Source organism: Streptomyces sp. NPDC048389 (assembly GCF_040706335.1).
In the GTDB taxonomy this organism is placed as follows: Bacteria; Actinomycetota; Actinomycetes; order Streptomycetales; family Streptomycetaceae; genus Streptomyces.
Genome location: NZ_JBEZKP010000056.1, coordinates 1 through 44526, shown reverse-complemented (window position 1 = coordinate 44526; position 44526 = coordinate 1). Strand labels below are relative to the sequence as shown.

At 71.8% G+C, this 44526-nt stretch carries 45 protein-coding genes, 6 pseudogenes and 1 riboswitch; of the genes and pseudogenes, 28 read left to right on the top strand and 23 right to left on the bottom strand.

Features of this window, described 5'->3' with window-relative positions:
* The 4 genes from AB0903_RS28520 to AB0903_RS28505 all read left to right on the top strand — a co-directional run.
* Positions 1-1080: FAD-dependent oxidoreductase (locus tag AB0903_RS28520; protein WP_366707597.1), on the top strand; the 1080-nt coding region annotated here is incomplete at its 5' end.
* The gene (locus AB0903_RS28515; RefSeq protein WP_366707596.1) at positions 1077-2474 is read left to right on the top strand and encodes an AlkA N-terminal domain-containing protein; all 1398 of its coding nucleotides are present in this window, start codon (positions 1077-1079) and stop codon (positions 2472-2474) included. The genes AB0903_RS28520 and AB0903_RS28515, both read left to right, overlap by 4 nt.
* A gap of 106 nt (positions 2475-2580) precedes the next feature.
* A complete protein-coding gene (locus tag AB0903_RS28510; RefSeq protein WP_366707595.1) occupies positions 2581-3141 on the top strand; it encodes a DoxX family protein in 561 nt (186 codons plus the stop codon).
* A gap of 103 nt (positions 3142-3244) precedes the next feature.
* On the top strand, positions 3245-3712 hold the full coding sequence (locus AB0903_RS28505) for a nuclear transport factor 2 family protein (RefSeq protein ID WP_366707594.1): 468 nt from the start codon (positions 3245-3247) through the stop codon (positions 3710-3712).
* A 91-nt stretch (positions 3713-3803) separates the two neighbouring features.
* On the opposite strand, the pseudogene AB0903_RS28500 reads toward AB0903_RS28505, so the two are convergent.
* Positions 3804-3902 (bottom strand): annotated as a pseudogene (locus AB0903_RS28500) (NAD(P)-dependent oxidoreductase); the annotation flags it as partial.
* A gap of 29 nt (positions 3903-3931) precedes the next feature.
* A pseudogene (locus AB0903_RS28495) lies at positions 3932-4195 on the bottom strand (ABC transporter ATP-binding protein); the annotation flags it as partial.
* A gap of 591 nt (positions 4196-4786) precedes the next feature.
* Positions 4787-4921: riboswitch (cobalamin riboswitch) on the top strand.
* 103 nt (positions 4922-5024) lie between these two features.
* Here AB0903_RS28495 and AB0903_RS28490 point away from each other — a divergent pair.
* Genes AB0903_RS28490 through AB0903_RS28480 form a run of 3 tightly spaced genes read left to right on the top strand, consistent with a single transcriptional unit; the run spans position 5025 to position 7981 of the window.
* On the top strand, positions 5025-6134 hold the full coding sequence (locus AB0903_RS28490) for an iron ABC transporter permease (RefSeq protein WP_366707593.1): 1110 nt from the start codon (positions 5025-5027) through the stop codon (positions 6132-6134).
* Entirely contained in the window at positions 6134-6919 is a 786-nt protein-coding gene (locus AB0903_RS28485) for an ABC transporter ATP-binding protein (RefSeq protein WP_366707592.1), read from the top strand. The genes AB0903_RS28490 and AB0903_RS28485 overlap by 1 nt, the downstream gene beginning before the upstream one ends.
* A 15-nt stretch (positions 6920-6934) precedes the next feature.
* Positions 6935-7981 carry an ABC transporter substrate-binding protein gene (locus tag AB0903_RS28480; protein ID WP_366707591.1) on the top strand — a complete coding sequence of 349 codons (1047 nt, stop codon included), beginning with the start codon at positions 6935-6937 and terminating at the stop codon, positions 7979-7981.
* A 238-nt stretch (positions 7982-8219) separates the two neighbouring features.
* Here the strand turns inward: AB0903_RS28480 and AB0903_RS28475 are convergent, their stop codons facing one another.
* A complete protein-coding gene (locus AB0903_RS28475; RefSeq protein WP_366707590.1) occupies positions 8220-8876 on the bottom strand; it encodes a sigma-70 family RNA polymerase sigma factor in 657 nt (218 codons plus the stop codon).
* A gap of 166 nt (positions 8877-9042) precedes the next feature.
* Positions 9043-9723, bottom strand: coding sequence for a hypothetical protein (locus AB0903_RS28470; RefSeq protein ID WP_366707589.1), 681 nt, complete (start codon positions 9721-9723; stop codon positions 9043-9045).
* Positions 9724-10037: 314 nt separating this feature from the next.
* Between AB0903_RS28470 and AB0903_RS28465 the strand changes: the two genes are divergently transcribed.
* Both AB0903_RS28465 and AB0903_RS28460 read left to right on the top strand, forming a co-directional pair.
* Positions 10038-11165: an MFS transporter gene (locus AB0903_RS28465; protein WP_366707600.1), complete on the top strand. Its 1128-nt coding sequence runs from the start codon at positions 10038-10040 to the stop codon at positions 11163-11165.
* Entirely contained in the window at positions 11162-12235 is a 1074-nt protein-coding gene (locus tag AB0903_RS28460) for a sugar ABC transporter permease (RefSeq protein ID WP_366707588.1), read from the top strand. The genes AB0903_RS28465 and AB0903_RS28460 overlap by 4 nt, the downstream gene beginning before the upstream one ends.
* Positions 12236-12442: 207 nt before the next feature.
* Here the strand turns inward: AB0903_RS28460 and AB0903_RS28455 are convergent, their stop codons facing one another.
* On the bottom strand, positions 12443-13573 hold the full coding sequence (locus tag AB0903_RS28455; RefSeq protein WP_366707599.1) for an acyl-CoA dehydrogenase family protein: 1131 nt from the start codon (positions 13571-13573) through the stop codon (positions 12443-12445).
* A gap of 202 nt (positions 13574-13775) precedes the next feature.
* Here AB0903_RS28455 and AB0903_RS28450 point away from each other — a divergent pair, with 202 nt between their 5' ends.
* Positions 13776-15560 (top strand): CoA transferase, encoded by a 1785-nt coding sequence (locus tag AB0903_RS28450; protein ID WP_366707587.1) that lies wholly within the window; start codon positions 13776-13778, stop codon positions 15558-15560.
* Entirely contained in the window at positions 15557-17239 is a 1683-nt protein-coding gene (locus AB0903_RS28445; protein WP_366707586.1) for a class I adenylate-forming enzyme family protein, read from the top strand. The genes AB0903_RS28450 and AB0903_RS28445 overlap by 4 nt, the downstream gene beginning before the upstream one ends.
* Before the next feature lie 102 nt (positions 17240-17341).
* On the opposite strand, the gene AB0903_RS28440 is transcribed toward AB0903_RS28445, so the two are convergent.
* From AB0903_RS28440 to AB0903_RS28430, 3 genes are read right to left on the bottom strand one after another with little or no spacing between them, the layout of a single operon-like run.
* Positions 17342-18139, bottom strand: a complete 798-nt coding sequence (locus AB0903_RS28440; RefSeq protein WP_366707585.1) for a zinc ABC transporter substrate-binding protein — start codon at positions 18137-18139, stop codon at positions 17342-17344.
* Entirely contained in the window at positions 18097-18963 is an 867-nt protein-coding gene (locus tag AB0903_RS28435; RefSeq protein ID WP_366707584.1) for a metal ABC transporter permease, read from the bottom strand. Before AB0903_RS28435 ends, AB0903_RS28440 begins: the two co-directional genes overlap by 43 nt.
* Entirely contained in the window at positions 18960-19595 is a 636-nt protein-coding gene (locus AB0903_RS28430; protein WP_366707583.1) for an ABC transporter ATP-binding protein, read from the bottom strand. Before AB0903_RS28430 ends, AB0903_RS28435 begins: the two co-directional genes overlap by 4 nt.
* 164 nt (positions 19596-19759) lie before the next feature.
* Between AB0903_RS28430 and AB0903_RS28425 the strand changes: the two genes are divergently transcribed.
* Positions 19760-19906, top strand: a complete 147-nt coding sequence (locus AB0903_RS28425) for a hypothetical protein (protein ID WP_366707582.1) — start codon at positions 19760-19762, stop codon at positions 19904-19906.
* Between the two features lie 326 nt (positions 19907-20232).
* On the opposite strand, the gene AB0903_RS28420 is transcribed toward AB0903_RS28425, so the two are convergent.
* From AB0903_RS28420 to aztA, 10 genes are all read right to left on the bottom strand, one after another.
* Positions 20233-20667: a Fur family transcriptional regulator gene (locus tag AB0903_RS28420; RefSeq protein WP_366707581.1), complete on the bottom strand. Its 435-nt coding sequence runs from the start codon at positions 20665-20667 to the stop codon at positions 20233-20235.
* A gap of 124 nt (positions 20668-20791) precedes the next feature.
* Positions 20792-22102 (bottom strand): MFS transporter, encoded by a 1311-nt coding sequence (locus tag AB0903_RS28415; protein ID WP_366707580.1) that lies wholly within the window; start codon positions 22100-22102, stop codon positions 20792-20794.
* Complete coding sequence (locus tag AB0903_RS28410; protein WP_366707579.1) at positions 22099-23154, bottom strand: phytanoyl-CoA dioxygenase family protein; 1056 nt, start codon at positions 23152-23154, stop codon at positions 22099-22101. Before AB0903_RS28410 ends, AB0903_RS28415 begins: the two co-directional genes overlap by 4 nt.
* Positions 23155-23224: 70 nt before the next feature.
* Positions 23225-24259 (bottom strand): pyridoxal-phosphate dependent enzyme, encoded by a 1035-nt coding sequence (locus AB0903_RS28405; RefSeq protein WP_366707578.1) that lies wholly within the window; start codon positions 24257-24259, stop codon positions 23225-23227.
* Between the two features lie 15 nt (positions 24260-24274).
* Positions 24275-24622 carry a hypothetical protein gene (locus AB0903_RS28400; RefSeq protein WP_366707577.1) on the bottom strand — a complete coding sequence of 116 codons (348 nt, stop codon included), beginning with the start codon at positions 24620-24622 and terminating at the stop codon, positions 24275-24277.
* A gap of 40 nt (positions 24623-24662) precedes the next feature.
* Positions 24663-26234, bottom strand: coding sequence for an ATP-binding cassette domain-containing protein (locus AB0903_RS28395; RefSeq protein ID WP_366707576.1), 1572 nt, complete (start codon positions 26232-26234; stop codon positions 24663-24665).
* Positions 26231-27073 (bottom strand): ABC transporter permease subunit, encoded by an 843-nt coding sequence (locus tag AB0903_RS28390; RefSeq protein WP_366707575.1) that lies wholly within the window; start codon positions 27071-27073, stop codon positions 26231-26233. Before AB0903_RS28390 ends, AB0903_RS28395 begins: the two co-directional genes overlap by 4 nt.
* Positions 27070-28017, bottom strand: coding sequence for an ABC transporter permease (locus tag AB0903_RS28385; protein WP_366707598.1), 948 nt, complete (start codon positions 28015-28017; stop codon positions 27070-27072). The genes AB0903_RS28390 and AB0903_RS28385 overlap by 4 nt, the downstream gene beginning before the upstream one ends.
* A gap of 14 nt (positions 28018-28031) precedes the next feature.
* The gene (locus tag AB0903_RS28380) at positions 28032-29603 is read right to left on the bottom strand and encodes an ABC transporter substrate-binding protein (protein WP_366707574.1); all 1572 of its coding nucleotides are present in this window, start codon (positions 29601-29603) and stop codon (positions 28032-28034) included.
* A 429-nt stretch (positions 29604-30032) separates the two neighbouring features.
* Complete coding sequence (gene aztA, locus AB0903_RS28375; protein WP_366707573.1) at positions 30033-30749, bottom strand: zinc ABC transporter ATP-binding protein AztA; 717 nt, start codon at positions 30747-30749, stop codon at positions 30033-30035.
* Positions 30750-30799: 50 nt separating this feature from the next.
* Here aztA and aztB point away from each other — a divergent pair, with 50 nt between their 5' ends.
* The 4 genes from aztB to aztD are packed head-to-tail and all read left to right on the top strand — an operon-like array spanning position 30800 to position 35071.
* Entirely contained in the window at positions 30800-31687 is an 888-nt protein-coding gene (gene aztB, locus AB0903_RS28370) for a zinc ABC transporter permease AztB (protein WP_366707572.1), read from the top strand.
* Positions 31684-32889 carry a hypothetical protein gene (locus tag AB0903_RS28365; RefSeq protein WP_366707571.1) on the top strand — a complete coding sequence of 402 codons (1206 nt, stop codon included), beginning with the start codon at positions 31684-31686 and terminating at the stop codon, positions 32887-32889. Before aztB ends, AB0903_RS28365 begins: the two co-directional genes overlap by 4 nt.
* Positions 32886-33881: a zinc ABC transporter substrate-binding protein AztC gene (gene aztC, locus AB0903_RS28360; RefSeq protein ID WP_366707570.1), complete on the top strand. Its 996-nt coding sequence runs from the start codon at positions 32886-32888 to the stop codon at positions 33879-33881. The genes AB0903_RS28365 and aztC overlap by 4 nt, the downstream gene beginning before the upstream one ends.
* The gene (gene aztD, locus AB0903_RS28355; RefSeq protein WP_366707569.1) at positions 33878-35071 is read left to right on the top strand and encodes a zinc metallochaperone AztD; all 1194 of its coding nucleotides are present in this window, start codon (positions 33878-33880) and stop codon (positions 35069-35071) included. Before aztC ends, aztD begins: the two co-directional genes overlap by 4 nt.
* Before the next feature lie 208 nt (positions 35072-35279).
* Here aztD and rpsN read toward each other — a convergent pair whose 3' ends face one another.
* Both rpsN and rpmB read right to left on the bottom strand, forming a co-directional pair.
* Positions 35280-35585, bottom strand: coding sequence for a 30S ribosomal protein S14 (rpsN, locus tag AB0903_RS28350; RefSeq protein WP_366707568.1), 306 nt, complete (start codon positions 35583-35585; stop codon positions 35280-35282).
* Positions 35585-35821, bottom strand: a complete 237-nt coding sequence (gene rpmB / locus AB0903_RS28345; protein ID WP_365936277.1) for a 50S ribosomal protein L28 — start codon at positions 35819-35821, stop codon at positions 35585-35587. Before rpmB ends, rpsN begins: the two co-directional genes overlap by 1 nt.
* A gap of 68 nt (positions 35822-35889) precedes the next feature.
* On the opposite strand from rpmB, the gene rpmG reads away from it, so the two are divergent.
* The 12 genes and pseudogenes from rpmG to merB all read left to right on the top strand — a co-directional run.
* Positions 35890-36054 carry a 50S ribosomal protein L33 gene (gene rpmG, locus AB0903_RS28340; protein ID WP_366707567.1) on the top strand — a complete coding sequence of 55 codons (165 nt, stop codon included), beginning with the start codon at positions 35890-35892 and terminating at the stop codon, positions 36052-36054.
* Between the two features lie 46 nt (positions 36055-36100).
* Complete coding sequence (locus AB0903_RS28335) at positions 36101-36346, top strand: type B 50S ribosomal protein L31 (protein WP_366707566.1); 246 nt, start codon at positions 36101-36103, stop codon at positions 36344-36346.
* Positions 36346-37497, top strand: a complete 1152-nt coding sequence (locus AB0903_RS28330) for a GTP-binding protein (protein WP_366707565.1) — start codon at positions 36346-36348, stop codon at positions 37495-37497. Before AB0903_RS28335 ends, AB0903_RS28330 begins: the two co-directional genes overlap by 1 nt.
* Before the next feature lie 48 nt (positions 37498-37545).
* Complete coding sequence (rpsR, locus tag AB0903_RS28325) at positions 37546-37794, top strand: 30S ribosomal protein S18 (RefSeq protein ID WP_366707564.1); 249 nt, start codon at positions 37546-37548, stop codon at positions 37792-37794.
* A 91-nt stretch (positions 37795-37885) separates the two neighbouring features.
* On the top strand, positions 37886-38056 hold the full coding sequence (rpmF, locus tag AB0903_RS28320) for a 50S ribosomal protein L32 (protein WP_366707563.1): 171 nt from the start codon (positions 37886-37888) through the stop codon (positions 38054-38056).
* 6 nt (positions 38057-38062) lie between these two features.
* A complete protein-coding gene (locus tag AB0903_RS28315; RefSeq protein WP_366707562.1) occupies positions 38063-39247 on the top strand; it encodes a GTP-binding protein in 1185 nt (394 codons plus the stop codon).
* A gap of 161 nt (positions 39248-39408) precedes the next feature.
* Positions 39409-40236, top strand: a complete 828-nt coding sequence (locus AB0903_RS28310) for a class I SAM-dependent methyltransferase (RefSeq protein WP_366707561.1) — start codon at positions 39409-39411, stop codon at positions 40234-40236.
* Positions 40237-40351: 115 nt separating this feature from the next.
* A pseudogene (locus tag AB0903_RS28305) lies at positions 40352-40666 on the top strand (zinc ABC transporter substrate-binding protein); the annotation flags it as partial.
* Positions 40662-41828: pseudogene (gene merA, locus AB0903_RS28300) on the top strand (mercury(II) reductase); the annotation flags it as partial. The pseudogenes AB0903_RS28305 and merA, both read left to right, overlap by 5 nt.
* A 26-nt stretch (positions 41829-41854) precedes the next feature.
* Positions 41855-42295 carry a MerR family transcriptional regulator gene (locus tag AB0903_RS28295; RefSeq protein WP_366707560.1) on the top strand — a complete coding sequence of 147 codons (441 nt, stop codon included), beginning with the start codon at positions 41855-41857 and terminating at the stop codon, positions 42293-42295.
* Positions 42288-42644 (top strand): annotated as a pseudogene (locus tag AB0903_RS28290) (hypothetical protein); the annotation flags it as partial. The gene AB0903_RS28295 and the pseudogene AB0903_RS28290, both read left to right, overlap by 8 nt.
* Before the next feature lie 64 nt (positions 42645-42708).
* Positions 42709-42846, top strand: a pseudogene (merB, locus tag AB0903_RS28285) (organomercurial lyase); the annotation flags it as partial.
* Positions 42847-43065: 219 nt separating this feature from the next.
* Here merB and AB0903_RS28280 read toward each other — a convergent pair.
* From AB0903_RS28280 to AB0903_RS28270, 3 genes are all read right to left on the bottom strand, one after another.
* On the bottom strand, positions 43066-43485 hold the full coding sequence (locus AB0903_RS28280) for a DoxX family protein (protein WP_366707559.1): 420 nt from the start codon (positions 43483-43485) through the stop codon (positions 43066-43068).
* A 98-nt stretch (positions 43486-43583) separates the two neighbouring features.
* A complete protein-coding gene (locus AB0903_RS28275) occupies positions 43584-43715 on the bottom strand; it encodes a hypothetical protein (RefSeq protein ID WP_366707558.1) in 132 nt (43 codons plus the stop codon).
* 96 nt (positions 43716-43811) lie between these two features.
* Positions 43812-44324 carry a hypothetical protein gene (locus tag AB0903_RS28270; protein ID WP_366707557.1) on the bottom strand — a complete coding sequence of 171 codons (513 nt, stop codon included), beginning with the start codon at positions 44322-44324 and terminating at the stop codon, positions 43812-43814.
* Positions 44325-44526 lie beyond the last annotated feature (202 nt).

The window sequence follows — 44526 nt, the reverse complement described above, 5'->3', positions numbered from 1 at the left end:
GGCCCCCGGTACGCCGCGCGGCTCGCCGACGCCGCCGCCGGTGCCGGAGCCGTACTGCGCACCGGCGTCAGCGCCACCGGCTGGGCCGGGCCCCGCACCCTGGACACCACCGGCCCGGACGGCCTCGAACGCGTCACCGCCCGCGCCGTCGTCCTGGCCACCGGCGCCCGCGAACGGCCCCGCAGCGCGCGCATGGTCCCCGGCACCCGGCCGGCCGGCGTCCTGACCACCGGCGAACTCCAGCAGACCGTCCACCTGCACGGCGGGCGGGTCGGCCGCCGTGCGGTCGTCGTCGGCTCGGAGACCGTCGCACTCCACGCCGTACGCACCCTGCGGGCGGCCGGTACCCGGGTCGTGGCCCTCGTGACGGATGATCCGTGCGGCCCCTTCCAGTCGCCCTGGCACCGAGTCCCGGTGATCACCGAGGCGGCCGTCGCGGAACTGACCGGCCGCGGCAGGCTTGCGGGCGTCCGCCTGCGGGGCAGCGACGGCAGCAGCACCTTCCTCGACTGCGACACGATCGTCTTCACCGGCGACTGGATCCCCGACCACGAGCTCGCCCGGCTCGGCGGTGCGGCCATCGACCCCGGTACGCGCGGCCCGGCCGTCGACACCGCCTTCCGCACCTCCCTGCCAGGCGTCTTCGCCGTCGGCAACCTGCTCCACGGCGTCGAACCGGCCGTGATGGCCGCGGCCGAGGGACGCCGCGCCGCCGCACACGTCCTGTCCCACCTGGCCGGGGCCGGGCCATGGCCGCACGGTCAGGTGCCGCTGCACGTCGAGCACCCCCTGCTCTGGGCCGCGCCGAACCGACTGAGCCCCGACGGCCGGCCGCCCGTGGACGGGCGCTTCACCCTCCGCACCGCACAGCGCCTCGCCCGGCCCGTCCTTCTCGTCAGCCAGGGCGGCCGCGAGCTGGACCGGCAGCAGCTGCCGCGCACCGCCCTGCCCGGCCGGGCCGTCCACCTGCGCGCCGACTGGATCACCCGGGCCGACCCGGGGGGCGGCCCGGTCCGCGTCGGGGTCATGTCCGATTTCCGCCAGCCGGACCGCGGAACCGCTCGCATACTGGCCGTATGACCACTGAGGCACCCACGGTCCCCGACAGCCGCTACGAGGCCGTGAGCAGCCGGGACGCACGGTTCGACGGCGTCTTCTTCTTCGCCGTTTCCACGACCGGGATCTACTGCCGGCCCAGCTGCCCCGCCATCACACCCAAACGCCGGAACGTCTCCTTCTACCGCACCGCCGCCGCGGCCCAGGCCGCCGGGTTCCGCGCCTGCCGCCGCTGCCGGCCCGACGCGGTCCCCGGCTCCGCGGAGTGGAACGTGCGCGCGGACGTCGTCGGGCGTGCCATGCGGCTGATCGGCGACGGAATCGTCGACCGTGAAGGCGTCTCGGGACTCGCCGCCCGCCTCGGCTACAGCGCCCGCCAGGTGCAGCGCCAGCTCAACGCCGAACTCGGCGCGGGACCCGTCGCCCTGGCCCGCGCCCAGCGCGGCCACACCGCACGCGTACTGCTGCAGACGACGACCCTGCAGGCCGCCGAGATCGCCTTCGCGGCGGGATTCGCGAGCGTACGGCAGTTCAACGACACGATCCGGGAGATCTACGCCGCCACCCCCACCGAGCTGCGCGCCCTGCGGCCCGGTCGCACCCCGCCGGTCGACAGCGGCTCCGGGATTCCGCTGCGGCTGGCCCACCGGGGCCCGTACGCGGCCGACCTGATGTTCGACCACCTCGCCGCCCACGCCGTGGCCGGTACCGAGGAGGTCACCGGCGCACGCGGCACCCGCACCTACCGCCGGACGCTGCGGCTGCCCGGCGGCGCCGCCGTCGCCGAGGTCGGCGAACGCGCGGGCACCGGCGGCTGGCTCGACTGCCGGCTGCACCTGGCGGACCTGCGGGACCTGACCTCCGCCATCCAGCGGATGCGCCGCCTGCTCGACCTGGACGCCGACCCCTGCGCCGTCGCGGAACGCCTGGCCGCCGACCCGGCCCTCGCCCCGCTCGTCGCGGCCCGCCCGGGGCTGCGCGTCCCCGGCGCCGCGGACCCGCACGAATCGGCGATCCGCATCCTGACGGGCCGGCGGGCGGCGGGCGAACTCGTCGCCGCGTACGGGCAGCGGCTCGACGCCCCGAGCGGCGGCCTCACCCACCTGTTCCCCCGGGCCGAGGACCTCACCGGCAGTGACCGGCCCACGCTGCGCGCGCTGGCCGGGGCGCTCGCCACCGGCGAACTCGTTCTCGACCCCGGCGCCGACCGTGAGGACACGGAGCACCGGCTGCTGCGGCTGCCCGGCATCGACGCCCCAACCGCCGCCGCCGTCCGCCTGCACGCGCTCGGCGACCCGGACGTCCTGCTCGCCGGCGACCCGGCACTGCCGCCCCGGGCGGACACCGGGCGCTGGCGGCCGTGGCGGTCGTACGCGATGCAGCACCTGTGGACGGCCGCAGGGCGCCCGGCGAGCTGACGGCACCGGCACCGCCTCACCCGTACGGCCCAGCAACGCAAGGCCCCGGCGCCGGGCGCGCCCAGAGTGGATGGCGTCGCCCACCGTCACCGCACCGGGAGTACCGATGACCCCCCTCAACCGACGTGACCTCGGCCTGCTCGTCCTGCGCACGGGCACCGGGGCTGTGCTCATGGCCCACGGCACTCAGAAGCTCTTCGGCTGGTTCGGCGGCGGCGGCCTGGAGGGCACCGCCAAGGGCATGGAGTCCATGGGCTTCCACCCGCCCAAGGAGAGCGCACTGGCCGCGGGCCTCGCCGAGACGGGCGGCGGCCTGCTGCTCGCCCTCGGCCTCGCCACGCCCGCGGCGGGCGCGGCGGTGACCGGCAACATGGCGGGCGCCGTCTCCGTCCACGCACCGGCCGGCTTCTTCGTCCAGTCCGGCGGCTTCGAGTACCCGGCGTTCCTCGGCTTCACCGCGGCCGCCATCGGCGTCATGGGCCCCGGCCGCTACTCCCTCGACCACGTGACCCGCCACCGCTTCGACGGCCCGTGGATCCTCGCGGCCGCCTTCACGGCCAGCGCTCTCGCGGCTGCCGCCGTCGTCGGCAAGCGGGCCAAGGGGCAGATCGGGGCGGACGTGGACGACTCGGCGAGGAACCAGGGAGCCGACACCCTCGAGGACTGAGGGCTCCGTCCCGTGAAGTCCCGCTGCCCACATGCTCGTTGGGCCCCCGGGCCGGCATACCGCCCGTTGGTGGCAGGACAGCGGCGTGGCAGGATGATCCGTCATGACCCGACAGCGCCCGCCCCTGCCGCCGTTCGACCTCGACAGCGCCTTGGCCAAGGTCCAGGCCGCCGAGGACGCTTGGAACACCCGCGACCCGCAGACGGTCGCCCTCGCTTACACCGAGGACTCCATCTGGCGGAACAGGGACGTCTTCCTGACCGGCCGTGAGCAGATCGCCGAGTTCCTCACGGCCAAGTGGGAGCGTGAGCTGGACTACGTACTGCGCAAGAGCCTGTGGTCCTTCCACGAGAACCGGATAGCCGTCCGCTTCCAGTACGAATGGCATGACACCGCGGGCCAGTGGTTCCGCAGTTACGGCAACGAGCTGTGGGAGTTCGACGAGTACGGTCTCATGAGCCGCCGCGAAGCAAGCATCAACGACGTGCGCATCCAGGAGGCCGACCGCCGCTACTTCGGACCGCGTCCGGAGGAGGAGCGCGGACCGGGCCACGACATCCCCCTCCAGTAGCCCGCTCGCGCCGGTACGGGACGCCGGCCGGAGCCTCACCGGCTCCCGAGCCGGAGAAACCGGTTCGGTCGAGGTCCTGCCCGGGGCCCGTCAGGGCGAAGGCGTGCGTGACGCCCGGGGACATGCCGGTCATCGCGCTGAGCAGGGCGATGTCGTGCAGCGCCGCCTGACCGGGGTCCTCCCGGGTCCCGAGGGTGCGGCAGCCGGGCCGGCGCCCGGTCAGGCCCCGGACCGGGCCGCGTCCATCGCGGTCCTCGCCCGGACCGCGTCGTCCGGATCCCAGCCCTCGTGCGGCACGGAGGCGAGCAGGAGCCGGGTGTACGGGTCCGAGGGCGCGTCGAGCACTCGGGACGTCGGCCCCTGTTCGACCACGGTGCCCTTGCGCATCACGACCGTCTCGTCCGTGATGTGCTGCACCACGGCGAGGTCATGGCTGACGAAGACCAGGGCCACGCCGGTGTCGTCCCGGAGCGCATCGACGACGTCGCCCTGCTCGCCGTCCAGCGCGTCTCCGGTACCGACGTCTGAACGCCCAGAGGGCCGACGCCGTTCGGTGCGGGCTGCACCGGTCGCAGGCCCGTGCCGTCGCCTGCGGCGTACGCCGTCGACACGCCGTGCGGTTGCGCCCGTCAGGTCCCTGCCCGTCGGTCGACGTTGGCGCTGTGCCTGTCGTTGTGCCTGCCGCTGAGTCTCGGCGGGCCGTCGGCTGGGACTGGTTCCGGCCATATAGCGCGCGGCGCGAATACCCGGATCCCGACAGGACCAAATGGCGGAACAGGCCCCGGGGGCGCTGGTGATGGCGGGACAGGCCCGTTGACACGCGGCATACGAACTGGTCACCATCATGGCCAGCCAGATCGCCCCGGCCCGCTGGGGGATGACGGGGTAACGCGGGGGCGGGCTCGGGCGGAACCGGATTCGGACGGGGCGGGCCCGGGGGAACCGGGTGCGGGCGGGGTGGCCCGGAGGACGCCCCGGGCCGCGCGTCGCTCCCCAGGCCCGTCCCGGCCCGGAAGGCCGCCTTGTGGGGCAACGGAGTCGGCCCTCGCGCGCGTCGTCCCAGGAACGGGCACCCTTGTGTACACGCTATGCTGCAAGCCGCCCCGCGGGGGAAGTCCGGTCGAAGTCCGGCGCTGACCCGCAACGGTAGGCGGAGCCCGACACGCGGCTCCGCGAGCCCGATTACCCGCGGTGTCGAAGGCTCCTGACAATTCGCCGTGGACTGCGAGAGGGCGCTGCACAGGGCGCCCCGCGTCCCGGGCTGCTCATGTGCTCACGTAGCTGCACGGCCCGAGGCGAAGGCGACCCGCCCGTGGCCACACCCCTGGAACGCAAACCCGCGGTGCCACTTCCCGCGGCCCCCGGCGGGGCCGGTCCGGCGCCGTCCGAACGCGTGTCGCCGCCGCTCCTGTTCGCCGCGCTGTGCGTCGCGCTCGTGCTCTCCATCGTCTGCGGGGCGGGGATGGGGGCGTCGGGGCTCTCCTGGGGCGAGGTGCTGCATCATCTGTGGGCCGGGCTGACGGGCGGGCCCATATCCCGGGACGAAGTCCCGGCGTACACCATCGTGTGGGAACTGCGTTTTCCACGGGCCGTGCTGGCCGCCGTCGTCGGAGCCGGACTGTCGGCCATCGGCGTCACCGTGCAGGCCATGGTCCGCAACGCCCTCGCCGACCCGTTCGTCCTGGGCATCTCCTCGGGCGCGGCCGTCGGTGCCAATGCCGTCCTCCTCTTCGGCGCCTTCGGCGCTCTCGGTCTGTGGGCCCTGTCCACGGCGGCCTTCCTGTCCGCGCTCCTCGCCATGACGCTGGTGTACGCGATCGCCCGCACCGCTGATGGTCTGACCCCGCTGCGGCTCGTCCTGACGGGGACCGCGATGTACTACGGCTTCTCGGCCGTCACCACGTTCATGGTGTTCGCGGCCGAACGCGGCGAGGCGGCGCGGTCCGCGATGATGTGGCTGCTCGGGAGCCTCGGCGGAGCCGACTGGGCCTCCGTGCCGATCGCCGCCGGAGCCGTGCTCGCCGGCCTGGCCCACCTCGCCGTGTCGGCGCGTCGCCTGAACGCCCTGGCGATGGGGGACGAGACCGCGGCTGCCCTGGGGGTGGACGCGCGGAGGCTGCGCAAGGAACTGTTCCTGGTCTGTGCCGCCGTCACGGGGGCCGTGGTCGCGGTGAGCGGTGCCATCGGCTTCGTCGGCCTGATGGTTCCGCACGCCGCCCGGATGCTGGTCGGCGCGGACCATCGCCGGCTGCTGGCCGTCGCCCCGCTCGGGGGCGCCGTCCTGCTGATCTGGGTGGACATCCTCTCGCGTGTGGTGCTCGCGCCCGTCGAGCTGCCGGTGGGCGTGCTGACCGCCGCCATCGGCGTGCCGTGCTTCGTGCTGCTGATGCGCCGCCGCTCCTACACCTTCGGAGGCGCGTGATGCGGATCGACATGGACGCTTTGACGGTCGAGGTCGCCGGTGCGCGGCTGGTGCGGGAGGCCACGCTGCGCGCGGACGCCGGGCAGGTCGTCGGACTCGTGGGGCCCAACGGCAGCGGCAAGTCGACGCTGTTGCGCTGCGTCTACCGAGCCCTGCGCCCCTCGGCGGGTACGGTCCGGCTCGGCGGTGAGGACCTGCACTCCCTGAGCGCGCGCGAAGGCGCCCGTCGACTGGCCGCTCTGCCCCAGGAAGCGGTCACCGAGTTCGACTTCACGGTCGCCGAGGTCGTGGCGATGGGGCGACTGCCTCACCAGCGGTCGGCGGCCCGGACCACCGAAGAAGACCGGAAGGCGTGCGAGGCCGCGCTGGTCGAGGTCGACGCCGGCCACCTCGCCGGCCGCGGCTTCCTCACCCTCTCCGGAGGCGAGAAGCAGCGGGTCCTGATCGCCCGCGCGCTCGCGCAGCAGCCGCGCGTCCTGGTGCTCGACGAGCCCACCAACCACCTCGACATCGCACAGCAGTTGGAGGTGCTGGCTCTGGTGCGCGGGAGTGGGCTGACCGTGCTCACCGCACTGCACGACCTCAACCTCGCCGCGCTCCACTGCGACCTGCTCTACGTCATCGACAGCGGCCGGATCGTCGCCTCCGGTGCTCCGTACGACGTGCTCACGCCCGAGCTGCTGGCCGAGGTCTTCGGCGTACGGGCGCACCGGGTACGGCATCCGGAGTCCGGCGCCGTACAGCTGCTCTTCGACCGTCTCCTGCCCACTCAGCCCGCTTCTTGAGGAGTCCTGGCCATCATGCCGAATCTCGCACGCCCAGCCGCACTCGCACGCCCAGCCGCACTCGCACTCACCGCCGCCCTGATGCTCACCGGATGCGGTGCGGAGGTCACCTCTCGGGGCGAGGAGGGTGGTGATGCCGAGGCACGCGGGGGCCACTACCCGGTGACCGTCGAGAACTGCGGCCAGGAGAAGACCTACGACAAGGCGCCGCAGCGCGTGGTCACCAATGACGTCGGCATCACCGAGATCATGTTCGCGCTCGGGCTCGAGGACCGGATGGCGGGATATGTGATGCCCGACGACAGGGGCGACCTCACAGCCGTTCCCTGGAAGGACGCCTACCGGAAGACCAAGTGGCTCTCGAAGAAGACGATCAACAAGGAGCTGGTCCTCGACGCCCGCGCCGATCTCGTCTTCGCGGGCTGGAACTACGGCTTCAACGAGGGTGAGGGCTTCAGCCCCGCCGAGCTGGAGAAGGTGGGTGTCGACTCGTATCTGCTGAGCGAGTCGTGCCGCAACGGGCAGGGAAAGGCACGCGGGGTGATGCCGCCGCTCGAAGCGCTGTACACCGATCTGCGGAACCTGGGAAAGATCTTCGACGTCGAGGACCGTGCGGAGACTCTCGTCGCCGACTTCCAGAAGCAGGTGGCCGAGGCGCAGGCGAAGGCCCCGAAGGGCGCCGACCGCCCGCGTGTGTTCCTCTACGACGACGGACGGGACAAGCCGCTGACCTCGGGTCTGTACGCCGGGCCGCACGACATCATCACCAGGGCGGGCGGTGATCACGTCATGAAGGACCTCAAGGACAGCTGGGCGACGGTGGGGTGGGAGACCGTGGTCGAGCGTGACCCCGAGGTGATCGTGATCAACGACTACGGAGACACCACCGCAGACCAGAAGCGGAAGTTCTTGAAGTCCTACCCGCCACTGGCCGGCGTCTCGGCCGTCAAGAACGACCGGATCGTCGTCCTCGACTACGCGGAGCTGGTGGAAAGCCCGCGCAATCCCGCGGCCATCGCCTCGCTCGCCGCGGACCTGAGGCGATTCGCTTCGGGGACCTGACCGGCGGAGGGACGCGGCCGTAGCCTCAGCGCACCGACGGCGGTGCCGGCGGCCGCGACGCCACGCCGGTCCACCAGCGGGCTGCGACCAGCAGGACGAGAGCCTCTGCCGCAGTCTTCGGCCCGGCCCGGCATGGTCCCGCCCGGCCCGGCCCGGGAACGGGTTTGTGGACGAGGCAGGGGCGGCTGGAACTCTGCCGAGCTCCAGCCGCCCCCTGCTCATGGCCCCTTCCGGGCGCTCAGGCCACCGCGCCGCTGAGAGCCCCTTCCCGCCGGGCCGGACGGCTCGACTCCGGCCGCGCGGGGTGGCTGTGCCCGGTGGAGCCTTCGGCGTCCCTCAGCAGCTCGATCAGTGAGCTGCGGGCGCGGGCGACTCGCGACCGGACGGTGCCGACGGGGCAGCTGATGGCCGTGGCCGCTTCGGCGTAGGGGAGTCCCAGGAGCTGGGTGAGCAAGAAGGCTTCGCGGCGTTCGGCCGGGATCAGTGCCAGGAGTTCCGCGAGCGCTATCCCGTCCTCGAATCCGGGCAGGTCGCGGGGCTGTGTCCGTTCGGCGGCGAACTGCCAGTCGTCCCTGTCCGACACCTTGGGACGGGCGGCGGTGTGCCGGAGGCTGTCCACGACGGTGCGCCGGGCGATGGAGAGCAGCCAGGTGCGGGCGGAGGAGCGGCCTTCGAACCGGTGAAGGCTGCCAAGTGCGCGCAGGAAAGTCTCCTGGGTGAGGTCGTCGGCCGCCTGCGGGTCGGCGCTGAGGTAGGCCACATAGCGCCAGACGTCGCGATGCAGGGCGCGCACGAAGCGGTCGACGGCGCCGGGGTCTCCGTCACGAGCGGCGAGCGCCAGGCGGGTCACAGGTTCGTCGGAGCCGCGCGCGTGGCGTGACGGCTTCTCGTTCATGGTCGCTCGGCGTGGAGGCAGGGCAGGATTCATCGCCTGAAGTCCTTCTGGGGATCCGGAATCCGGCACCATGAGAACGGGGCCGGTGAGCAGTACGGCCGCCCGGGTCCGGGGGCCGATACCCGAGGCGCGCGGTGGAACCGGCGCGCGGTCGGGGAGCCGGCTGTCAGATGACAGCGATCCCGGAAGGCGGGCCCCGTGAGGTGATGGCGTCGACGAGAAGGAGCTGCCGCGGCGCACACGACCGGCCACGACGACGAAGCCGGATGCGCGGTCGGTGCGGTGGTGCGGGGAGGCTGAGCACGAGGCGCAGTGGCGCGACGAGCCGGCCGGTGAAGGCGCGCAGGAGGCGGAACGCGGCCTGCTCCCCGTACGCCAGCCACAGACCGCACAGCAGTGCGGCCAGGGCGTGGGCGGCCAGCATCCCGGTCGGCGACATGCCGCCCATGTCGTGAGCGGCGGGCAGGGCCGTGCTGTCCGTGGTGACCTGCGCGGTGTGGTGGGCGTGTTCACCGGCACCGGGCATGACCGTGCCTGTCGTGCCCCGTGCCGGCTCGTGCAGGTGGTTGTCGGATCCGGTCGTCCGGCACAGCAGGTTCCGGGCCCATTGCCGGGCGAAGGAGGTGCCGTCGGACACCGAGGGGTGCACCGCTGCCTGCGCCAGGGAGAACGCGCAGTGGAGGGCTGCCTGGGCGGCGACGACCGTCGAGGTGACGAAAAGGACACCGCGTTCCCGGTCGGCGAGGCTCCAGCCGATCGCCGCTGTGGTTGCGCCTGCGACGGCCATGGCCCACCAGGAGACGGCCGCTCCCGACATGAAGATGTGGCCGACGGCTGCGAGCAACACGCAGGTGACCGCGAAGACGGCGGCCCGCAGAGCGCGACAACATCGACCTGGAGTCATGTCCGGCTCATCCTCGCATCCTCCTCGCGGTCACCATAGAGGGGTACGAAACGTTCCGGTTCCTGTCTCAGCGGGGCCCCTGTGGCGCACGCCACAACGTTTACGGGGAACTCCGCGACCCGCCCGGCCGACTTATCACGTGGCACATGAACGTCCGACATCGTTACACGGAGGCATCGTTGGAGACAGAGCGGGTGGCGCCGCCGGCGTCAGCCGCAGGGTCGGGCGGTCGTCTGACGTCGCTTCTCACCTGCGCCATGGCGTTCTCGATGCTGCAACTCTTCCTGCTCGGTGCGCTCGGACCGCGGCTGGTCGACGAACTGGGCATCTCGCCCACGGTGTTGGGCCTGACGACGACGATCGGTTTCGGTACGGCGGCTGTGCTGTCTCCTGCCGGCGGTCGGATCGTGGACCGGATCGGTCCGAGGCGTGCGCTCGTCGCGCTGCTGCTCGTGTCCGCCGCCGCGCTCGGGCTGATCGGTGCGGCGCCGGGCGCCGGTCTCCTTCTCGCGGCGGTCGCGCTGGGCGGTCTGCCCCAGGCGTTGGCCAATCCGGCGACCAACAAGGCGATCCTGGCCGCCGTTCCGCCCGCCCGGCGGGCCTCGGTGACCGGGGTGAAGCAGTCGGGCGTTCAGCTGGGCGCGTTCGCCGCCGGGCTGCCCCTTTCCGCATTGGCCGCGTGGGTCGGCTGGCGTGGTGCGGTATGGGCGGCGGCCGGCGCCGCGGTGGCTGCGGCCCTGTGGACCGTGCGCGTACTGCCTGCCGATCCGCCCGAGAGGAAGACGGGCCCCCGTCCGTCGCCCGCCCCCCGAGGAGACATCGTGTGGCTGGCGGCGTTCTCGTTGCTGCTGGGCTGTGGAATAGCGTCGGTCAATACCTACCTCGCGTTGTTCGGCGCTCAAAAGCTCGGTATGAGTCCCACCGCGGCGGGTGCTCTCGTGGCGGTGCTGGGTGTGGCGGGGATCGCCGGGCGGGTGTGCTGGTCGAAGGCGGCCCGGCCGGGACGGGCCGAATGGCTGCCGGGATGGCTGGCGGCAGGGGCGGTCGGTGCCGCCCTGCTGCTGGCGGGTGCGCTGTCGGTGCCTCCGCTGGCATGGGCGGGAGCCGTCGCGGTGGGTGTGTTCGCGGTGTCCGGAAACGCCGTCTCCATGGTGCTCGTCATGCAGCGCGCGGCGCCCGGCCGGGCCGGGCAGGACTCCGCGCTCGTCTCGGCCGGGTTCTTCGCAGGCTTCGCCCTGGGGCCGCCCGTCTTCGGCGCCCTGGCGGAAGCGGGCCACTACGGGGCCGCCTGGCTGTCGGTCGCCGGGGAGTTCGCGGCAGCCTGCACCGTCGCCTTCGCGTGGGCCGTACGCGGACGTCGGCAGGGCCCGGTGACCGCGGCGTGATCCGGCCGGACTGCGCCGAGCGCGCACTGTCGGACGTGCTCGACCGGGTCGCGGCCACCGCGGTCGAAGTCGGCTCCCGGTTCCCGCTGTTCGCCGATCCGGACAGCGGCCGGTGGACCACCACCCGGCGCGGCGCCTGGACAGGTGGGTTCTGGGCCGGCCTGCTGTGGCTGCGGGCCCGGCACACCGGCGACCCGGCCGACCGGGCCGCGGCCTCGGCGTGCACGGCGCGGCTGGCCCGGTGGGCGGAGGCCGACACCGCGACCCGCGGTCTGATCCTCTGGTACGGGACCGCTCTGGCGCAGAGTGACAGCGGGGCCGTCGCGCTGCGCGGCAGGGCGGCCCAAGCCTGCTTGGACGCGGTGCACCCGCGACTGGGCCTGGTGCCCTGGGGTTCGGCGTTCGGCGGCCCCAGGTTGCTGGCCAGAGTGGACGCGGTGCCCGGTATGGTCCCGTTGCTCGCGCAGGCGGGGCCGCAGGGCGCCGCGGCAGCCGCCTCCCACCTGGACCGGCATGTCGAGCTGTGCCTCGGGACCGGGGAGCTCGTACCGTCATGGCGCTTCGAAGCGGACGCGGGCTGGCAGGCGTGTGACGATCCGCCCTCCGGCTGGAGCCGGGGACGTGCGTGGCTGTTGCTCGCCGTGGCCGACGCGCTGCTCGACCCCGATGCGGCGCAGGGGAAGCCGGCCGGTCTCAAGGCGGCGGCACAGGTGCTCGCGGGGGGAACGGAGGCTCCCGGAAGGTCTGTGCCGCCGGCCGACGAGGCGCAGCCGGAAGGCCCGTTGGACACCTCGGCCGCCGCGATCACAGCGGTTGCGCTGTTGAAGCTGGCACACCTGCCCGGGCCACGGGCGGCGGAGTTCTCGGAGCGTGGCGCCGCGATCCTCGACCGTCTCGTCAGCGGCCATCTGACGGGGCGCGGTGGGACCCGGCCGGCCGGCATGCTGCTGGACGGTTGCTACGACGCGGTACGAGGAATCGCGCCACGCCACGAGCTGGTGTGGGGCGACTTCTTCCTCGCACTCGGGCTCGCCGTCCTCACGGGACTCGTGGACGTCCGGAACGTGTAGCCCGGACCGGGCTCGTGGACGTCCGGAGCGTGTGGCCCGGACCGGGCTCGTGGAGGTCCGGAGCGTGTGGCCCGGACCGGGCTCGTGGACGTCCGGAGCGTGTGGCCCGGACCGGGCTCGTGGACGTCCGGAGCGTGTGGCCCGAACCGGGCTCGTCGACGCCCCGAACGCGTGGCCCGGCGGCTGTTGTGCGTCGTCACCGCGGCTCTACGCCTGATGACCGCGCAGGACCCGGCGCGCAACGGACGTGATGTGCAGCTCGTCCGGGCCGTCGAGGATGCGGGCGGCGCGGCCGGAACGGAAGAGCGCGGGCAGGGGAGTGTCGGGGCCCAGTCCCGCACTGCCGTGGATCTGAATGGCCGCGTCCGCCACCTGCTGGAGCATCCGGGCGGCGGCCACCTTGGACAGGCCCACTTCGATGCGCGCGTCCAGTCCGGCGTCGATCCGGGCCACGGCTTCGTGAACCAGCGGGCGTGTGGTGCGCAGAGCGAGCAGCGACTCGAAGACGTGCTGCTGGACCAGTTGGTGGTCGGCGAGCGGACCTCGGGAGCCGACACGGGTGTTGGCGCGCTCGCACATGAGGTCGAAGGCTCGCTGTGCCTGACCGAGCCAGCGCAGACAGCGCAGAGTGCGGCCCAGTTGGAGTCGTTCCCCGGCGATGGCGAGCGCCTGCCCCTGTTCGCCGATCAGGTGGTCTGCGGGCACGTCGACACGGTCCAGTTCGATCTCCCACTGCCCGTACGCACCGAACACGGGCAAAGCGCGAACGACACGGAAGCCGGGGGAATCGGTGGGGACCAGGAGGAGGGAAAGCCCTTCGCGGTCGGAAGGCGCTCCGGCGGTGCGGGCCAGGACGGTGACCAGGTCGGCTCCGGCGGCCCCGGAAGCGAACCACTTGCGGCCGCTGACGGTCCAGCTCCCGTCGGTCGCCCGGGTGGCGCGGGTGCCGGTCATGAGGGGATCGGTCCCCGGGACGTCGGGTTCGGTCATCGCATAGCAGGTGCGCAGTTCTCCGGCCGTCACCCGCTTGAGGTAGAGGTCACGCACGCGTCCGCTGCCGTGGCGCTGCAGCATGGTGACGTCGAGCAGGGGAGACGAGCCGAGAGCCGCCGGGCCGTGGTCGCTCGCCCCCTCGGCTTCGGCCACCTGAGCGTACTGCAGCAGGGGGAGCCCCTGGCCACCGAGTTCGGCGGGCAGGGGCAGAGCCCACAGGCCCTCCTCCTTGGCCCGGGTCCGCAGGTCCTGCGTCGCGGCTGCGGCAGCGGGGCCACCGGCATCGAGTACGGGTTCGCACGGCACCACCCGGCTGCGGACGAAGTGCGTCACCCGAGCCCGCAACTCCGCTTCCGCGGAAGCGTATTCCGGAGCTTCGACCCGCACCTGGCCACAGCTCTCCACCACTTACCTCCAGTTTGCCGGGAACCCATGGGAACGGCAGTCCGACTGCCTCTCCGTGGAACTGGTCGGGTGCGCATGCTCCCGGGTTCCCGCGTTCCACACATCCCCATGCGACGGCCACCGCCGCCAGGAGAGGAGAGGCATGGCGTCACCAGCCACCACGCAGACGGTCCGGCCACTCGACGGACTGCAGCTCGACACGTCGGGACCACCCGAATCGACCGGCCTTGCCGCAGAGCACCTGCGGCTCCTGGGAGCCCGCGCGGAACCGGTGTCCGACACGTCGGCAGACGCCCGCACCGGGCGCATCACCCTGACCGGCGATGGCTTCCTCCCGCATGAGGCCCACGTCACCTGGGCCGCGGCCGCGGCGAGCGGGATCACCGACGAGGCCACCGTGCAGGCCGCCACCGGCGTCATGGCCGTGCACGGCAGGCGAGACGGTGAACCGCGCGGCCTGGCAGTCGACTACGTCGCCACCGCGACCGCCGTGCTCACCGTGCAGGGGCTCCTGGCGGGGCTGGTCGGCCAGACCCGTGGAGGGACGGCCGCCCGGGTGGCCACGAGCGCGGACCGGGCCGGACTGCTGGCCGTCTCCCAGTACCTCGCCGCAGCCGGGGCCGATGAGGGAGAGGCGGCCGAACTCGCGCCGGGCGGACCGCCGTTCACTGCCGCCGACGGCCTTCTCTTCGAGCTGGAGACGCTGGATCCTGGAGCATGGGCCGCGTTCTGGCGGGCTCTGGACGCTCCGGCCGACGCGATCAGGGCGGGCTGGCGGCCCTTCCAGTTCCGGTACGCCACGGCATGCGCCCCCTTCCCGCAGGCCCTGCACGCGGCCACCCGTGCCCACACCTGGCAGCACATCCGGCAGGCTGCCTCGGCATCCGGCGCGGAAGTCTGCCCGTTGCACACCCTGGCCCGACGCGCCGCCGAACACGACGCCGCAGCCCCTTGGTCACTCGCACCCCAAGGAGCCGGTCACCACGGCCGATCCGTGCGCCCGGCTGTCGAACGGCCGCTGACCGGACTGACCGTGCTGGAGGCCGGCCGCCGGATCCAGGCGCCTCTCTCCGCTCACCTCCTGGGTCTGCTGGGTGCCGAGGTGATCCGCATCGAGCCGCCGGGCGGCGACCCGCTGCGTGGAATGCCGCCCGCATGTTCGGGTGTCTCGGCTCGCTGGCTCGCGCTGAACCGGGGCAAGCAGGCCGTGGAGGTGGACATCAAGGCGCCGTCCGGCCGGCGCCGACTGCGGGAGATGACGGCCGAAGCCGATGTCTTCCTGCACAACTGGGCCCCGGGCAAGGCCGCCCAACTCGGCCTCGACACGGACGATCTGACGGCTGTGAACCCCGCGCTGGTCTACGCGTACACCAGCGGCTGGGCCGATCGCCTGCCCGGCGCCCCCATGGGTACGGACTTCATGGTCCAGGCTCGTACCGGAGTCGGCGAAGCCGTCCGCCCTGCGGACGAGGCGCCTGCCCCCTCCCTGATGACCCTCCTCGACGTCCTCGGCGGACTTCTCGGCACCGAGGCCGTGCTCGCCGGCCTGCTGCTGCGCGAGCGCACCGGCCAGGGCGTCCGCGTCGACTCCTCCCTGCTGGGCGCCGCCGACGTCCTCACCGCGCCCGCCATGCGCCGGGCCGCGGCGGGCGGCAGCGCGAGACGACCGGCCGGATTCCGCCGTCCCTTGCCCACCGCGGACGGCTGGATAGCCCCCGCCGACGTCTGCGCGGCCGCCGCCGGTGCGTACGACCTGCACGACGCGTCCACCGACGAGGCCCTGGCATGGCTGCGTGAACACGGCCTGACCGCCACCGCCGTCACCACGGACCTGGCCGACCTCCACCACGACCCGCGTTTCGCCGGCTCGATCAGCCGGGACGCGCACGGTGCTCCCGCCGTCCCCGATCCCTGGAGCTTCGCATGACCGTCGCACTGCACGACCTGCTGCCCGCCGACCTCCGCCGCTCCTGGGTGATCGACGGCACCTGCCCCGATCTCGACCTCTACAGCCTCTTCCGCGCCCGCCAGGTCGCGGACCTGCATCGCACGGCCGTCCTCGACGCCAAGGGCAAACTCTGCTACACCGCCCTGGACCGCAAAGTGCGATGTCTGGCCACCGGCCTCAGAGACCTCGGCATACGCGCAGGTGATGTGGTCGGCGTCCAACTCCCGAACGGCCGCAACGCCGTCATCGCCGATCTCGCCCTGGCCGCCCTCGGCGCCGTCGCGCTCCCCTTCCCCGTCGGCCGCGGCACCCTGGAAGCCGAATCCCTGCTCCGCCGCGCGGATGCCGTTGCCGTCATCGCCGCCGTCGAGCACCGCGGCAATCGGCATGCCGCCGATCTGTCCGACCTGGCCCCGGCCCTCCCCGCTCTGCGCCACGTCATCGCGGCCGGACCCGGCAATGCTCCAGAAGGAACGATTCCGCTCTCGGAGCTGCTGCGCTCCGACCCCCGTGCCTTCGTCCCCGCCCGGCCGGATCCCGACAGCGCCGCCCGTATCCTGGTCTCCTCCGGCTCAGAGGCGGAGCCGAAGATGGTCGCGTACTCCCACAACGCGCTGGCGGGCGGACGCGGCAACTTCCTCGCCTCGCTCATGCCGGACGGCATCCCGCCGCGCTGCCTGTTCCTCGTGCCGCTCGCCTCGGCCTTCGGCTCCAACGGCACCGCGGTCGCCCTCGCCCGGCACGGCGGGACGCTGATCCTCCTTGAACACTTCACCCCGGAAGCCGCGCTCGCAGCGGTACGCGAGCACGAGCCCACCCACATCCTGGGCGTGCCCACCATGGTGCGCATGATGCTCGACGGACTGGAGAGCACAGGCGAGAAACTGCCCGCGCCCACAGCCCTGGTCCTCGGAGGCTCCGCTCTGGACGAGACGACGGCACGGCACGCCGCCCGCGCGTTCGGCTGCCCGGTCGTCAACCTCTACGGGTCGGCCGACGGCGTCAACTGCCACACCGGGCTGAGCGGCGACACCCCGGCCGCCGACCGGCAGGGCGTGGTCGCCGGCCGTCCCGACCCGCGCGTCGCCGAGATCCGCATCGCCGACACCGAGACCCGTGAACAGCTCCCGGACGGGACGATGGGAGAGATCATCGCTCGTGGCCCGATGACCCCCATGTGCTACGTCGGCTCCCCGGAACTCGACGCCCGCTACCGCACCCCGGACGGCTGGGTGCGCACCGGAGACCTCGGATTCCTCGACGGGGACGGCGTCCTCCACATCGTGGGACGCCTCAAGGACGTGGTCATACGGGGCGGCGTCAACATCAGCCCCGCCGAGGTCGAAAGGGAGCTGGCCGCCCACCCCCTCGTGCGCGACGTCGTGTGCGTCGGTGTACCGGACGAGGTGATGGGCGAGCGGCTGGCGGCCTGCGTCGTTCCCCGCACCACCGACGCCCTGACACTCGACTCGCTGTGCGCGCATCTGACGGCCCGCGGACTCGAGCAGCGCAAGCACCCCGAGCGTCTCCTGGTTGTGCCGGAGCTTCCCCTGACGCCGGCGGGCAAGCCCGATCGGGCCGCGCTGCGAGAGCGCCTGACCGTGAACACCGGGCTCCGTCCGAAGACGGCGGCGCCGCCTCTCGCGCAGGCGGGCTGAGCGAACGGTGGGGGCAGTCCCGAACCGGACTGCCCCCACCCGCGCGCAACGCCCCGAGCAACGCCCGAGCAACGCCCCGCGCCGGGCCGTGCACCCGGTCTTTCAGGACATGGCGTTCTTCAGCTCGTGCGCCGCGTCCCGGTACACGGCCAGCAGATCGAGATCGTCGCCCGGATAGTTGGCGATCTTCACCTGCTTGGCGCCGGAGTCGGGCAGCACGGTGCCGGTCGACATGTGAGCGTTGTCCAGCACGAGCGCGGGTTTCTTCTCCGAGAGTTCGGCCAGTTGAGCCGGAGTGACGGCCTCCGGCCCGTACGTACCCACGGTGGTGGCGCCCGCCAGCTTCGCCGCCCAGGCCGTGAAGACCTGGCTGACCACGGCCGGGCTCTCGCCGCCGGGCCAGCCGGACTTCAGATCCGCGGACAGCTTGGCGCGCTCGGCGTCGAACGTGCTCTTCCACTTCGCGGCGGCGTCCTCGGTGCCGAACAGTTCGCCCAGCCGGGCCACTTCGGCGTTGACCTTGTCGGCGTCGTTGTCGAGACCGACCTCGACCAACTCGGCCTCGGAACCCGCGGCCTCCTTGATCTTCTCGGCGTACGGTTCGAACGGCGCGTACAGCACGAAGTCGGCCTCTGCGACGGCCGCCAGGTCGGACGGCTTGGGATCGTAGTCGGGGGCGTGGTGCACCGACTGCGGCACGATGACCTTCACATCCTCCGCTCCTGCGGCCTTCGCGAAGGCGCCTTCCCAGGTGGTGGTGACGACCACGACCGGTTTCCCCTTCTTGCCCCCGGTGCCGCTCTTGGACGACGCGTCGTCGCCGTTGCCGCAGCCGGTGACCAGGGCCAGGGCCGCGCTCAGTGCGAGGAGGGAGGTGATACGGACGCGGTTGCGCGCCATGAGCTGATTCTCCGTTCGGGTACGAGGTGGACGGCGAGGACGACTGCCCCCGCGGTCAGGACGAGGACCGGGCCGGGCGGCCAGTCCAGCCAGAGGGCGATGAGGAACCCGGTCAGGTTGACGGCGATGCCGATACCCACCGCCCACAGAGTGATCGACTTGAGTGAGGTGCCCAGGCGGCGGGCGGCGAGTGCGGGCAGCAGCGTCAGGGCGTCGACCAGCAGGGCGCCGGTGAGTTTGATCGCTCCCGCGACCGACACGGCGACCAGTACCAGCAGTACCAGGGTCAGTCCCCGTACCGGGACGCCTGAGCACTGCGCGAGTTCCCGGTCGTACAGAAGCAGCGCGACATCGCGACGTCGCCACAGGAAGAGACCGGGTACGGCGACGGCGAGCACCGCCAGGACCACCAGGTCGGCTGTACCCACGGACAGGATCGAACCCCACAGCAGGGCGAACGCGCCCGAGGCGTTGACCCCGGAGACCGCGAGGACGAGCAGTGCGGCCGCGATCGCGAGACTCATCAGAAGGCCCATCGCGCCGGACAGCCCGTCAGGGGTACGGGCGAGCGGGGCGACTCCGGCGCCCGCCAGGGCGCAGGCCACCAGCGCGCACAGCATCGGGTCGAGCCCGGTCAGCAGACCGACCGCGATGCCCAGCAGAGCGACGTGCATCATCGCGAACCGCACCGGCATGATGTCGAGCCCGACGATGACCACACCGATCACCGGCAGCCCGATCGCGGCCAGCAACAGGGCGATCCCGGCCCGCTGCACGGGCACGAGCCGGAGCAGCTCGCCGACGTCGGCGGCGGCGAGGGTCACCGGACCTCCCGCAGCCGGCCGGCGGCCATCTCCAGTATCCGGTCGCAGCGGTCGGCCAGCGCCCGGTCGTGTGTCACGACGACCAGCGTCACGGGCAGGGAGGCGAGGACGTCGGCGGCCTCCTCCTGGCCGGAGAAGTCCAGGGCCGCCGTGGGCTCGTCGGCCAGGAGCACTCCGGCGCCCGCGGCGACGCAGCCGATGGCCCGGGCGAGGTACATCCGCTGCAGCTGGCCACCGGAGAGGGTGTGCAGGGGCCGCCCGGTCAGTGCCCCGACACCCAGCCGGTTGGCGGCTTCGGAGGCTTCCGCGGGAGCGGTGCTGCCGGCGAGCAACTCGTGACCCAGCAAGGGGAAACGGCCGGCCGCGGGTTTCTGCGGAATCCAGGCGCAGGCCCGCCGCCGCCAGGCCCATTCAGCCGGCGTACGCGTGTTCCGGCCGCCGACCGTGATCGTGCCTCTCATCTGGCGGTGCAGACCGAGGACGGCGCGAAGGAGGGTGGTCTTGCCCGATCCGTTCGTCCCCGTCAGGGCCACTCGCTCACCGGCCGCGATCTCCAGGTCCACGTCGACGACGGCCTCGACCCTGCTGTGGCGGCAGGCGACCTCTCGCATGCGCACATCCAGCCCACCCATCACACACCTTTCATCGTCCTTGGCCACGCGGGTACGGCGGTACGTCCCGCCCTCCCACGCGGCAGTAGTCGGATGAAGGGAGCGTCAGGTTCCCGTGGACCGGCGACCGATTCCCGTCGCGAGCCGGGTGCCGGACCGGACCACGACCGCCACGGAGCCGAGCCGTGAGCCGTGAGGAAGCGCAGGGGGAACGGGACGGTGTCACCCGGCCGGCAAGCGCCTTCGCGGACACCACGGCGTCCAGAGCACTCGGCGACCTGACCAGCGTCCCGCCCGCGGGGGTTCCGGCCGAGTCGACCGTGCGCACATGAAAATCGGCTCCGCCGCCCGCACTCTCGTGCCCGCTGAGCACGGCCTCGTCGACGGCAGAGGACGTCACGGCGGTCAACCGGCCGTCGGTGCCGCCGCTGTTGGAGATCCTGAAGAACGCCGTAGTGGTGTCACGGTCGGCGTAGGGCAGGAAGATCCGCACGTCGCCGACCTCGATTCGCGGGCGTTGCCGGCCGCCCCGGACGCGGCCCACGTCGTCGGTCCCGCGTGACGGTTCTCCCGCCCCGCCCCGCCCCGCCCCGTCCCGCCCTGTCACGTCACGGAACCCGGGGAGCCGCGTGCACGACGACCTCTGAACCGACCCGTGCTACCGCGTGGGCGTGTCCGCGTTGTTTCCCTTGCGCCGGCAGTCGCCGCAGACGCCGCTCAGCTCGAGGGTGTGGTCCACTTCGGCGAATCCGGTCGTACGGGCCACCTGGCCGACCCAGCGCTCGACGACGTCGGTGTCGAGGGCCTCGCCATGGAGGCAGTCGCGGCAGATGATGTAGTGGCGGTGTTCGGCCGCGGGTCGGTGCCGGTAGCGCCGTTCGCCGACCTCGGACCGTACGACGTCGGCCCCACCCGTCCGCACCGCCTCCTGCAGGGCGCGATAGACGGTGGTGAGTCCCACCCGGACGCCTTTGTCGGCCATCCGTGCGTGCAGTTGCTGGGCGGACACGAAATCCGCGCATCCGGCGAGGGCCTGCGCGACAGCCGCACGTTGGCGTGTCAGGCGCCTGCCCGGTTCGGTACTTCCCGTCACAACCGACTCCCGCTGATCAGTTCCCGCCTCCGCGACCCGCGCTCTTCACGCGGGGACGCCTACAGGCCGCGGCGCCGGCCCGTAGGTGTCCCCGCGTCGGCGCACCGGAGTGCCGGTGGCCGCCTCACTCACCAGCAGGTGCCGAGCGTGCCACCGCGCGGGCGAAGACGAGCGCCGCGAGGGTCAGTGCCCCCAGCGCCGCGGCGGTGCCCGGATATCCGCCGACGGCGAGACCGACGCCACCGAGACCGGCGCCGAGGAAGACGCCGAAGCTCATTCCGGCGGCGTTGAGGCTCAGCGCCGTGCCCCGCAGCGAACCGCACCGGCGCACCAGCAGCGTGGTGACACAGGCGGCCACCGTCGCGTGACCGGCGCCGACGAGCGCGGTCAACGGAAGCGCCAGGAACAGAGAGCGGGTGAAGAAGACCCCTACGAGAGCCGACGTCGCCACCAGCAGGGCGAGCGTCATCAGCCGCTCACTGGAGACCGCCGGCCGCTCGGAGCTCAGCAGCCGGCCGGCGAAGAGGTTGCCCAGGAAGAACGAGGTGCCGCTCAGGGTCCAGACGAGGGCGAAGAGGCCGGGGTCCAGGCCGAAGCGCTCATCGTAGAAGGCGGCGAGGTACGCGAGGTAGCCCATGAACGCCGCCGTTCTCAGCATGGCCACGCTGAGGAGCGGGGCCACCCCGGGCAGGGCGCCGAGCGCCCTGAACGACGCGAGGTACCCCGGCCGCGTCGTCTTCTCCGCGTCCCGGTCGGCCGTGAGCCCGACGCGCCGGGAGTGGCGGCCGCGCAGGAGGAAGTACAGAGCGAGTACGGCGGCGATGGCGGCGATGGCCCACAAGTCGCCCTGCCAGCCCCACAACACGGCCGGCAGCGCCACCAGGGGCGCGGCCAGGAGTGCCGTGAGCGACTGGGTGGCGGTGATGAGGGTCGCCGCGCGGCCCGCTGCCGCGTCGTTGTCGAAGCGATCGGCCGCGGCTGCCGTCAGCGCCGGATTGAGCACGGCCGTACCGGCGCCGACCAGCAGGCAGAAGGCAGTCAGCAGGAGGAACTCGCCGGTGGCGCCGAAGGCGGCTGCCAGAGCCAGCACGGTGAGCCCGCCCGCGGCCGCCCGATCCCTGCGTACGCGGTCGATCAGCGGAGCCAGCGCCGTGCCCACGGCCAGGGCGGCGAGCCCGCCGAGGCCGCGCAGCTGACCCAGGGCGGCGACGCTGCCGTCCGCGGTGTCCGCGATGGGGACGAGGAAGGTGCTGTAGATGGTGAAAGGCACCAGGCCCACGGCCGAGGCGAGCATGAACGGCCACAGGACGCGGGTCATCCGCCAGTCGCCCGGCACGGCATGGCCGTTCGCCGCCGCGTTCGTCGGGGCTTCGGCGGGCGGTTCCGCCGGACCGGCGGTGGGGTCTGCCGCCGGGCGCTTCGTCTCGCTGCTCATGCCCGCTCCGCCCGGTACCGGTACAGCGCGGTCGCGTCGGCGCTGAACTGGGAGAAGGGGAAGGGCTCCGCGGACAGCGCGGTGAGGCCGGCCCCCAGGAAGGCGCGCGCGACCGCGCTGCCGGTCTGGGCGTATACGGCGAGCGGCGTCGCGTGCTTGCGGCAGTGCTCCAGGATGACGTCGAAGCTGCCGTTGCTGAAAGTCATGCCCGTGGCGATCACCGCGTCGGCATCGGTCAGCACCTGGTGCATGTCATCGGTGACGGGGTCGCCCCAGTTGGTGGTGCGCAGGTTGAGGTCGCAGGGCAGCGGGACACCGCCCTGCTCGCGTATCGCCGCCACCAGCGGGTTGACGACGCCTATCAGGGCCACCTCGGTACCGGGGGCGATGTCGAGCAGTCCGGCGACGGCCGCGTCCCTAAGCACGGAGCCGGCCGGCGCCAGGACGGTCACCGCGCCGTCGACGCCGGTCCGGGCCGTGTCGACGAGCAGCCCGGTCGGCTCTGCGCGGTCGCGCGGCGCCGGTCCGGCCAGGTGGCTGCCCGGGACGATCTGCAGGGCGCCGTTGTCGGCGGTCGCTTCGTCGAGGAAGATCATCGCGGTGGCGATGTCCTGGGCGTCAGGACCTGCGCTGCAATACCAGTACGGATGGTCCTGGTGCCAGCGGAACTCCGAACCGACGCCGGCCCTCTTGAAGTTGAGCTTCGACGTGAACGGCCCCAGCCGCTCGGTGCCCAGCAGCCGGCGCATGGGCCCGGTGAGCCGCTCGTCGGTCCACAGGGCGTCGAGACCGGGATTCAGGTGCGTGACGGGCGCCAGGCTGCGAACCGCCGGCGGACGGGCGCCGGGCTCCCAGTGGACGGTGGTCCCGTCCACCGTCCCCAGCCGGTGCCCGTCCGGCCACACGGAGACCTCCGATGTCCCCTCCAGCGCTTGCTCGGTCACCCGCGCGAGCACGGCCTCCGCCGCCTGCCCCAGGGCCGCGGTCTCGGCAGGGCCGAAGAGCCGGCGGAACAGGACGAACCCGCGTGTGTGCTGGTCGCTGGGGGACACGGCAGGACACCTTTCGAACGGGGGCGGGGGCGGAGACTGGACGGGGCGCTGCCGATACGGGCGTACGAGGCTAGACGGCCCCGGGCACCAGGAGCGGTTCGCCGCGCAGCAGTGCCCTTTCGCCGGGTGGCCAGTCCATCACCGACCAGGGATGGCGCAGCTCGCCCTGTGTGGTGACCTCGTGGGGCCGCATGGCGCCGAGGCCGACGGCCTGCGGATGGTTGGCGTAGGCGCTGTCGACGTAACGGTGCCCGGTGTCGGCGGCCAGGAAGACATACGTCCTGGAGTCGTCGCGTTCGCGCTCCCAGAGCGTGGCCAGGTAGGCGGCGCCGGCCGACAGCCCGGCGAAGATGCCGCCGGCCCGCAGGAGTTCGACGGCCCCGGACATGGCGTAGTCGAAGTTGACCCAGTGGATGCGGTCGTACAGCTCGTGGCGGACGTTCTGGAAGGGGATGGAGCTGCCGATACCGGCGATGATCATGTCCGGGTCGGTGACGTGCTCGGCGCCGAAGGTGACGCTGCCGAAGGGCTGGATCCCGATGAGCGTCACATCTCGGGCCGCCTCGCGCAGATACGTGGCGATGGCCCCGGTGGACGCCCCGGTGCCGACCGCGCCCACCAGGGCCAGTGGCCCCTCGGGGACTTCCTTGCGGACGAGGTCGGCGACATCGCGGTAGCCGAGGTAGTGGACGGAGTCGTGGTACTGCCGCATCCAGTGGTACTGCGGGTTCTCCCGCAGGAGTTCACCGATCCGCTCGACCCGCAGGTTCTGGTCGAGGCGCAGGTTCTTGGAGGGACGGACCTGTTCCAGGGTGGCGCCGAGGATCTCCAGCTGGACGCGGAGTGTCCGGTCGACCGTCGTCGAGCCGACGATGTGGCACTTCAGTCCGTACCGGTGGCAGGCGAGGGCGAGCGCGTGGGCGTAGATGCCGCTGGAGCTGTCGATGAGCGTGTCACCGGGCTGGACCTGCCCGGTCTCGAGGAGGTGGCGTACGGCACCGAGTGCCGAGTACAGCTTCATCGTCTCGAAGCGCAGACAGACCGCCCCGGGCGGAACGGTCACCACATCGGGTTCCTTGACCGCTTCGGCTATGTGCTCGTGCATGTCCTGCTCCTCCGGTCAGGCGGCGTGATCGTGGCGCAGGGTGAAGAGGTACGCCTGGCAGTTGTCACCCTCCCAGGTCTGGCGATGCGTGATCTCCGGCCGGAAACCGGCCTCGACGGCGTACCCGACGATGTTCCTGAGCTCCGCGGTGTTGGACACGCTGGTGTCGCCCGGCTTGAAGACACCCGCCGGCAGGTCGAACGTCCAGCCGTTGTATTCGTAGGTGCGGTGGGTGTGGACGTCCGATTTCGAGCTGTTGATGGCGAGGATCTCGTCCCGGGGCAGGGTGTCGGGCAGCGCGTCGAGCAGTGCCCGGGCGTCGGCCTGTGCGGCCGTGGAGCCCGCTGCTGTCCGGTCGGTCATGTGTCCTCCGTGGTCGGGGATGTGGTGGGACGTCGTGAGGTCAGGTGCCGGCCACGGACGGGGCGGCCGGACCGGTGGCCGCCGGAGCCGTACCGAGGTCCATCGCACGGACCAACTTCCGGGTCACGGTGGTCCGCGGGGCGTGCAACACCTGGTCGGGCGTGCCGGATTCGATGACGTGTCCGCCGTCGACGACGACGATGTGGTGGGCGACGGCGGCGAGGAGTTCCAAATCGTGGCTGACCCAGAGCAGCGCGGTGCCGTGCTCCTCCCGGAGCCGGGAGAGTTCGCCGAGAACCGCTCGGGTCGCGTCACCGTCGAGTGCGGTGGTGATCTCGTCGCAGACCAGGACGTCGGGAGTGGCCAGTACGGCGCGCGCGAGCGCCGCGCGTTGGAGTTCGCCCCCGGACAGGCCACCGGGACGGCGCTCCGCCGTGCCGGAGTCCAGCCCCAGGCGGTCCAGCAGCTCCAGGGCCTCGCGCCGTGCCTCACCGGCGTCCCGGCCCCGTAGCCGTACGGCGGTGCGGGCGACCTGCTCGGCGACCGGGCGCCGCTCGTCGAAGGAGCTGCGTACCTCCTGCCAGACGTACTGCACCCGCTGCTTCTGCTCGGCGGTGCGGTGGCGCAGAAACGGAAGCGGACGGCCGTCCAGGAGTATCCGGCCGCGGTGGCGTTCGTGGAGTCCGGCCACGCAGCGGGCCAGGGTCGTCTTTCCGCTGCCCGAGAGACCGGCCACGCCGACACACCCGCCGGCGGGCAGCCGGAGATCGACCCCGTGCAGGACCGGGCCTCGGCCACCGGCGTGGAGGTGGGCGGAGAGCCCTTGTACGTCGAGCACGGGGGGCTCGTCGAGGTCGCGGGGTGTGTGCCGCACGGCGGTCACCGGGCGCCGGGCGGGCAGCGCGTCGGCCGCGCCGCCCGACGCCGTCACCCGTCCGCGGTGCAGGACGACGACGTGGTCCGCGAGCGCTCGGACGAGGTCGTGGTCGTGGCTGAGCAACAGGATCGCCGGCCCGCTGCGGGCGAGCCCGGCCAGCGTTTCGGCGAGTCGCATACGGGTCACCGTGTCGAGCCCGGTGCTCGGCTCGTCGAGTACCAGCACCTCGGGCCGGCACACCAGGGCCTGGGCGAGCGCCACGCGCTGGCGCTGCCCGCCGGAGAACTGGTGCGGGAAGCGTCGCTCCGTGTCGCGTCCGGTGGGCAGTTGCGCTGCGCGGAGGGCGTCGGAGACCGGTGTGGGCCCCGTGGAGCGGTGCAGCCGGGCGAGTTCGGCGAGGACGGCGCCGGTACGGCGGGCCGGGTTGAGGGCACTGCCCGGGTGCTGGGGCATGTACGCCACCAGCCGGCCCCTCAGCCCCGCCGCTTCCTCCGTGATCCCGTCCCCGTCCACGACGGTGACGGGGCCGGCCTTCACCCGGCCGTCGAGGCGCACGCCGGGGCCCGCCTCGCCCAGCAGCGCGAGGGCGGCCGTGGTCTTGCCGCTGCCCGAAGGGCCGACGAGCGCGGTGACCCGGCCCTGGTACAGGTCGAAGTCGACCGTGTCGAGGAGCACGGTGTCACCGGCCCGCGCGGAGAGCCCGCGCACGGTGACGAACGGTGTCTCGGAGGTCATCGCACTGCCTCCTGCGTAGGGCGGGAGCGGGCCAGCAGGCGGTCGGCGAGCAGGTTGAGCCCCACGGTGAACATGACGAGCATCAAGGCGGGTGCCAGCACGGCCCACGGCTGGAGCAGCAGACCCTCGCGGCTGCGGGCGATGCTCACCGCCCAGTCGGGCGCGGTCGGGTTCAGTCCCAGGCCGAGGAAGTTGGCCGAACCGACGAGAAAGACGGCAAGGGTGATCCTGGTGCCGATGTCGGCGGCGACCGGCGACAGCACCGACCGCGCCACGCAGTCCAGTTGGATACGCGCACGGGACTCGCCCTGCACCCGAAGCGCCTCGGCGACCGGGCCGCTGGCCGCGTCCAGGGCAGCCGCCCTCACCAGCCGCGCCACGGGCGGTACGTTGACGGCAGCCACCGCGAGGGCGATCGCGACGGGTGACCCGCGCCAGCCCACCGCCACCACGCTGATGACCAGCAGGGTGGGCACGGGAAGCAGCACATCGAGGGGGCGCATCAGCAACTCGTCGGCCAGGCGACGGCGGGCGGAAGCTGCCAGTAGCCCCAGCAGCCCGCCGACCAGGTACGCGACCGCCACCGCACCGAGCGCCATGCCGAGCGCGCTTCGCCCGCCGTGCAGCAGCAGGGCCAGCACATCGCGGCCCAGCCCGTCGGTGCCGAGCGGGTAATCGCCACCGCTTCCCGCGTACGGCGCGAACGCCCCGGGAGCCGCCGGCTCGGTGAGCAGCGGGCCGATCAGGGCGATGCCCAGCGGCAGCACCAGCAGCAGCCCGCCGACGGACGCCGGGGCCGTGCCCGTCCTCCCGGGCTTCCGGCCCTTCACGAGCTTCACCGAAGGACCTCCGTCCGTGGAACGAGTCGATGGCAGACCAGGTCCGCCGCGAGGCTGAACAGCAGGGCCGCCGCGGCCACCACCAGGGCCAGGCCCTGCACGGTGGGTACGTCGCGCGCCTCCACGGCCCTGACCAGGGCGGTCGCCACACCGGGGATCGCGAAGACCGCCTCGACGATCAGCACGCCGCCCACCAGGTTGTCGCCCACCCGGGCCAGTTCCTGAATGCCGGGGACCGCGGCGTTGGGCAGGACGTGCCGCAGCAGCAGCGTCCGGCGTGGCACACCGAGGCGCCGGGCCTGGGTGACGTAGTCGGCCTTGAGGACGGTCACCATGCCCGCCCGCACCTGCCGCGAGAGCAGGCAGATCAGGCGGGCCGCGACGACCGTGACCGGCAGCACCAGCAGCGCGGGTTCGACGATCAGGTCGGCGGCGCCCACGCCGACCCAGGTCGCCGGCAGCCAGCCCAGCCGCAACGACAGCCCCGCCACGAGCAGCAGCGCCAGCACGAAGTCCGGTACGGCGTTGAGCGCGAGCGTCACGGAGGTGACCGCCCGGTCGAGGCGGCCGCCCTCGCGCAGGCCGGAGACGATGCCGAGCAGCACCGCGAGTGGCACGACGACGGCGAAGGTCACCGCGGCCAGCACCAGCGTGATCCCGACCGAATCGGCCAGGATGTCCAGCACCGGGCCGCCGTTGACGAGTGATGTGCCGAGGTCACCCGTCAGCACGCCCTGCGTCCAGTCGGTGAAGCGCTCCAGGGCCGGGCGGTCCAGCTGGAGCTGTTCGCGCAGCGCGGCCACCTGCTCGGGTGTGGCGTCCTCGTCGCCCCGGACGTCGGCGGCGTCGCCGGGCAGAGCTGAGGTCAGCAGGAACACCAGCACCGCGAGCAGGACCAGTTGTACGGCTCCGACGGCGAGCCGCTGCAGGGCGTACCCCCGCATGCCACCACGCATGCTCAGGCCAGCCACACCTTGTCGAAACGGGCGGAGTCGAGCGTGTTGGGCGGGGCCTCGTCGACGCCGCGCACGCGGGACGAGACCGCGTTCAGCCAGTCCGGGTGGCCCCACATCAGCAGACCGCCCTCCTCGTGGACGGTGCGCTGGAGGTCCCCGTACAGGCGTGTGCGCTCGGCGTCGTCGGTGGTGGACTGCGCCTTGGCGAAGTCGGCGTCGAAGTCCTTGCGGCGCCAGCCGGAGGCGTTGAAGGCGGACTTGGTGAGCAGACGGTCGTTGAGGTAGTTGGGGATGGTCATGGCGCCCGAACGGTGGCTGCCCATCACGCCCTTGGTCAGCTGGTCCTTGAAGTACGTGTCCGACGAACCATTGGTGATCCTGATCCGCAGCCCCGCGTCGGCGGCCTGTTCGGCGAAGAGGGTGGCCGCCTCGACGAAGCCGTTGGCCACGGAAGAGGTGTAGATGGAGAGGGTCCGGTTGAGCACGCCCGCCTTCTTGAGGAGCGCGCGGGCCTCCGAGACATCGCGCTGCCGCTGCGGGACATCCTCGGGGTAGTACTGGTAGCCCTTGCCGAACATGTCGTTGCCGACCACACCCTGGCCGGCCAGCACTACGTCCACCAGCTTCTGACGGTCCGCCAGCAGCTTGAAGGCCAGAGTGACATCGGGGTTGTCGAAGGGCTCCTGGTCGCACTTCATGACGATCGCCTGGGCGGTGCTGCCCTTCGCGGCGATGATCCGCACCGACGTGTCGGCCTGTGCGGTGCGGGCGAAGGTCGGCGTCATCTCGTATCCGTACTCCGCCTCGCCACCGCGCAGCGCGTTGCCGCGGGCATCGGCGTCGGCGGACAGGATGCGCAGCTCGTCGACGTACGCCCCGCCGTCCCAGTGGTCGTCGAAGCGCTCGGCGGCGAACGACCGGCCCGCCTGGAAGGACTTCAGCCGGAACGCCCCGGTGCCGACGGGCTTGGCCGGGTCCAGGTAGCGGGCGCTGACGATGCCGGTGCCGAGCGTGCCGAGCAGCGCGGGGAGTTCGGCGGCGGGCCTGGTGAGCGTGAGTTCCACGACGTTCTTGCCGACGCCCCGGCTCTTCTTCAGGTCGATGACGGACAGCAGGGCCTGCGCGAAGTGGCTGGTCGCCTTCGGGTCGAGGATGCGGGCGAAGCTGAACAGCACGTCCTCGGGTGTGAGTTTCTTCCCGTCGTGGAAGAGCGCGTCCCGAAGGGTGAACCGCCACACCGTCGCGTCGGCGTCGGACTCCCACTTCTCGGCGAGCCGCGGCACGGGTGTCATCGTGGAGTCCAGGTCCACGAGCCGGTCGAACAGTGCCTTGGTGCGCGCCATGTCGATGGCCAGGGCCTCGGCGTGCGGGTCGATGGTCTCGGCTTCACCGCCGCCGGTGAACAGCGCCCGGAACTCGCCGCCGCGCTTGGGCCGGGCCTTGTCGTCGGCCCCGCCGCCGCTCTCCGTGCCGCCCTCTGCGCCGCCTCCGCAACCGGTGAGCGCCAGGGCCCCGGCCGTACCGGCGGCACCGGCCAGAGCGAGAAACTCTCTGCGGTTACGGAATGTTGACATGCTGCTCCCCTGAGTGAGACGAGTGGTATCCCGCCGCAGCCGCAGGAGGCGGAGGGCGGGGCTCGCACAGCTTTACGGTGATGAAAATGATTGTCAATACCGTACCGGCTTCCTGGAGACCCGTGGGCAGCGGCCGCGGTGCGGCGCCGAGGGCCGCCGGTTCCGCAGTGGCCCGGAAGGGTGGGTGCGGAAGCCCGGATGCGCTCATCGGGTGGCCGCCGGAGAAGGCGGGCGGGATGTCCTGGTGGGCGCCGCACGGGACTGCGACGGCTTCGGCGAGTTGTCGGTTGAACGGCGGCGCGACGCCTTCGGCTTGTGTACCTGAAACGGCCTCGGCGCCCTGCCGTGCATGCGGTCACGGCCGAACGGCGGCGCGAAGCCTTCGGCTTCTGAGCCGGACACGGCCTCGGCGCCCTGCCGCGCATGCGGTCACGGCCGGGCGAAGGGCTCCGCCGGGCGCTTTCGCTCCGCCTCGTCCAGCACCTCGCGAGGAGGTCCTGCCGCCCTGACGTGGCCGCCGTCCAGTAGTAGGCAGTATCCCGCCCGGCGGGCCGCCGTGATGTCGTGCGTCGCCTGGACGACCGCGACCCCCTCGGCCGCCACGTCGTCGAGAACGCGCGCGATCGTCTCCCGCGCCGAGCCGTCGACGGCGCCGGCCGGCTCGTCGAGCAGCAGCAGATCGGCGCCCTGTGCCAGGCCCTGCGCGACCAGGACGCGCTGGCGCTGTCCCCCCGACAGTTCACCCAGTTGTCGTTCCGCGAGGTCGGCGACGTCCAGCCGTTCCATGCTCGACTCCACCGCCCTGCGGTCCTTGGGGGAGGGGCGCCGGAAGGGGCCGAGCCGGCCCCAGCGTCCCATTGTCACGGTCTCCCGCACTGTGAGCGGCAGGGTGTCGGCCGCCGCGCTGCGCTGCATGACGAACGCAGGCCGCACGGCGGTGCGGTGGACCACCGTCCCCGATGTCGCCGGAATCACGCCGGCCAGCAGGCCCAGCAGCGTCGACTTGCCCGACCCGTTCGGACCCATCACCGCGGTAACCGTCAAAGGTGGTATGTCGACGTCGAGTTGGTTCAAGACGGTGGTGCGCGTGTACCCCGCCGACACGCCTCTCACCAAGACCTGTGGCGTCGGGTGCGGAGCCGTCATGGCGACCCTCCTTTGTAGTGATAATCATTTTCATTATAGGGTCCCGCTTCATGGAATGGTTGGTGGGTCCCTTCGAGGTGACCTTTGTGCAGCGGGCTCTCTGGGGCGGGGTGCTGGTATCGCTGATCTGCGCTCTTGCCGGTACGTGGGTGGTTCTGCGGGGGATGGCCTTCCTCGGTGACGCCATGTCGCACGGGATGTTGCCCGGTATCGCCCTCGCCTCCCTGCTGGGCGGCAATCTGCTGGCCGGAGCGGCGGTGAGCGCGGCCGTCATGGCCGCAGGCGTCACGATGGTCGGCAGATCACCCCGGCTGTCCCACGACACCAGCATCGGGCTGCTGTTCGTCGGGATGCTGTCGCTGGGTGTGATCATCGTCTCCCGCTCCCAGTCCTTCGCGGTGGACTTGACCGGGTTCCTGTTCGGTGATGTGCTCGCCGTACGCCAGGACGACCTCGGACTGCTCGGAGCTGCCCTCGCCGTAGCCCTGTTGGTCTCCGTACTGGGCTATCGGCCTTTCGTCGCCCTGGCGTTCGACGAGCGGAAGGCCCATACGCTCGGCCTGCGACCGAAGATGGCGCACGCCGCCCTGCTGGGCCTGCTGACCCTCGCGATCGTCGCCTCGTTCCACATCGTCGGAACTCTGCTCGTCTTCGGCCTGCTCATCGCACCGCCGGCGACGGTCCTGCCGTGGGCGCGCCGAATCCCCGTGATCATGATCGGCGCGGCGGTCCTCGGCTCAGCCGCGGTGTTCCTCGGGCTGCTGGTGTCCTGGCACGCGGGGACCGCGGCCGGAGCGACCATCTCCGCCATCGCGGTCCTGCAGTTCCTGCTCTCCTGCCTCGCCGCCGGATGCGTCAACAGCCGCCGGCGGCTGTCCCGGCTCGTATTCACCCTCATAGCGCGACCCGAGCCGCGCACGGACAAGGTGCCCTCGTGATCGACCTCAGGAAAACGTCTGCCGCGGCGGTCCTCGCCGCCTGCCTGCTCGCCTCCGGATGCTCCGCCGGAGGGACACCGAAACCGGCCGGGGGAACACCGACGGAGCCGGTCCCGCACGGTTACGTCGAAGGCGCGCAGGAGGCAGCCGAGCAGCAGTCCCGCCTGATCATGACCGACGCGGACACCGGCACGGTGCGCGTGCTGGACCTGATCACCGAGGACGTCACACCCCTTCAGCCGGTCGGGCCCGTCAAGGGGATCACCGCCGACGGCCGCTTCGCCTACCTGACCACCGGCACCGGAAGCGAGATCGTCGACGGCGGTGCGTGGACGGTGGATCACGGCGACCATGTGCACTACTACCGTGCGCGGATCCGCCCGGCGGGCGAGATCGGCGGGCCCGGACCGGTCCGCGTCCACTCCGGCCCCGGGCTCACCGCTCTGTCCTTCGGCGACGGCTCGGTCCGTCTGCTGGACCGCAAGGCGCTCGAGGAGGCACGCCCCGGCGCAGGACGCTCGCTGCCTGCCGCCACCGCCCCCGCGATTCCCTACAAGGAACGTCTGGTCCTGCCCGGCGCCGGCGCCGCCCGCGACCGCGTCGAGATCCGTGACCGCAAGGGTGGCCCGGTGGCCACGTTGCGCGAGTCCTGCTCCGAACCGAGTGGTACGGCGCTCACCCGCCGCGGCGTGGTGCTCGGCTGCGCCGACGGCGCCCTGCTGGTCAGTGAGAACGGCGGCACGTTCAGCGCGGAGAAGATCCCCTACGGCAAGGCCGTGGCGCCCGCCGAGCGGGCTGCCGAGTTCCGCCACCGGGCCGGGAGCACCACCCTCACAGCGGAGGCCGGCCCGGATGCCGCCTGGGTCCTCGACGTGACCGAGCGGACCTGGAAGCGGATCGAGACCGGCCCGGTCGCCGCCGTGAACACGGCAGGGGAAGGAACTCCGCTGCTCGTCCTCGGCACCGACGGAAGCCTGAGCGCCTACGACCTCGCCACGGGCAAACGGACGGCCCGCACTCCGCTGCTGCCCCCGATCTCCGACGGTCCGGCGCCGGTCATCGAGGTGGACACCGGCCGCGCCTACGTCAATGACCCGGCCGGACGGAAGGTGCACGAGATCGACTTCAACGACCGGCTGCGCCGGGCCCGCACCTTCTCCCTCGATTTCACCCCGACGTACATGGTGGAGACCGGGCGATGACACACCACAGTGAAGCCCGGCGGCCCGCCACCACCGTCGCCGGCGTCCTCGCCCTGGTCGGCGCGGTGCTCTTCGGTCTCACGGCCTGCACCACGCCCGAAGCGGAGCGCCCCGGCGTGGTGGTCACCACCGACATCCTCGGCGACATCACCCGGGAGATCGCCGGAGACCAGGCCGACGTCACCGTCCTGATGAAGCCCGGCGCCGACCCCCACTCCTTCGGTATCTCCGCTCCGCAGGCAGCGGAGATCGAGCAGGCCGACCTGATCGTGTACAACGGGCTCGGGCTGGAGGAGAACGTCCTGCGCCACGTGGAGGCCGCGCGGGAGGCGGGCGTTGCCGCGCTCGCCGTCGGTGACGGCGTCGATCCCCTCACCTACACCTCTGACGACATGGCCGGCCGGCCCGACCCGCACTTCTGGACCGACCCCACACGCGTGCGCACCGCGGCCCGACTCATCGCCGACCGGCTGGTCGAGCACGTCGACGGTGTCGACGCCTCCGCCGTCCGCGCCAACGCCGCCCGGTACGACGCCCGACTCGACGACCTCTCCACCTGGATGAGCGACCGTTTCGCCGCGATCCCGAGGAACAAACGCAACCTGGTCACCGACCACCACGTCTTCGGCTACCTCGCGCAGCGCTTCGGCTTCCGCGTCGTCGGAGCCGTCATCCCCAGCGGGACCACTCTCGCCTCACCCAGCGCTTCAGACCTCAAGTCCCTGGCCACGGCGATCGAGAGGGCGGGGGTGACGGCGATCTTCGCCGACTCCTCACAGCCCGACCGGCTCGCCCAGGCCCTCAAGCGCGAAAGCAAGGTCGACGTGCGCGTCCTGCCCCTGTTCACCGAATCCCTGACGGAACAGGGCAAGGGCGCAGCCACCTACCTGGAAATGATGCGCGCCAACACCACGGCCATAGCCGACGGCCTCGGCGCGCCCGCCCCCACCCCCGCCCGCCCCACGGCAGGTACCGAAAGGAAAACCCCATGACCATCACGGCACGCCCCCGCGCCGCGGCAGGTATCACCCTTCTGATCGCCACCTCCCTCGCCCTGACCGCCTGCGGCACCGACAACGTCGACCGGCCGGCGGCCGGGAAGGACGGAAGCAAGCCCGGCTCCTCGGCGCAGCCGGTCGCCAACCCGGTCGTCACCACCTACGACGGCGGCCTCTACGTCCTCGACGGCGAGACCCTCGAGGTCGCCGGGGACATACCTCTCGCCGGGTTCAACCGCGTCAATCCCGTCGGCGACGAGCGCCACGTCATGGTCTCCACCTCCGAGGGCTTCCGCGTCCTGGACGCCGTCGGCCGGCAGCTCACCGACATCGAGTTCAAGGGCCCCAAGCCCGGTCACGTCGTACGGCACGCGGACAAGACCGTGCTGTTCACCGACGGCACCGGACAGGTCACCATCTTCGACCCGCACGACCTCGCCAAGGGCAAGCCCGCCACCACGACGTACACCTCGGCAGCCCCTCACCACGGTGTCGCCGTCGAGCTGAAGAACGGCCGACTGGTCAGCACGCTGGGCACCGAGGAGAAGCGCACCGGCATCGTCGTCCTCGACAAGGACCGCAAGGAGGTCGCCCGCAACGAGGAATGCCCCGGCGTCCACGGAGAGGCCACCGCGAAGCGCGAAGTGGTCGTCGTCGGCTGCGAGGACGGAGTCCTGATCTACAAGGACGGTGCCATCAGCAAGGTGAAGAGCCCCACCGCCTACGGCCGGATCGGCAATCAGGCCGGCTCCGACGAGTCCCCGATCGTCCTCGGTGACTTCAAGAAGGACAAGGACGCCGAACTCGAGCGTCCCCGGCAGGTCTCGCTGATCAACACCACGACCGGAAAGCTGAAGCTCGTCGACCTCGGCACCAGCTACACCTTCCGCTCCCTGGCCCGGGGCCCGCACGGCGAAGGGCTCGTCCTGGGTACCGACGGCAAGATCCACGTGATCGACCCCGAGGCCGGCAAGGTCACCAGGACGATCCCGGTCACCGGCGCCTGGCAGGAGCCCTTGGAGTGGCAGCAGCCGCGCCCCGCCCTCTTCGTCCGCGACCACACCGCCTACGTCACCGACCCCGCGACCAAGAAGATCCACGCCGTCGACATCGAGTCGGGCAAGGAACTCGCCTCCGCCACCCTGCCCAAGGCGCCCAACGAGATCAGCGGCGTCAAGCACTGACCCGACCCGGCAGACCCTGACCGGCCGCGGCGGCGGCCGGTCCCGTGCGTCGGCTTCGGTCCCGTGCGTCGGCTTCGGTCCCGTACGAGGGCTTCGGCCCCGCGCCCTGGCGCGGGGCCGAAGCCGCGGTCGGCGAGACAGCCCGAGGAGCCTGCCGACGTGAGCGGCGGCAGGGTACGGCTGCGGCCTTGGTGTCAGCGCAGTCCGGTCACCAGGAGGACTTGGTCACCCCGGGCAGGAAGCCGGCGTGCGCCTGCTGCCGGGTGCGGACCCGGGAGAGACCGAACTTGCGCAGGTAGCCACGGGGGCGGCCGTCCACGCTGTCGCGGTTGCGCACTCGGGTGGCGCTTGCGTCGCGGGGCTGCCGACGCAACTCCGCCAGCGCGGCCCGGCGTTCGTCCTGGCTCGACGAGGGCCGGCGGATGATCTCCTTGAGTTCGGCCCGTCGGGCGGCGTACCTCTCGACGATCTCCTTGCGCTTGTCGTTCCGTGCGATCTTGCTCTTCTTCGCCATCAGACCTTCCCTCCGCGTGCCCGGATGCGTGCCACGGCCGCCTCGATGCCGATCGCGTCCACCGTCTTGATCGCCTTGGTGCTCAAGGTCAGACGGACGTTGCGCCCCTCGCTCGGCAGCCAGTAGCGCTTGCGCTGGATGTTCGGGTCGAAGCGGCGCGAGGTGCGCCGGTGGGAATGGGAGATCGTGTTGCCGAAGCCCGGCTTCGCGCCGGTCAGTTGGCAGTGGGCGGACATGGTGTTACCTGCCTCTCTTTGCATCCACTACGTGTTGGTAATGGGAATCGTTTCCATATACTAGCCTCATGGCACGCAACGAACTCCGCCCGGTCATCAAGCTGCGCTCCACCGCGGGCACCGGCTTCACCTACGTCACCCGCAAGAACCGGCGCAACAACCCCGACCGGATGGTGCTGCGCAAATACGACCCCGTCGCCCGGCGCCACGTCGATTTCCGCGAAGAGCGCTGACGCCCTCCTCCACTCAACGCCCTGACCCGAAAGGCCCGCCTCACCCATGAAGCCCGGCATCCACCCCGCCTACGGCCCTGTCGTCTTCCGTGACACCGCCTCGAACCACGCCTTTCTCACCCGGTCCACGATGACCAGCGACAAGACGATCGAGTGGGAGGACGGCAACACCTACCCGGTCGTCGACGTCGAGATCTCCTCGGTGAGCCACCCCTTCTACACGGGCACCGCTCGCGTCCTGGACACCGCCGGCCGCGTCGAACGTTTCGAACGTCGCTATGGAGCCCGGTGATGGAGCAGGACTCCCGAATGCCCGTCGTGCTCGTCGCCGGACTCCACGCCGACGCCCGCAAGGACGTCGTCGACCGGCTTCTGCGGGCGGTTCCCGACAGTGTCGCTCTGCACCACGACCTGACCGGTGCGGGCAGTGGGACCGTACGCCGCCTGATCCGCGACGCCTCCGGCGACCTCGCCGAGGGGGAGGTGTCGCTGATCAACGACTGCGCCTGCTGCGCGCTGCGCGAGGACCTCGTCCCCGAGTTGCGGCGGATGGCCGGCAGCGGTCTGACCCGGCTCGCCGTCGTCGAACTGTGGGACTCGGTCGAGCCGAGGGCGATGGCAGAGGTGATCGCGGCGCACCAAGGCGGTGAGCTGGTCCTCACGAACGTGATCACCGCTGTGGATCCCGCGCTCGTGCTGCCCTACCTGGCCAACGGCGACGACCTGGCCGAAGCGGGTCTCGAGGCCGCTCGGGCCGACCAGCGCACCGTCGGCGACACCTGGGCCCGGCAACTTGAGTACGCGCCGGTCCTCGCCCTGGTCGACAACGAGGAAGCGGACAGCGAGGACCGCGCGCTCCTCGCGCAACTGCATCCGACCGCCCGCCAGGTGGCGGCGGACTCCGGCGAACTCGCCGAGGCCGCCTTCGCCGGTTTCGACGTCGAGACGGCAGCGGCCGCCCAGCATCCGGCATGCGCACTCCTGCCTCAAGAAGCAGACGAGGACGGGGTGACCACGCTCGTCTGGCGCCGCCGCCGACCCTTCCATCCCGAGCGTCTTTATGAAGCGCTGGAGGACCTGTGCTGCGCCGCCGCGCGCAGCCGCGGCCGGTTCTGGCTCGCCGACCGCCCCGACACCCTCCTCGCCTGGGACGCCGCGGGCGGCGCGCTGTGCGTGGAGAACGCCGGTCCATGGCTGGCCTCTCTGCCCGACGCGGCCTGGGAGATGTTCCCGCCCATGCGGCAGGCCGCCGCATCGCTGGACTGGCACCCCGAACACGGCGACTGCTGCCAGCACCTCGTCTTCACCTCTCCGGGGCTGGACCGGGAAGGGCTTGAGCGGCTCCTCGAGTCCTGCCTGCTGACCGATGCCGAGTACGCCGCCGGACGGGACGCGTGGAAACACCTTCCCGCCGCCTTCGACACCCTCCTCGACCCTGCCTGAGCCATCCCAACACTCCCAGCACTCCCAGCATCTGAAGGAGCGACACCCATGGCCCGCCGCCAGGAAACCCACAAGTCGGTCAAGTCCCGCCCCAACCCGCTTGACGCGGCCAAGATCACCTACATCGACTACAAGGACACCGACCTGCTGCGCAAGTTCATCTCCGACCGCGGCAAGATCCGCAGCCGCCGCGTCACCCGCGTCACCGCCCAGCAGCAGCGCCGGCTCGCCGCCGCCATCAAGAACGCCCGGGAGATGGCCCTGCTGCCCTACGCGGGCAACCCCAGCGGCCGCTGACTCCCGCCGTGAGGCGGTGACGACAGAGGCAGTTGGGAATGGGATCCATTTTCATGTAACGTGACAGGCGTCAAGACCCGAGGAGATCCACATGGCTGTTCCCAAGCGGAAGATGTCCCGCAGCAACACTCGTCACCGTCGCGCCCAGTGGAAGGCCAGCACGCCCCAACTCGTACCGGTCACGGTGGACGGCGTCAGCTACCTGGTGCCTCAGCGGCTGGCCAAGGCGTACGAGCGCGGCCTGCTGCATCCCGAGAGCTGAGCGCACGTGAGCAACCACCGCCTGCCCGTCACCGTGCTGTCCGGATTCCTCGGCGCGGGCAAGACCACCCTGCTGAACCATGTCCTGGCAAACCGTGACGGGCTTCGTGTCGCCGTGATCGTCAACGACATGAGCGAGATCAATATCGACGCAGCCCTCGTCCGCGGCGGTGAGGCGGCCCTCTCGCGCACCGAGGAACGCCTGGTCGAGATGACCAACGGCTGCATCTGCTGCACTCTGCGCGACGACCTGCTGGAAGAGGTCGACCGCCTGGCGCGCGAGGACCGCTTCGACTACCTGCTCATCGAGTCCAGCGGCATCTCCGAACCGATGCCGGTCGCGGCCACCTTCTCCTTCGCGCGGGACGACGGTGCCACGCTGGGCGAACTCGCCCGGCTCGACACCATGGTCACCGTCGTCGACGCGGCCAACTTCCTGCCGGAGCTGGCCGGCGGGGACGGTCTGGCCGAGCGCGGGCTGGACCAGTACGAGGACGACGAGCGCACCGTCAGCGATCTGCTGATGGACCAGATCGAGTTCGCCGACGTCATCGTCCTCAACAAGCTCGACCTCGTCCCCGCCGAGGACGCCGACCGGCTCAAGGCCGCGCTGACGCGGCTCAACCCCGTCGCCCGTATCGTCCCCGCGATCCATGGCGTGGTGGAGCCGCGTGACGTACTCGGTACGGCGCTCTTCGACGTCGAGCGTGCTCAGCAGGCGCCGGGCTGGGTCATGGAACTCAACGGTGACCATGTTCCGGAGACCGAGGAGTACGGCATCTCGTCCACCGTGTTCCGTGCCGACCGGCCCTTTCACCAGGGCCGGTTGTGGGACCTGGTGACCGAGCAACTCGACAGCGGTCGGTTCGGGCAGGTTCTCCGTTCCAAGGGGTTCTTCTGGCTGGCCAGCCGGCCGCGGGTGACGGGACTGTGGTCGCAGGCGGGCGCGGTCGCGCGCTTCGAGCCTTCCGGGGCCCGCGATGCCGGCACCTCCCAGGGCCAGGAGCTGGTCTTCATCGGCACCGGGCTGCGGATCCGGGAGCTGCAAGCCGCCCTGACCGACTGCCTGCTGGCCGACGGCGAACCGGTGCCGGACGACGACGCCTTCCCGGAATGGGAGACGTACGGCATCGACGACGCGTGTGAGCACGAACAACCCGTACCGGTGACCGTCGGGATCGCTCGCATCTGATACTCCGGGCCGGGTGGTGGTCGCAGCCACGGCACCGCCCGGCCCGGCACCGGCACCGCACGTCCCGGGATCCGTATCCGCGGAGGCCGGAGGCCGTGGCTCCGCCGGTCGAGTGCGCGGCCCCTGGTACGCGCGTACACGCCCATCCGAGGGAGGCTGAGATGACCGACAGGCGGGCGCACTTGGGCGCCGTCCAGGAAACACTGCTGATTCCGCTGTACGGGCGGGCGGTGGAGACCCGCAAGGACCAAGCCGTCCTGCGGGACGCGAAGGCAGAGGAGATGGTCGCCTCCATCGACTACGACTTCGCACGCTTCGACAACCTGCCGAGCCTCATCGGCACGGTGTTGCGTACCGCGCTGTTCGACGACTGGGTCCGTGCCTTCCTCTCGGACAATCCGTACGGCACGGTCGTGGAGATCGGTACGGGCCTCAACACCCGCTTCGAGCGCGCCGACAACGGGCGGGCACGCTGGTTCGACCTCGACCTGCCCGATGTCATCGAGCTGCGCCGGAAGTTCTTCAGGGACACCTCACGCCGGACGATGATCTCAGGGTCTGTGGCGGACGTGTCGTGGACCGGCACGGTGACCGCACACGGGGACGGCCCCTACTTCTTCAGCGCCGAGGCCGTCCTGCCCTTCCTCGACGCATCGGACGTCCGGCAGGTCATCGCCCGGATCGCCGAGCGCTTTCCCGGGTCCCTCCTCGCGCTGGACACCGCCGGACCGGAGATCATCGATTCCCAGGACCGGCACGACGCACTGGGCAAGGTCCAGGCCCGTATGCGGTGGGCGTGCGGCGATCCGGCCGAGATCGTCGGATGGGTGCCGGGTGGACGCCTGCTGGCCACGCACACGCTCACCGGCTTGCCCCGGGCCATGTTCGACCGGTTGCCCGCCGAATACCAGGGGATGCTGACGGTCCTCGCGGAGCAGCGCATGCCCCAGGTCGAGCAGTACAGGCTCAACCTCGTCCGGTTGCCGTAGAGCCGCCGCCCGCCGGAGCCCCCGGCCATGCCGTGCGCTCCAATGGCCGCTCCCAGGTGTCGCGCGACAATTGGTCTGATAACCGTTCCCGTTTCTACGGGCGGGAGGACCGCTGATGGGTGTGCTGAGGAGGCACGTCCCCGTGCTTCTCACCGGTGCCGTGCTCGTGCCGCTCTGCGGCTGCGGCGTTTCGGCGACACCCGCTGCGGCCCCCGAAGCCCCCACCCCGTCCGCCGTCCCGGTGGTCGCCTCGACCAACGTGTACGGCGACGTCGTGGAGCGCATCGGAGGAGACAGGGTGAGAGTCGTCGCGCTCATCACCGATCCGGCGCAGGACCCGCACTCGTACGAGGCGGGGACGCGCAACCAGCTGGAGCTGTCGCGGGCGGAGGTCGTCGTGGAGAACGGCGGCGGATACGACGACTTCGTCGGAGGACGCGCTGGTCGCCCGACTGCGGGCGGAGAAGCACGCCGACCTGGCGGCCGAGTACGGCTTCGAGATCGTCCACGGCACCGCCGCGTTCGTCGAGGGCCCCGCGCTTGAGGTGGCCCTGAGCGGCAATGGTACGAGGCGGATCGAGGCCGCGCACTATCTGATCGCCACCGGCTCCGCCCCGTGGGCGCCGCCAGTCGACGGGCTGGAGGAGTCCGGATATCTGACCCCGACTACCGCGATGGAGCTGGACAGCCTGCCGGAGTCGATGGTCGTGGTGGGTGGCAACGCGGTCGGCTGGAGCAGGCCCAGCTCTTCGCTCGCCTCGGCACCGATGTCACCGTCATCGAGGCCCTGGAGCGAATCGCCCCGTTCGAGGAGCCCGAGATCTCCGCCGCTCTCGAACGGGTCTTCACGGACGAGGGCGTCACCGTGCACCCGTCCGCCGCGCTCGCGTCCGTGCGCCGTGACGAGGCCGGCTACACCCTCACCGCGACCATCGAAGATGGGCGGGAGCTCTCTCTGCGGGCCGAGCAGTTGCTGATCGCCACAGGTCGCCGCCCGGTCACCATCGGGCTGAACCTGCACGCGGTCGGGGTGAAGACCGGGCCGCGTGGCGAGATCGTCGTGGACGAGTTCATGCGTACCACCGTCGAGCGGATCTGGGCCGCCGGGGATGTCGCCGGGCACACCCGCAGTTCGTCAACGTCGCCGCGGCGCACGGCACCCTGGTCGCCGACAACGCCTTCGCCGCGCGGATGCGGACCCTGGACTGCACCGCGCTCCCGAGGGTCACCTTCACCAGCCCGGCCATCGCCTCCGTCGGGATGCGCGACGCCCAGGCTGCCGAGGCCGGCATCCCGTGCGACCGCGGCACCCTGGATCTGGCGTACGTCCTCCGGGCCCTGGCCAACCGCGACACCCGGGGCCTGGTCAAGCTCGTCGCCGAAACGCGCACCGGCCGCCTGCTGGGCGCCCACGTGCTCGCCGACGGCGCCGGCGACCTCATCACCGCCGCCACCTACGCCATCACCGCAGGCATGACAGTCGACCAACTCGCCCACACTGGGCCCCGTACCTGACCATGGCCGAAGGGCTGAACCTCGCCGCCCAGACCTTCACTTCGGACGTCGCCAAGCTGTCCTGCTGCGCCGGCTGAGAGACGAGGGAGACAGGAGGCTGATCATGAGCGTGCAGCAGGTGCGGCCGATGACTGTCGGCGAGCTCTCCCGGCCCACCGGTGTCCCGGTGAAGGCACTGCGGGAGTACACCGACTTCGGACTGATCTACACCCTGGGCCGCGGCCCGGCGGGCTACCGGCTGTTCACCGCGGACGCACTGTGGTGCGTGCGGTGGATCGGTGAGCTGCGCGGCCTCGGCCCGACCATCGCGGAGATCCGCGAACTGACCACCGCCTACGTGGAGCACACCGGCCGGCCGTTCGGCCCGGCGCTCGCGGAGCGGCTGGAGGCGGCACGCGAGCGACTGAGGACCCATGTCGCCGCGGCTGAGCAGACCCTCGTCAGGATCGACGCGTTCGAGCAGGCACACCGCGCCGACCTCGCGGACAACAGCACGAGCGAGGGCCGCTGGGCGGACGACCCGCGGTGCGGTCTGAGTGCTTGACCCTCACCCCGGGGGCAGGCTCTACGGTCCAGACATCAGCCCATACCCCGGAGAGAAGGAATCCGCTGTGGACACCGATACGAGGCAGTTCGCCAGCCGCTTCGTCGACGCGGTCGCCAGCGCGCCCGGCGTCACGTTCTCGCTGCTGCGCCCCCTGCAGACGCTGCTCGTCTCCGGCGAGCCGGTCACGATCGCCGCTCTCGCCGCCCGGGCCGGACGTACCGAGGAGGAGATCCGCACCGCTCTGGCCGCGATGCCGGACACTGAGTACGACACCGAGGGCCGGATCATCGGCTTCGGTCTCACCTTCACCCCCACGCCGCACCGCTACGAGACGCACGGCCGCACCTTCTACACCTGGTGCGCGCTGGACACCCTGTGTCTTTCCCGCGATCCTCGGCCAGAGCGCCAAGGTGACCTCGCCCTGCCGTGCCACCGGGGAGCCGGTCCGCCTGACCGCCACAGCGGACGGTCCGACCGGTGTCGAGCCCGCCACCGCGGTGGTCTCCCTGGTCACCCCCGAGGCATCGGCCTCGATCCGCTCGTCCTTCTGCAACCAGAGCCACTTCTTCACCAGCACCGACGCCGCGAAAGACTGGCCGAGAGCACCTGGACGCCCGGGTCCTGCCCGTCGCCGACGCCTACGAGACCGGACGCCCCCTGATCGAGCACGTGCTCTCCGGCACTCCCTCAGCCGACTGCTGCTGGCCCTCTCGCCGCCGCCGCGGCCGCAGGGCGCCGGGCCCGGCGGTGAACGCCGGCCAGTCGGTTCACTCAAGGTCGAACAGAGGCCCGGTCACGGTCAGGCCGAGGTCGCCGCCCGCGTGGGCGATGAAGCCGAGCAGCATGAGGGCGGCACCCGCGAGCGCCATGTCCTTCTGGAATTGGACCATCTCCACCTGCCGCGCCTGCGGGTCGGTCTCCTTCCAGAAGCCGTGCATCAGCACGGCGGTCGGCACGAGAAAGACGGCCAGCAGCAGCGCCCCGAGGTCCGCCCAGAGCCCCAGCAGCACGCTCACCCCACCCGCGAGCAACAGCACAGCGCTGCCGAGCACGGCGGGAACGGGGGCCGGCACGCCCCGGGACGAGGCGTAGGCGGCCATGGCCTTGGTCTGGGTCAGGTGGGCGAATGCGCTGCCGAGGAAGAGCGCCGAGAAGAGGATGCGTCCGATCAGCACGAGGACGTCCATAGCGGCCTCCGGCACGAGTGTGATTGAGGGGTCCAACCACCTGCTTCCAGGCTATCTCCGCCAGTACGACACAGGGTCCACCGGGGAGCCGGTCCGCCTCACCGTCGTTCCCGACGGGCCATCGACGCGATGCCCGCTAGCGCGGCGGTCTCGCCGGTCACCCTGACACGCCCGTCCTCGGTCCGCTCGTCCTCGGTCCGCTCGTCCTCGGTCCGCTCGTCCTGCTGCAAGCAGATCCGCCTTTGCCAGCCACGAGGCCGCGAAGGGCTGGCTCGCCGGACAGCCCGGCGCCTGGGCCCTGCCGGTCCCGTGCGCCGCTGGCACTGTCAGGCCGGGTGTCGCTGCCCGTCCGGTGCGTCCGTACGGTCTTCGCGGTGCCGGCGGCGGCGCAGCACCACGGCAAGCAGCAGCGTGACCAAGGCCACGGAGATCACGGGGATCCCGATGCTGCCCAGAAGGCTGGCGATGGCCTGCTGCACGGTGCCTGCGGCCTCGATGGCGGGGTCGCTGGTCTTCGGGTCGCGCAGGACGCGGATCTCGTACCAGCCGTAGTACGCGACGTACGCGCCGACCAGGAGGAGCAGGCCGCCGCCGAGCCGGGAGGCGACGGAGCCGAGGCGGCGCAGCCGGCCCATGCGGGCGGTGCGGGTGAGGGCGACGGACAGTGCGGCGGTACCGACGATCAGTCCCATTCCGGCCGCGTACGTCGTGAACAGGGCCGCGCCGTCGAGGGCGGAGCCGCTGCGGAAGGCGGACACGACGATGGCGAGGAAGGGGGCGATGGTGCAGCCGAGGGAGGCGATGGCATAGGCGGCGCCGAACAGGGCCATCGACGGCATGGAGCGGGTGACGGTGGGCGCGCGGCGGAGTTTGGGCAGCAGCGCGGGCAGGTTCCGGCCGGCCAGCAGCCAGCCGCCGATCAGCGCCAGCAGAAGCCCGAAGGCAATGAGCGGTGTGCATCGTGAAGTTGCAGGTCACGGGTCTGGTGTGCGGGCGTCCTTCCGTGCTCGCGCTGGTCGGCGGGCGGTGTCCACGATGAAG

Coding starts and splice junctions, on each gene's coding strand:
- AB0903_RS28415 (WP_366707580.1), bottom strand. CDS start 22,102: ATGAGCAGCGAGACGAAGCGCCCGGCGGCAGACCCCACCGCCGGTCCG.
- AB0903_RS28395 (WP_366707576.1), bottom strand. CDS start 26,234: ATGACCTCCGAGACACCGTTCGTCACCGTGCGCGGGCTCTCCGCGCGG.
- AB0903_RS28330 (WP_366707565.1), top strand. CDS start 36,346: ATGGAGCAGGACTCCCGAATGCCCGTCGTGCTCGTCGCCGGACTCCAC.
- AB0903_RS28440 (WP_366707585.1), bottom strand. CDS start 18,139: ATGGCGCGCAACCGCGTCCGTATCACCTCCCTCCTCGCACTGAGCGCG.
- AB0903_RS28430 (WP_366707583.1), bottom strand. CDS start 19,595: ATGGGTGGGCTGGATGTGCGCATGCGAGAGGTCGCCTGCCGCCACAGC.
- aztC (WP_366707570.1), top strand. CDS start 32,886: ATGACACACCACAGTGAAGCCCGGCGGCCCGCCACCACCGTCGCCGGC.
- rpmB (WP_365936277.1), bottom strand. CDS start 35,821: ATGTCCGCCCACTGCCAACTGACCGGCGCGAAGCCGGGCTTCGGCAAC.
- AB0903_RS28510 (WP_366707595.1), top strand. CDS start 2,581: ATGACCCCCCTCAACCGACGTGACCTCGGCCTGCTCGTCCTGCGCACG.
- aztA (WP_366707573.1), bottom strand. CDS start 30,749: ATGACGGCTCCGCACCCGACGCCACAGGTCTTGGTGAGAGGCGTGTCG.
- AB0903_RS28450 (WP_366707587.1), top strand. CDS start 13,776: ATGGCGTCACCAGCCACCACGCAGACGGTCCGGCCACTCGACGGACTG.
- AB0903_RS28385 (WP_366707598.1), bottom strand. CDS start 28,017: ATGCGGGGGTACGCCCTGCAGCGGCTCGCCGTCGGAGCCGTACAACTG.
- AB0903_RS28505 (WP_366707594.1), top strand. CDS start 3,245: ATGACCCGACAGCGCCCGCCCCTGCCGCCGTTCGACCTCGACAGCGCC.
- AB0903_RS28515 (WP_366707596.1), top strand. CDS start 1,077: ATGACCACTGAGGCACCCACGGTCCCCGACAGCCGCTACGAGGCCGTG.
- aztB (WP_366707572.1), top strand. CDS start 30,800: ATGGAATGGTTGGTGGGTCCCTTCGAGGTGACCTTTGTGCAGCGGGCT.
- AB0903_RS28335 (WP_366707566.1), top strand. CDS start 36,101: ATGAAGCCCGGCATCCACCCCGCCTACGGCCCTGTCGTCTTCCGTGAC.
- AB0903_RS28270 (WP_366707557.1), bottom strand. CDS start 44,324: ATGCCGTCGATGGCCCTGTTCGGCGCCGCCTATGCCATCGCCTCCCTC.
- AB0903_RS28485 (WP_366707592.1), top strand. CDS start 6,134: ATGCGGATCGACATGGACGCTTTGACGGTCGAGGTCGCCGGTGCGCGG.
- AB0903_RS28465 (WP_366707600.1), top strand. CDS start 10,038: ATGGCGTTCTCGATGCTGCAACTCTTCCTGCTCGGTGCGCTCGGACCG.
- AB0903_RS28400 (WP_366707577.1), bottom strand. CDS start 24,622: ATGACCGACCGGACAGCAGCGGGCTCCACGGCCGCACAGGCCGACGCC.
- AB0903_RS28380 (WP_366707574.1), bottom strand. CDS start 29,603: ATGTCAACATTCCGTAACCGCAGAGAGTTTCTCGCTCTGGCCGGTGCC.
- AB0903_RS28405 (WP_366707578.1), bottom strand. CDS start 24,259: ATGCACGAGCACATAGCCGAAGCGGTCAAGGAACCCGATGTGGTGACC.
- rpsR (WP_366707564.1), top strand. CDS start 37,546: ATGGCCCGCCGCCAGGAAACCCACAAGTCGGTCAAGTCCCGCCCCAAC.
- aztD (WP_366707569.1), top strand. CDS start 33,878: ATGACCATCACGGCACGCCCCCGCGCCGCGGCAGGTATCACCCTTCTG.
- AB0903_RS28480 (WP_366707591.1), top strand. CDS start 6,935: ATGCCGAATCTCGCACGCCCAGCCGCACTCGCACGCCCAGCCGCACTC.
- AB0903_RS28310 (WP_366707561.1), top strand. CDS start 39,409: ATGACCGACAGGCGGGCGCACTTGGGCGCCGTCCAGGAAACACTGCTG.
- rpsN (WP_366707568.1), bottom strand. CDS start 35,585: ATGGCGAAGAAGAGCAAGATCGCACGGAACGACAAGCGCAAGGAGATC.
- AB0903_RS28475 (WP_366707590.1), bottom strand. CDS start 8,876: ATGAACGAGAAGCCGTCACGCCACGCGCGCGGCTCCGACGAACCTGTG.
- AB0903_RS28280 (WP_366707559.1), bottom strand. CDS start 43,485: ATGGACGTCCTCGTGCTGATCGGACGCATCCTCTTCTCGGCGCTCTTC.
- rpmG (WP_366707567.1), top strand. CDS start 35,890: ATGGCACGCAACGAACTCCGCCCGGTCATCAAGCTGCGCTCCACCGCG.
- rpmF (WP_366707563.1), top strand. CDS start 37,886: ATGGCTGTTCCCAAGCGGAAGATGTCCCGCAGCAACACTCGTCACCGT.
- AB0903_RS28295 (WP_366707560.1), top strand. CDS start 41,855: ATGAGCGTGCAGCAGGTGCGGCCGATGACTGTCGGCGAGCTCTCCCGG.
- AB0903_RS28445 (WP_366707586.1), top strand. CDS start 15,557: ATGACCGTCGCACTGCACGACCTGCTGCCCGCCGACCTCCGCCGCTCC.